The following is a 56,908-nucleotide window of genomic DNA, read 5'->3' on the forward strand; positions in this document are numbered from 1 at the left end:
TTTGATGAAGTAAAAGGTGATTTAGGTTTTGGTTTATTATTAAAACGTTACACAGATAAAGTTGTAGATGCAACAGATGAACAAATTAAACAAGCTGCTCGCGATACTATTCCAAACGTAGGTCCTAACTTCTGGGCATTCCGTGGGATGTTAGCAGCCGGTGGTTTAATTATTTTACTGACCTTCGGCGCATTTGTTCAAAATTTACGTAACAAAGTCACTTCTTCTCGCTTATTGCTTAAAGCATTGCTTTGGTGTATCCCATTGCCAATCTTAGCAATTGAATTTGGTTGGTTCTTAGCTGAGTCTGGTCGTCAACCTTGGGCAATCTATGAAGTTTTACCTGTTGGGGTATCAGCGTCTCAGTTAAGTACTGGCGATTTATGGTTCTCTATTGGTTTAATTTGTGCGCTTTATCTTGCGTTCATTATTGTTGAGATGTATTTGATGTTTAAATATGCGCGTTTGGGTCCAAGTGCGTTAAAAACCGGCAAATACTACTTTGAACAATCATCTAAATAAGCAGGAGATGAATTATGATTGATTATGAATTTCTACGTTTTATTTGGTGGGTGTTAGTTATTGTATTGTTGATCGGTTTTTCTGTTACCGACGGATTTGATATGGGCGTGACCGCACTTTTACCTGTAACAGGCAAAAAAGAAGTGGAGCGCCGTATTATGATCAACTCTATTGCCCCCCATTGGGATGGTAACCAAGTTTGGTTATTAACTGCAGGCGGCGCAGTATTTGCGGCATGGCCAATTGTATATGCCGTTTCATTCTCAGGTTTCTACATCGCTTTAGTATTGGTTTTAGCTGCATTATTCTTGCGCCCATTGGGTTTTGAATATCGTGCAAAGATTGATAACCCGACTTGGCGTTCTGTTTGGGATTGGGGACTATTCGCAGGTGGTTTTGTACCATCATTAGTATTTGGGGTGGCTTTTGGTAATTTATTACAAGGCGTTCCATTCCATTTCAACGAATTGACTCAAGTAACTTATACTGGTTCATTCTTTGAATTATTAAATCCATTTGCATTATTGTGTGGTGTTATTAGCTTATCAATGCTTGTGACTCACGGTGCGAACTGGTTACAAATGAAAACAACCGAAGAATTGCGTGATCGCGCTCGTTCAGTGAGCCAAATCGGTGCTATTGTGACTTTAATTGCATTCGTATTAGCTGGAGCATGGTTATACTTTAAAGAGGGTTATGTAGTAACGAGTGTTGTGGATCACTACGCGCCATCTTCTCCAATGAATAAAGAAGTTGCTGTTGAAACTGGTGCGTGGTTTAGAAATTTCAATGAAATGCCAATTCTTTGGATTTTCCCTGCATTAGCAGTAGTTGCTGCATTATTAAATGCGGCATTTTCTAAAGCTAATCGTTGTGGTTTCGCATTCTTTTTCTCTGCATTAACAATGGCTGGTGTAATTATTACTGCTGCAGTATCTATGTTCCCATTTGTGATGCCTTCAAGCTCAAATCCTGAACAAAGTTTGTTAATGTGGGATGCGACATCGAGTGAATTAACATTAACATTGATGTTCTTCTTAGCACTTATTTTTGTCACCATATCGTTGTGTTACACAATTTGGTCCTATACAAAAATGTTCGGTCGTTTAGACGCAAACTTCATTGACGAAAATAAACACTCATTATACTAAGGAGATTAATATGTTATATATAATTTGGGTAGTGGGTGTGTTATTAGCTATATTTGCTAGTGCAAAATTAACTATTGGCAAAGAAAAAGCAGGAAAATTTGACGAGTAATATGATTCATTCACTCTATCAATTAATTAATAAGGGTTCGTTTCGAACCCTTTCATTTATTTTAGCGCTAGGATTAACAGCCGTATTTTTCTTTAATGTTGATAATTTTTCAACATTGTTACGAAATGATTCTCCTTGGTGGATTTTGATGATCTTTTGGGGATTGATTACGGTTTGGATTCATGGAATCGGATTTGAAATTAAAAGCGTAATTTGGAAATTAATTTTCTTACCTTATATTGCTTATATCATTATATTGATTAGTTCTGTAGAGCATTTTTATTTACGAGGATGATTTTTTTCTTCGGCATATTGCTTATCTAAAAAACAGGTTCTAAAATATCCGACCTATTGCGGTGGGCAAAGCTTAATAATGTCAGAAAAAACCTTCTATCTTCCCGTTCGAGTGTATTATGAAGATACTGATGCTGGTGGCGTTGTGTATCATGCTCGTTATTTGCATTTTTTTGAGCGAGCTAGAACAGAATATTTGCGAGCGTTAAATTTTACGCAGCAAACTTTATTACAAGAACAACAACTCGCGTTTGTTGTCAAATCGCTCGCTATTGATTATTGCGTTGCGGCAAAACTGGATGATTTACTCACGGTAGAAACAGATGTCATAGAGATAAAAGGTGCAACAATCCTTTTTGAGCAAAGACTTATACGTGATACGGTGATGTTATCAAAGGCTACAGTCAAGGTAGCCAGTGTTCATCTTGGCAATATGAAACCTGTGGCTCTTCCTAAAGAAGTAAAAGCTGCGTTTTACAACCTAAAATAAACTTTTCGGAGTGTGCAATGACTGCAGAATTGAATTTTTTAGATCTTTTTCTAAAAGCAAGTATTGTTGTTCAACTTGTAATTGTGATTTTGATTTCATTCTCAATTATTTCTTGGGCAATTATTATTCAACGTAGCCGAGTTTTAACGGCAGCTTTAAAAGAAGCGAATACTTTTGAAGACCGTTTTTGGTCTGGTGAGGATTTGAATAAGCTATATGAAGGATTATCAAATCGTCGTGATATTTTAACGGGTAGTGAACAGATTTTCTTTGTTGGTTTCAAAGAGTTTTCTCGCTTGAAACAAGTGAATCCTGATGCGCCTGAGGCGATTATTAAAGGAACTACGCGAGCAATGAATCTTACAATGAATCGTGAAGTTGAAAGCCTTGAAAGTCGCGTACCATTTTTGGCTACAGTAGCTTCTGTTAGCCCTTATATTGGTTTATTCGGAACTGTTTGGGGTATCATGCACGCTTTTATGGCATTAAGTGGTGCTAAACAAGCAACTTTACAAATGGTTGCTCCTGGTATCGCTGAGGCTTTGATTGCTACTGCAATCGGTTTGTTTGCTGCGATTCCGGCTGTAATGGCTTATAACCGTTTAAGTTTACGCGTGAATGCTATCGAACAGAATTATGGTAACTTTATTGATGAATTTACGACGATTTTACATCGCCAAGCTTTCGGCAAAGCACCACACTAAAATATAGAAAAAATACACCGCACTCTTTCGTTAAGTGCGGTGAAAAATAAGAGAGATTTGAATTATGGCTCGTCGTCAGCGTAAAGATATTAAATCTGAAATTAATATTGTCCCGTTTTTGGATGTATTGTTAGTGCTTGTGTTGATCTTTATGGCAACAGCACCAATTATTAGCCAAAGCGTACAAGTGGAATTGCCGGATTCAGTGCAAAGTCAAAATGTATCTAATGAAGATAAAGTGCCGGTAATTCTTGAGGTTTCAGGGATTGGACAATATGCGATTTCTATTGGCGGAGAACGTCAAGAAGGGTTAACGGAAGAAATGGTGACACAGTTATCTCGACAAGAATTTGATAAAGATAATAACACACTATTTTTAGTGGGTGGAGCTAAGGAAGTTCCCTATGAAGAAGTGATTAAAGCACTTAATCTGCTCCACCTTGCTGGAATTAAATCTGTTGGTTTAATGACAAACCCAATTTAACTAAGTAGGTAACCGTGCAAAATAATCGACAAAAAAAAGGCGCAAATGCATTTGTTATTTCTATAGTGATGCACCTTGTTTTGTTTGGATTGTTGATTGTCAGCTCTTTCTACCATACAGTTGAAATTATGGGTGGTGGCGAAGGTGATGGTGATGCTATGGGCGCAGTAATGGTCGATACTGGCTCTGCAGCGCAAGAATGGGGTAGAATTCAACAACAGAAAAAAGGGCAAGCGGATAAACAGAAACGTCCAGAACCCGTTGTTGAAGAAAAACCGCCACAACCTAATCAAGAAGAGATTAAGCGTCAACAGGAAGTTCAACGACAAGAAGAGTTAAAACGTCAGCAAGAACAGCAACGTCAGCAAGAAATAAAAAAACAACAAGAGCAAGCTCGTCAAGAAGCGTTGGAAAAACAGAAACAAGCTGAAGAGGCAAAAGCAAAACAAGCTGCTGAAGCTGCAAAATTAAAAGCAGATGCAGAAGCTAAACGTTTAGCTGCAGCAGCAAAACAAGCTGAAGAAGAGGCGAAAGCTAAAGCAGCAGAACTTGCAGCACAAAAAGCAAAACAAGAGGCTGAAGCCAAGGCAAAAGCTGAAGCCGCAGCTAAAGCAAAAGCTGAGGCTAAAGCGAAAGCTGAAGCAGATGCAAAAGCTAAAGCCGCTGCCGATGCTAAAGCAAAAGCTGAAGCCGATGCAAAAGCTAAAGCCGCAGCTGATGCTAAAGCAAAAGCTGATGCAGAGGCGAAAGCTAAGGCTGCTGCCGATGCTAAAGCTAAAGCGGATGCAGCAAAACGAAAAGCGGACCAAGCCAGTTTAGATGATTTCTTAAATGGCGGAGATATTGGTGGCGGTAGTGCATCTAAAGGCGGAAATGCTAACAAAGGTGGAACTCAAGGTAGCGGTGCTGCGCTTGGTTCTGGCGATGGTGGCAAAGTAGGAGATCAATACGCTGGAGTAATTAAGAAAGAGATTCAACGTCGTTTCTTAAAAGATCCAAGTTTTGCAGGAAAAGTTTGTCGTATTAAAATTCAATTGAGTCGAGATGGAACAATCTTGGGATATCAAAAAATTTCAGGTCCTGATGATATTTGTACAGCAGCATTAAGTGCGGTGGCTAGAACAAAAAAAGTTCCAGCAGCCCCATCTGATGCTATCTATGAGAAATATAAATCGCCAATTATTGATTTTGATATTCGATAATTCTTTAGAAAAATTTATTGTTAAATTTTAAAGGTAACAAAATGAAATTATTAAAACGTTTAGTGAGCGTATTAGCGATTGTACTTGCTGTTGCAAACAATGCATTCGCTGATGATGAAGTTCGCATTGTAATTGATGAAGGGGTTGATGGTGCACGTCCTATAGCTGTTGTGCCGTTTGCTGGATCTGCACCAGAAGATATTAGCAAAATTGTTGCTGATGATTTACGTAACAGCGGTAAATTTAATCCTATTGCAGTATCTCAGATGCCTCAACGTCCAACTTCAGCAGCAGAGGTAAATCCTGAAGCTTGGTCTAATATTGGAATTGACGCAATTGTGGTCGGACAAGTTGTTCCATCTGGTAATGGTTATAGTATTACTTATCAATTAATTGACACCGTTGGTGCATCAGGTACGCCTGGAGCGGTATTAATGCAAAATAGCTATACAGTGACAAATAAATGGTTACGCTATGGTGCTCATACTGTTAGTGATGAAGTTTTTGAAAAATTAACTGCGATCCGTGGTGCATTTAGAACTCGTATCGCTTATGTTGTGCAAAAAAATGGTGGTTCACAGCCCTATGAAGTTCGTGTTGCAGACTACGATGGCTATAATCAATTTATCGTAAATCGTAGCTCTCAACCAATTATGTCACCAGCTTGGTCTCCAGATGGTCAACGTTTAGCTTATGTGTCTTTTGAAAATAAAAAATCACAACTTGTTGTACAAGATTTAAATTCTGGTGCTCGTAAAGTGGTAGCATCTTTCCCTGGTCATAATGGTGCACCAGCATTTTCACCGGACGGTTCACGTTTAGCGTTTGCCTCTTCGCAAGATGGACTATTAAATATTTATGTGATGAATTCTCATGGTGGTACACCAACTCAATTAACTCGTGGGGCAGGTAATAATACTGAACCATCTTGGTCACCAGATGGTAGTTCAATTCTTTTTACCTCTGATAGAGGGGGCTCACCACAAGTTTATCGCATGAGTGCGAATGGTGGTAGTGCAACGCCTGTTGGTGGTCGTGGTAGTGCACAAATTAGTGCTGATGGTAAAACCCTTGTAATGATTAATGGTAACAATAATGTAGTTAAACAAGATCTTACAACTGGAGCTTCTGAAGTACTCAGCACATCATTCTTAGGTGAAAGTCCAAGTCTTTCACCAAATGGAATTATGATTATTTATAGCTCTACACAAGGCCTAGGAAAGGTGTTACAATTGGTTTCTGCAGATGGTCGCTTTAAGGCGAGCCTTCCAGGAAGTAATGGCCAAGTAAAATTTCCAGCTTGGTCGCCATACTTAACTAAATAAAAAAACTCATTGAGGAGAAATCTAATGAACAAATTTGTTAAATCATTATTAGTTGCAGGTTCTGTAGCTGCATTAGCAGCTTGTAGCTCATCTAACAACGATGCTGCAGGCAATGGTGCTGGTCAAACTTTCGGTGGATACTCTGTTGCTGATCTTCAACAACGTTACAACACCGTATATTTCGGTTTTGACAAATACAACATCGAAGGTGAATACGTTCAAATCTTAGATGCACACGCAGCATACTTAACAGCAACACCATCAGCTAAAGTATTAGTTGAAGGTAACACCGACGAACGTGGTACTCCTGAGTACAATATTGCGTTAGGTCAACGTCGTGCTGATGCTGTTAAGGGTTACTTAGCAGGTAAAGGCGTAGAAGCAGGTAAATTAAGCACTGTATCTTACGGTGAAGAAAAACCAGCAGTTCAAGGTCACGATGAAGCTGCATACTCTAAAAACCGTCGTGCAGTGTTAGCATACTAATTTTTAGTATTCTTAATACTAACAAGGAACAGGGCCTATCAAATGATAGGCCCTGTTTTATTTTCTGATTATAATTTACTCACTCATAGAAAAAAGATAAATTTATTCTTGCATATAAAAATAAACTGGATATGATAGACGCTCTTTATTTTTATGGGTCGTTAGCTCAGTCGGTAGAGCAGCGGACTTTTAATCCGTTGGTCGAAGGTTCGAATCCTTCACGACCCACCAAATAACCACTCATATTACATCTCTAAAATCTAAATCTATACTTCTTCCATACGTCAAATTATTAGTGTCTATTTATCTTCTATAACTAAGAGTCTTATCATTAAATCCTTTCTAAAAAAAGATTATGAATTGATTATGTTTAACGGCTTCTATTTAAAATTATTTATATTATTGTTCAAACATTCTCTCTTGCTCTACTCACCCCTCTTTTTTACTGTCCACAATAATCAACAATACTTTCAAAATCCTCTTCTCTATTAATATAAAGAATTCTGGCTCCCTGTATTACTAATTAATATCAGAGTAACTATTTTGAGACTTAAGCTTGCTCTCAATTTCAATGAATTTAAGACTTATAAATAAATTTAATTAAAAAATCCCAACCTAGGTTGGGATTTAAAAATGACTAAAGATTCTACCGCACTTTATGCTTTGCTTACTTCAAAACGTTCAAATGCCAATACTTTTTTCTCTAATTTACGTAGCAATAAAGTCGCAATACCCGTAATAATTAAATAGATGCCTCCCGCAATGCCGTAAATTGTCAGTGCATCATATTCTGTACCATAAAGTTGGCGAGCATAGCCCATAATGTCCATAATTGTAATAGTGGAGGCTAATGCCGTGCCTTTAAATACCAAAATAATTTCGTTACTGTAAGACGGCAAAGCACGTTTTAAGGCATAAGGAATTAAAATTTTTAAAGTTTGTATGCGGTTTAATCCTAATGCTGCACAACTTTCCCATTGTCCTTTTGGAATGGCTTTCACTGCACCATGAAATAATTGTGTGGAGTAGGCTGCACTGTTTAGCGCTAAAGCTAATGCTGCACAGAACCAGGCATTGGATAAGAGATACCATAATGGGCTGTCAATAATCCACTGAAATTGGCCCGGCCCCGCATAAATTAAAAAGAACTGAACTAACAGTGGCGTGCCAGTGAATAAAGTAAGGTATAAATTAATCGCTCTTTTTACCCATTTATTTTCCATTGAAAGTAAAAAAGTGAGAAATAATGCCAAACAGAAGGCAATCAGTAATGATACGACTGTAAGCAACAAACTCGTTGGAATCCCTTGTGCGATCACGCTTAAATATTCTTGAAACATTATTTCACGCCCCTTTCAAAACGAGTAAAACGTAGCTCTAATTTTCGAATACCAACTTGGCTAATTAATGTTACCGCTAAATAAATTAACGCAGCAATACCGTACCAAGTAAAGGGTTGATGTGTATTGGTATTAATCAGATCCGCTTGGCGCATCAAATCGTCCACACCAATCAATGAAACCAATGCTGTATCTTTTAGTAATACAAGCCATTGATTGCTTAAACCTGGTAAGGCATGACGCCATACTTGTGGCATGACAATGTGGATGAACGTATAACTTTTGCTTAAGCCTAACGCCGCACCAGACTCCCATTGACCTTTCGGAATAGCTTGAATTGCGCCGCGTAATGTTTGTGAAGCATAAGCTGCAAAAATGAGAGAAAGCGCAAATACACCGCAGCCAAATGCCCCAAATTCAATGTATTCTCCTGTTAGCATTTCTACTAATTCAGTGGAACCAAAATATACGAGTAATACAACGAGAATTTCAGGTAAGCCACGCAATAAGGCAATGAATACTGCCGTTGGTTTTCCAACAAAACGATTTGCTTCAAGTACGGCAAAAATTAGGCTTAAAAATAACCCTAGGATTAATGAACAGACCGCAAGCCCTAAAGTCATTAGGGCTGCGGTAAACATTAAAGAAAGAAAATCAGAACTCATAGATTATTTTGTCATCCATTTATCATAGATTTTTTGGTATTCACCATTTGCTTTAATTGCAGCTAAACCTTTGTTTAATTGCTCCGCTAATTCTTTATTTGATTTATGCATTGCAATGCCTAAACCATTACCAAAATATTTTTTATTTGCTACCTTTTCGCCTACAAATTGCATTTCTGGTTCTTTGCTAATCATATCTGCAAGTACTGCGGTATCACCAAAAATCATATCAATTCTACCGCTCTTTAAGTCTAAAATTGCGCTCTGTAAGCTAGCATAAGCCTTAGTTGTATATTGTTTGGTTTCTGCTACTGTGTATTGTTGGAATGTGGTTCCATTTTGAACGCCAACATTTTTTGCACTTTCTAACGTTGCTTTTCCTTTAAGGGTTACATAGCTTGCAGTGCTATCGTAATATGCATCAGAGAATAAAACCTGTTTTGCTCTTGCATCGGTAATATCAATAGCGGAAATGGATGCATCAAAGCGTTTTGCTTTTAAATTTGGAATTAATGCATCAAAAGCTTCGCCTTTGAATTTACAGGTTGCTTGGATTTCTTTACAAATTGCATTCGCCACATCGACATCAAAACCAATAATCTCGCCTTTTTCATTTGTGGTTTCAAATGGTGGATAGCTAGGTTCCATTGCAAAAGTAAGCTCTTGTGCGCTTGCTGTTACGGATGCGCCGAATAAAATTGCAGTTAATAATGTTTTTTTCATAATAAAATCCTTATTCTCTAGTGAGAAAGATATTGTTTAAATTGTTCAGTTTTCGGGTTTTCAAAACAATCTGCCGAGCCTATTTCGACAATTTTTCCCTGTTCCATATATACTACTTTCGTTGCTACTTTTTGTGCAACATTGACTTCGTGGGTCACAATCACCTGAGTAATGCCGGTTTCTTGTAATTCTTTAATAATATCTACAACTTGTGCCGTAATTTCAGGATCCAATGCAGCCGTTGGTTCATCAAATAGTAGAACTTGTGGCTTCATCATCAGTGCGCGGGCTATTGCAACACGTTGTTGCTGACCGCCTGATAAGTGTAACGGAAAGCGATCTGCAAATTGTTCTAAACGTAAACGTTTTAACAACTCCATTGCATCTGCTTTGGCTTCATTTTCACTTACGCCACGCACTTTCATTGGCGCTTCAATTAAGTTTTCAATAACAGTTAAGTGCGGCCAAAGGTGATATTGTTGAAATACCATTCCTACATCTTGGCGTAATTGTCGGATTGCTTTGGGATTTGCCATTGCATTGGATAAATTAAAATCATTATTTGCAATACTTAATTCGCCAGATTTTGGTACTTCTAATAAATTTAATGTGCGAATCAATGTGCTTTTACCTGCGCCACTTGGGCCAAGCAATACAACGGTATCACCCTCATTAGCTTCAAGATTAATATCAAATAATGCTTGAGATGAACCGTAAAAGAAATTTAGATTTTTAACACGAATAGTCATTTCAATTTTCTCGTCTTTTAAGATGAAAAAATATTACATTTTTATGAATAATTATGCAAGTGGTGTGAATAAAAAATCCCAAAAAAATTTGGGATTTTAGAAATTCGATTGAAATCAACCGCACTTTAAGCTTCTTTAGCCATTTCAAACTCAATTAACATCATTAAAATATGAATGACTTTGATATGGATTTCTTGAATACGATCTGCATAACGGAAATGTGGTACACGGATTTCAACATCTGCTAATCCAGCCATTTTTCCGCCGTCTTTACCTGTCATCGCAATAACTTTCATGCCTTTTGCTTTTGCAGCTTCAATGGCGTTTAAAATGTTTTTTGAATTGCCAGAGGTTGATAAACCGAATAACACATCACCTTTTTGACCCACCGCTTCAACATAGCGTGAAAAGACATATTCATAACCAAAATCATTACTTACACAGCTTAAATGACTTACATCTGAAATCGCAATAGCGGGGTAGCCAGGACGATTTTCACGATAACGACCCGTTAATTCTTCTGCAAAATGCATCGCATCACAGTGCGAACCGCCATTACCACAAGAAAGCACTTTGCCTCCTTGTTTGAAGCTATTTGAAATTAATAATGCGGCTTCTTGAATTAATTTAATGTTATTTTCATCAGAAATAAATTTGTTTAACACATCTTGTGCTTCCACAAGTTCTGCTTTGATTTGCTCTAAATACATTGATTGCTCCTTGTTGGGAATAAAATCTCGATGGCATTGTATAGCAGATAAACATTCTTCGCTAGAGTAAATAAAAATTCATCTTTTCCCGATGAAGTGATGATTTTTTGCGATTTAGATCGTAATAGTGAATTTGCGTGCTTTTAGATTATTCTAGATAAACTTATTCTGAGAAAAGTGACCAGCACTTAAATTTACAAAAACATCATGAAATTTTACCGCACTTTGTTACTTTTCTTCGTGAGCTCTTTCGCTTTGGCTAACCCAGATTTAATGCTTCTTCATACCTACGATAATCAACCAATAGAAGGTTGGGTGATGTCTGAAAAATTAGATGGTGTACGCGGTTATTGGGATGGAAAGCAATTATTAACCCGGCAGGGGCAACGTTTATCACCGCCATCCTATTTCATTAAGGATTTTCCGCCTTTTGCGATTGATAGTGAATTATTTAGTGAGCGGAATCATTTTGAAGAAATTTCATCAATCACAAAATCTTTTAAAGGCGATGGTTGGGAAAAACTGAAATTGTATGTTTTTGATGTGCCTGATGCAGAAGGCAATTTATTTGATCGTTTAGCTAAATTGAAAGCGTATTTACTTGAACATCCAACAACTTACATTGAAATTATTGAACAAATCCCAGTGAGAGATAAAGCGCATTTATATGAGTTTCTTAGTCAAATCGAGTCTTTGAAGGGGGAAGGCGTCGTTGTTCGAGATCCTTATGCACCTTATGAACGAAAACGTAGCCATCGAATTTTAAAATTAAAAACGGCTCAAGATGAAGAATGTACGGTCATTGCACATCATAAAGGCAAAGGACAATTTGAAAATGTGATGGGTGCTTTAACTTGTAAAAATCATCGGGGAGAATTTAAAATTGGTTCGGGTTTTAATTTAAACGAACGAGAAAATCCTCCTCCAATTGGAACAATGATTACTTATAAATATCGAGGCCTTACGAATAGTGGAAAACCTCGATTTGCAACCTATTGGCGAGAGAAAAAATGAGCCTATTTATCAGTCTGACAAAATAAATTTAATCAATATGGAAACAAGCGATTAATTTGCCATCAATATGTTGCTCCAAGTGCGGTTGATTTTCACGGCATTTTTCTGTTGCTTTCCAACAACGAGGATTAAATGCACAGCCTTTTGGCGGATTAATCGGGCTTGGCAATTCACCCGTCAACTTTATACGTTCACGGCGCAAGTTTGGTGACAAACGTGGGGTCGCTGAAAGTAACGCTTTGGTATAAGGATGTTGAGGATTAGAGAAGATTTGTTCTTTTGTTCCTTTTTCAACACAACGACCTAGATACATCACCATCACTTCATCGGCGATATGCTCTACCACGGAAAGATCGTGCGAAATGAAAACGTAAGACAAGCCTAATTCATCTTGTAAATCCATCATTAAATTCAGTACTTGCGCACGCACGGAAACATCTAATGCAGAAACAGGTTCATCGGCAACAACAACATCGGGATCTAACATTAAACCACGAGCAATGGCGATACGCTGGCGTTGTCCGCCTGAAAACATATGAGGATAACGATCATAAAATTCAGCGCGCAACCCCACTTTTTCCATCATTGATAAAACTTTTTCTCGACGTTCTTTGGCAGAAAGTTTTGTATTGATGATCAATGGTTCTTCCAAAATTGAACCAATTTTTTTGCGTGGATTTAATGACGCATAAGGATTTTGGAAAACTATTTGAATTTTTTTACGACGTAGAGCCTTTGTTTCATGAGCATTTTCTAAAAAATTATGCCCTTTATAATACAATTCGCCTTCGCTGGGTTCTTCAATCATTGTCAATAAACGCCCTAGCGTTGATTTACCACAACCGGATTCTCCCACGACAGCTAAAGTTTTACCTCGTTCAAGCTGAAAAGAGACACCATCTAACGCTTTTACTTGCTGTGGTTTTGCAAACAAGCCTTTTTTTACAGGGTAATATTTTTTTAAGCCAATCGCATTTAATAATGGCGTATTTTCTTTTCCTTCATTCGTCATTATTAAGCTCCTTGATATTCAACAGGATTGCCTTGTTCGTTCAGCGGAGTATGGCATTTTACTTTACGCGAACCGATATGGTGCAATTGAGGTTCGACTTGGCGACAGTATTCGGTTGCATAAGGACAGCGAGGATTTAATAAGCAGCCTGTTGGGCGATCGTATTTTCCAGGTACCACACCTTGTAATGACTCTAAGCGAGATTTTCCTTCTGCGAATTCAGGTAATGAACGTAATAAGGCTTGAGTGTAAGGGTGTTTTGGCTCGCGGAAAATATCTTTTGCGGTGCCTTCTTCAACGATTTGTCCTGAATACATCACGATAATTCGATCTGCAGCTTCAGCAACAAGCGCAAGATCATGGGTAATCAAAATCAGCGACATGCATTCTTTTTTCTGCAATTCGAGTAAGAGCTCCATAATTTGTGCTTGAATGGTTACGTCCAATGCAGTAGTTGGCTCGTCAGCAATCAATAATTTAGGTCTGCAAGCAATTGCCATCGCAATCATTACACGCTGGCTCATTCCGCCAGAAAGCTGATGGGGATAAATATCAATCCGAGATTCAGGATCTGGGATACCGACCAATCTTAAAAGCTCTAAAGTGCGGTCTTTTCTTGCCTTTTTTGTACCGCCTTCATGAGTTTTTAACGCCTCCATAATTTGGAAACCGACAGTATAAGCTGGATTCAAGCTTGTCATCGGATCTTGGAAAATCATTGCTACATCAGCACCAATAAGCTGGCGTTTAGCTTTACTCTCTAAAGTGAGTAAATTTGTGTTTTCAAATTGCAAGGATTCTGCAGATACACGTCCTGGATGATCAATTAGCCCCATAATTGCGAGAGAACTCACAGATTTACCTGACCCCGATTCTCCCACAATGCCAAGCACTTCACCTTGTGCGACTTGATAGTTGATGCGATCCACTGCTTTAAATGGCGTATTTTTATCGCCAAAGTGAACAGAAAGTTCTTTTACGTCTAATAATGGCATTCTGTTTTCCTATTGTTTGAGTTTTGGATCAAGTGCATCGCGCAAGCCATCACCCATTAAGTTAAAGGCGAGAACTAAAGATAAAATAACTAAGCCAGGAATTGTAACCAACCAGTTTGCCGCTTGCATAAAACCACGTGCTTCAGAAAGCATTGCGCCAAGCTCAGGTGTTGGTGGTTTTGCACCAATGCCTAAGAAACCAAGTGTTGCAAGCTCTAAGATAGCGTTGGAAATGCCCATTGTCATTTGCACAATCAAGGGCGCTAAACAGTTTGGTAAAATCACAATAAACATGAGGCGAAGAACACCTGCGCCAGCGACTTTAGAGGAGGTGACATAATCACGATTTTTTTCATTCATCACCGCTGCTCGAGTTAAACGAACATAGCTAGGAATCGATACAACAGCGATCGCTAAAGTGGCATTGGCGAGTGATGGCTCTAAAATAGAGACGACTACAATCGTCAAGAGTAAGTTTGGAATCGCTAGCATAATATCAATTAGGCGAATAATAATTGTATCTAGCACGCCGCCATAATAACCAGAAATCAAGCCAAGGCTGGTACCAAAGGCACAAGATAGCAATACAATGACAAATCCCGCAAAGACGGAAATTCGCGTTCCGTAAATGATGCGAGAAAGGATATCTCGCCCAATGTCATCTGTGCCGAGTAAATAGGCAGGATTGCTGCCTTCATACCACGTCGGAGGCAGTAAAAGTGCGGTACGATTTTGTTCTGTTGGATCAAAAGGCGCAATATAAGGCGAGAAAATGCTGATTAAGGCAACAATCACAATAAAGGTTAAACCGATTAGCGCGCCTCGGTTTTGTTTGAAGTAAAACCAAAATTCTTGTAAGGGCGTTTTCGGCGCGAAAGTTGAATGCGTGTCAGACATAATTTCTCCTACAATTAATGACGGATACGCGGATTGACCACGCCGTAAAGTAAATCGACGGTTAAATTCACCACAATAATAATCGTCGCAATAATCAGTACAGAACCTTGTAATACTGGATAATCACGTGCTTGAATAGCATCAATAATCCATTTTCCAATTCCCGGCCATGAAAAAATGGTTTCTGTCAGTACGGCACCAGAAAGCAATTGACCAACGATTAATCCGACCACAGTGACAACAGGAATTAACGCATTACGTAATGCATGCACAATGACGATTCGAGTATAACTTAGGCCTTTTGCTTTTGCCGTGCGAATGTAATCTTCACCTAACACTTCCAACATCGCAGATCGGGTCATACGAGTAATAATAGCGAGAGGAACTGTGCCTAGGACGATTGCTGGAAGAATTAAGGATTTAACCGCATTTTCGAAGGCTCCAGGCATACCAGAAAGCCAGCTGTCAATGAGCATAAATCCTGTTGGTGTATCGATCCAAAATTCATTATCTAAACGTCCGCCTTGCGGTAAACCGAGTTGTGGTGAAACATATAAAATTAAAATCAATCCCCACCAGAAAATTGGCATAGAATAACCTGTGAGCGATGCAGCTGTAACCGTGTGAGATATCCAACTCTCTTTTTTTACTGCTGCAATCGTGCCTAAAATCACTCCGCCTAATAACGACCAAAATAACGCAAAAAATGCTAATTCAGCTGTGGCAGGGAAAAGTGTAAAGAATTCAGTAAGAACAGGTTGTTGAGTGCGGAATGATGCCCCAAAATCACCTTGTAGCACTTTAGCAATATAATGAAAATATTGTTCATGCAAAGGAAGATCTAATCCTAATTGATGCATCATTTGTTGATGTATTTCAGGTGTTAAGCCACGTTCACCCATCATTATTTCAACTGGATCGCCAGGAATAAAATGCACAAGGGCAAAAGTGATAAAAGTGATGGCAATAAAGGTTGGAATTACCATTAAGATACGCTTGAAGAAAAATTTAAACATTCAATCACTCAAATACAAAAAAAGTGCAGTTAAAATTCACCGCACTTTTCAAAGAAATTAATCGGTAGAAGTAAAACTCTCCTGGATTCTACCGCACTTTTTCCAGTTTTGCCAAATGTGCAATGAGCCATTTAATGCCTTGCGCTTGGAAGGCAATTTGGAGGCGAGTATTGTTATCTGATCCTTCGACGTTAATGACTGTGCCAAAACCGAATTTTTCATGTTTGACTTTTTGACCCATTTTCCATTCATTTTCGACCGCACTGGTATTGGACAATGAACCGACTTTTGCTAGATTCATTGCGCGCGTGACAGTTCCTCGTAAACGAATTTCTTGGATACATTCTCTCGGTAATTCGGCGATAAACCGTGATGGTAAATGGCGTTCTTCTTTTGCATATAACCGACGGCTTTCCGCATAAGAGATTGTTAGTTTTTTCTTCGCGCGAGTAATGCCGACATAAGCTAAACGACGTTCTTCTTCTAAACGTCCCGGTTCTTCAAAAGAACGGAAACTTGGGAATAAACCTTCTTCTACGCCAACCATAAATACACGAGGAAATTCTAGACCTTTCGCAGAGTGCAACGTCATCATTTCTACACAAGATTGATGTGGCGAGGCTTGTTCTTCACCCGCTTCTAAAGAGGCGTGAGTTAAAAAGGCAGTGAGTTCCGTCATATCTTCTGTATCATCAGGTTTGATGAATTCACGGGTTGCCGTGACTAATTCTTCCAAGTTTTCAATCCGCACTTCGCCTTTTTCACCTTTTTCTTGTTTATACATTTCATATAAACCTGAATGTTTAATCACGAAATCGGTTTGTGCGAAAAGCGGCATTTCTGCGGTATCAAGTTGTAGTGAATTAATTAATTCCTGGAAACGCAATAATGCTGTTGAGGCTCGCCCAGCCAACATATTTTCTTGTGTTGCGACTTGTACTGCTTGCCATAAGGTAATTTGGCGTTCGCGGGTTAAGTTGCGCAATATATCTAAAGTGCGGTCGCCAATGCCACGCGTTGGCGTATTAATTACACGCTCAAAAGCTGCATCATCTTGACGATTATTAATCAAACGAAGATAGGCTAAAGCATCTTTAATTTCTTGACGTTCGAAGAAACGCATACCGCCATAAATACGATATGGAATTTGACAACGAATTAAGGCTTCTTCAATAACACGTGATTGGCTATTACTACGATAAAGTACAGCGCAATCATCAAGTTTTCCGCCATGTTCTACCCAATCCTGAATTTGTGAGGCAACAAATTTTGCTTCGTCCAATTCATTAAAGGCGGCATAGATGCCCACAGGATCGCCTTTTTCACCCTCTGTCCATAAATTTTTACCAAGACGATCAGTATTGTTTGCAATTAATTCATTTGCGCTGTTTAGGATATTGGCGGTAGAACGATAGTTTTGTTCAAGGCGGATTGTTTCGGCTTTGAAATCTTTCAAGAATTTTTGAATATTTTCGATTTGTGCGCCACGCCAACCGTATATAGATTGATCGTCATCGCCTACTATCATGACTTTGCCCGTTTCTCCAGCAAGAATTTTAATCCACTTATATTGAATTTTATTGGTGTCTTGAAATTCATCCACCAAAATATGCTGAAAACGTTGTTGATAACGTTGCAGAATTAATGGTTTTTTCTCAAATAATTCATAGGCCCGAATTAATAATTCAGCAAAATCGACCAATCCTGCACGATCGCAAGTGTCTTGATAGATCTTATAAATTTTAATCCATTCACGCTCTTGACGATCATTAAAATATTCAATGTCGTTTGGTCGCAAGCCTTCATCTTTTTTGTTATTGATGTACCAACAAGCCTGTTTCGGCGGAAAAGCTTTCTCATCAAAATTATGTAATTTTAATAACCGTTTAATTAAACGAAGTTGATCTTCTGAATCCAAAATTTGGAAATCTTGTGGCAATCCTACATCTAAATGATGAGCTCGCAATAAACGATGGGCAATGCTGTGAAAGGTGCCAATCCACATACCAAATAATTGATGTTGTGCGTGTTTAGCAAGGGTAGCTTGAATACGATGACGCATTTCTGCTGCTGCTTTATTGGTAAACGTTACTGCCATAATGCTGCCTTCAGAAATATTTTCTACCGCAATTAACCAAGCGATACGGTGTGTCAATACACGCGTTTTGCCAGAGCCTGCACCTGCTAGCACTAAGTGATTACCAAGAGGAGCAGCTACGGCTTCGCGTTGTTTATCGTTAAGTCCGTCAAGTAATTCAGAAATATCCATAACAATTAAACTGTTCAAATTTACAGTTATTATAATCCTATTTCTCTTTTGAAACAATAAGATTTGTAGGTATATCAAAAGTAGGGTAAAACATTTTCGAATAATATTAAGCAGGATTATCTATATCCTTAAACTCAACATCAAAACCATATGCTTTAGAAAGCCATTCTCCTAATATTTTTATACCATAGCGTTCTGTTGCGTGATGACCAGCAGCAAAAAAATGAATGCCCTGTTCACGTGCAGAATGAATAGTTTGCTCAGATACCTCACCTGTAACAAATGCATCACAGCCTTGCGCAGCAGCAAGATCAATATAACCTTGTCCTCCTCCTGTACAAATTCCTACTTTTCGAATCAGGCACGGACCATTTTCAATACAAATTAATGGCTTTCTATTCAAAACTTTTTCTATTTTCTCTGCAAATTCTTCTCCCGTCATAGGGGATCGCAATTCCCCCCAAACAGGAATGCTCATCGGCGACTTTTCTAGTGGGTGTAACTGTTCAATACCAAGTAATTCTGCTAACTGGGCGTTATTTCCTAATTCAGAATGAATATCTAATGGTAAATGATAGCTATATAAATTTATATCATTCACAAGCAAACTTTTTATTCGTTTACCTTTCATTCCTCGAATACAAGGATTTTCACTTTTCCAAAAATAGCCATGATGAACAATAATAGCATCAGCATCTTGCTCAATGGCATAATTAATCAATGCTTGACTTGCTGTAACTCCTGTAATGATTTTATGAACATTTACTTTGCCTTCTACTTGCAAACCATTTGGCGCATAGTCAGTGATTTTTTCAGAATTAAGTTTTAGGTTAAGAAGTTGCTCAAGTTCAATGTTATTCATAATTAATATAAATAGGAAAAAGATAAGATATGGTACAAAATTCCAAAAAAAATGGCTAGCACAAAGGAGTGGGGGAAGTGTGCTAGCCAGGTTTGATTATGATTACTATCCTAAAACAGGAATCATTATATACTAAATTATATATCGATCAATAAAAAAATAATATTTCTTTCTATTACTCAATACCAATCAATTTATGTGTTTGTAAACTTAGCTGCCATTTAGGTTTATTTGGGCGTTGATTCAACTGACCAAGTAAAGTGATAGTCTCAAGTAAATTCATTTCCCCCGCAATTTCACAAGGTGAAAGATAGTAATTCTCTGCTTTTATTTTTTTCTCAATCAATTCACAAAATGATGATATATTACCATCCATGACAATACGTACTTCATTTGCAAATGGAATACAGCGCTTTTCATACTTATGCGCATAAAGGCTCTTAGGACTCGTCGCAATATAATCTATTTGAGCAGGAACTGTCTTTAGACCATTAGTTTCAATTGCAAGAAAATAGCCATCTGCTTTAAATTGCTCAAGTAAATATTCAATTTTTGGCACAATTGTTGGCTCACCACCAGTGATGATAATATTCTTTGATGGAAAGGACCGCACTTTTTCCAAAATCTGTGATACAGACCAGCGTTTAAAATCATTATAAGGTGTATCACACCAAGGACAGTCCAGATTACATTTACCAAATCGTACAAAAATACTTGGCATTCCCGTATTGAACCCTTCTCCTTGTAGACTTTCAAAAATCTCAACTATATTAAAGTGCGGTTCAAAATTATGATATTTTTCCACCGACACTTACTCCTGATACTCACAAAACGAAGTTGGGGTTTCCCATAAACGAATGGCTGATATAGCCAGTTGTTCATCATGTTTTAAACGATTAAAAATAAAACGAGCCATTTCTTCTGCCGTCGTTCTAAAAGGAACACCAAACGTTTTTGAGTTTAACTTTTGCAATAGCGCGGCAATTTGGCTTTCTCGCTCACTGGTTTGATCATAAATGAATGCATGATCCATCGGATCTAAAATAGTTTTTTTCACAATAGACTTTAGATCTGAAAAATCAATAACCATTGCTTTTTTTGCACCAGACTCATATAAATCACCCGAAATTTCAACTTGTAATTTATATGTGTGCCCATGTAAATTTTGACATTTCCCGTCATGCCCATCTAATAAATGTGCCATATCAAAGCTAAATTCTTTGGATATTTTAAACATTTTTTCCACCTTTCTGAGCCAAATACTCCTTCAGACCTTTATCGCGTAAAATACAACTTGGGCATTGACTACATCCTCCATCTACACCTTCATAACAAGTATGAGTATAGTTACGCACATAGTCTAGCACTCCTAACTCATCAGCAAGTTGCCAAGTCTGTGCTTTGGTGAGATACATTAATGGCGTTTTGATGTTAAATTGATAATCCATTGCAAGATTTAATGTGACATTCATAGACTTTATAAACACGTCTCGACAATCGGGATAACCACTAAAATCCGTTTCACAAACACCGGTAATAATATCCTGAATACCCTGTCCCTTGGCATAAATTGCAGCATAAAGCAAAAACAATGCGTTACGGCCGTCAACAAAAGTATTGGGTAATTTATTGTCTTTTTGTTCAATATGCACGTTCTCATCCATTAAAGCATTGTGAGTGATGGCTTTAATAACAGAAGTATCAATAAATGTTTGTTTCACACCTAAATCTTGTACAATCCATTTTGCTTTTTCTAATTCAATTGAATGACGTTGTCCATACTGAAATGTAATAGTTTCAACATTTTCTTTGCCATATTCAGCAATAGCTTGAAACAAACAGGTAGTGGAGTCTTGCCCACCAGAAAAGATAACAATCGCTTTACGATTATAATTTGGATTGGAAATATTCATATTTTACCTAGTTTTTTTATGTAGGAGGTTTGCGAACTACGAATTGAGGGCGTGCATTCTAGTGCTAAATAAGATCTTTTACAATAAAAATGGCTACCTAATTGAGTAGCCATTTAAATATTTACTTCCAAATACGATAATCTAATACTCTCTTACTTAACTCTGGATAATCACTGATATTAAATTCAGGTGTTTTTCCAGATCTAAGTTGGCGTTGATAGTCTTTCATTAATTTCCATACAATAGGAGAAAGCATTAAAATAGCCACTAAATTAATAATAGCCATAACCGCCATCACAGTATCCGCAAAACTCCAAACAACATTTCCTGATCGTACTGCACCAAAATAAACAAAAAATAGCACCATTAATCGGAATAAAAAAATAAACCAAGGTTTATTCTTAATAAAACGAATATTACTCTCCGCATAGGCATAGTTCCCAATAATGGAAGAATAAGCAAATAACAATAAAATAAAAGCAAGAAAATGCACGCCAAATTCACCGACATGATATTGTAATGCAGTTTGCGTAAGAGAAATACTTTTTAGTGTTTCATTACCATAATTATTGGAAAGCAAAATAATAATTGCCGTACAAGTACAAACAATCATGGTATCAACAAACACTCCCAGCATTTGAACTAATCCTTGACTAACTGGGTGTTTTACATGGGCTGCGGCTGCAGCATTTGGTGCCGATCCCATTCCTGCTTCGTTCGAAAATAACCCACGTTTAATCCCCATCATCATAGCTTTTGACACTAATGCTCCAAACATGCCTCCTGCTGCAGCATCAAAATTAAATGCACTTTTAATAATATTACTTAAAACACGAGGAATCATTTCTGTATGCATTCCCAAAATAATCACTGCCATAATGAGATAAAAAAGTGCCATCATTGGGACTAAGCTACTTGAAATTACTGCAATACGCTTAATTCCACCAAAAATAATAAGCGCAGTTAAAATCACTAATGCAAGACCAACGTATTCACCTTGCCAATTCCAAGCATTTTGAGTTGCTTCAACAATAGAATTAGCCTGAACAGAATTAAATGCAAAACCAAAGGTAAAAATTAATGCCACGGCAAATGAGACTGCCATGCAACGTGATTGTAATCCTTGAATAATGTAGTATGCGGGGCCACCGCGAAATGATCCATCTTTATCTTGAACTTTAAATAATTGTGCCAAGGTTGATTCAGCAAAAGCACTTGACATACCAATAAATGCAGTCACCCACATCCAGAATACAGCACCTTCTCCACCCAATGCAATAGCCGTTGCTACCCCACCAATATTGCCTACTCCTACACGGCTAGCTAATCCTGTAGCAAAGGCTTGAAATGGTGTAAGAGAATTCCCCTCGGTTGCTCTACCAAACCACATTTCTCGAATGCTTGCTGGGAAAAGGCGAAACTGTACAAATCCAGTTGTTATAGTAAAAAACAATCCGGTACCTAATAAAATAATAATAGTGATATCCCATAAAGGAGCATCAATGTGTGAAACAATCCAACTTAATGCTTGTTCCAAAATTTTAGAAAATTCAAACTCCATAAAACACCCTCAAAAAGTAAAAATCTAATTATATGAATTCAAGGTATAATTTCGATAATTTTTAATCGACTCAACAAAAAAACAGCAATAACAAAGAAAAAATCTAATAAATGAGAAATATTTTAGATGTTTTCAAAAATTAAAATTGAAGTTAACGTTTATAATTTAAAAATTGAATTAAACTATTCACCTCATCTTTCCAGTTCTTATTCATTAATTCAATCCATTTCTCAATAATAATCTTATTAGAAACCTGAGCTGCCTTTTCTAAATCTTCAGCCAACTTATGTAATTGAATGAGTCCTACCGATGCTGTGGCTCCTTTAATTTTATGAGCAAAGGATTCCGTTTCTTTTAAATTATTAACTGATAGTTTAGACAAATAGGTGGGCATTACTTGTTTAAAAATATCTAAATTAGCCAAAACTTGTGCTTTACCTAAAGTTTCAATGAGATCCAAATCAAATACTTCTGTATTATCATTTTCTTGTATTTTTACAATAGGATGAGATTCATCTGAGAAAAAGTATTGCAGACAATGCTGTAAGTCTTTAATTAAAATAGGTTTACGCAATACGCCATCCATCCCCATTTCAAGATAGTCTTTCTCACTATGCATCACATTAGCCGTGAATGCGATCATCGGTGGTAAAAAATCATAAATCCCTTCTTCATAATTTTTTCGTAAATATTGCGCAATATCAAACCCCGTCATATCTGGCAATTTAATATCAAGCAATAGTAAATCATAGGAGTTTTTTTCAAATAGCGCGATGGCTTGCTGACCATTTATCGCCACATCTACCCGATGCCCCAACTTCTCTAAAATTGTTTTTGCAACAATAACATTGAGTTCAACATCTTCAACTAAAAGAATATGTAAATGAGGAATAACTTGATGATTAATTGTGTTAATTTGCGTTTCTTCTGCCTGAATAGATAAATAGAATGTTGATCCCTTTCCTAATTCACTTTCAACTCTCAAATCCCCCTGCATCAATCTAGCAAGATTTTTAGATATTGCTAACCCAATACCACTGCCCGCACTTTGCTGACGACTCTCTTTTACTTGGTAATAAAGTTCAAAAATACGAGACTGCTCTTTTGGTGCGATCCCCATTCCTGTATCAATCACATTAAAATAATAATAATCTTTCTCCCGACTTACTTTTAATGTAATTTCCCCATGATCAGTAAATTTCACCGCATTACTAATTAAATTCCATAAAATTTGGCTTAAACGAACACGATCTAAGGTTAAATAATTAGGTAAACCTGGCTCTGTAATCAAATGAAAGGTAAGATGTTTTTGCTTTGCTAAAAAACTAGCGAAATTATAAATATCATTCAATAATGCAGGAAAATCTGTTGGTTGTAGATTTAACTCTATCCGGCTTGCATCAATTTTCTCTAAATCAATAATATCACTAAAAATATACCCTAAGCTTACCGCACTTATGTTGATCGTTTTCAAATAATTGCGTTGTTTATCATCTAATTTATCATCAAGTAAAATTTGGCTTAAACCCACAATACCATTTAATGGTGTACGCAACTCATGACTAATAGTAGCAAGTAAAGTGCTTTTATCTCTATTATGTTTTTCTAATTTTTCTAGCGCATCGGAAAGTTTTTGCTGAGCAATGATTCGCTCATTCACTTCCTTTTCTAATCGATTAACAGAACAAGATAGCTCTAAACGTGAACGTTCCAATCTTTCAACAAGCAACGTAAAAAAATAAATCACAAAAGGTGCAGTGAGCAATCCAAATGTAACTGATCGAATAATATCGCCCCAAGAGATAGTATGCACAATAAAAAAACTAAATAAAATTTGGGTACATAGTGCAAAAATAGCCAAAATCGTTACGCCTAATAAAGAAAAACGAATTCGTCCTAAACGAATGACCCAATCAACGTAACGCTGTGCAAAATGCTTTATATTTTTCATTATTAGCCCTCTTTAAAATCATCCGAACTATAAGAATCTAAATCATCCAATGTATTAAAATTCTCGAAATGCCCTTCTTCTTTCGTAAATTTTACTGAAATTCCATCATTTTCTTTCATAAACTGTAAAAGACGTCGTTCACCCGATGCTAAATAGTGTCGTAATTTTTCTTTTAGCTGAACAGATATCAAACAAAAAACGGGGTGTTCACGTTCTTCATCGCAAGCATAAGCAATTAAAGTGCGGTCATTTTTAACCGCACTTTTGAGTTTATCTAAAAGATTCATAGGGAAAAAAGGCGTATCGCAAGGTGTAAAAAGGACAAAGTCACTTTTTGTCTTTTCTAGGGCTGTTAGCATGCCGCTCAATGGACCTTGAAAATCGGGTAGTTCATCGGAAAAAACAAGAAAGCCAAATTTCGCATATTCTGTTTGACTTCGGTTAGCATTAATCGAAATATCATGAACTTGTGGTTGCAAGCGATGAATAACATGTTGAATTAAAGATTGTTTACCTAAAATCTGTAATCCCTTATCTTGCCCACCCATTCTGCGTGCTTTGCCACCAGCCAAAATTACCGCGCTTATTGTGATTGTCATATTTTAATCTATCGTTATTTCAAGTATCATTTGCCTATTTTTTACGATTAAAAAGGAAATAGCAATGAAATGTAAACGTTTAAATGAAGTTTTGGAACTTTTACAGCCTTATTGGTCTAAAGACCCAGACTTGAGCTTAATGGAAATTTTGCAAAAAATTGCCGATGAATCAGGTTTCCAAAAGCCATTAAATGAATTAACTGATGAAGTGATTATTTATCAGTTAAAAATGGATGGTACAGATAAACATGAGCCAATTCCTGGTCTCAAAAAAGATTACGAAGAAGATTTTAAAACCGCATTGCTCCGTGCTCGCGGTATCATTAAATAAGAAGGAAAGCAAATGAAAAAAGTATTACTTGCGTTAGGTTTAGGTATCAGCGCGCTTATGTCTGTAAATAGTTTTGCTGCAGATTTACAAGAAGGCAAACAATATGTTCAAGTGAGTCAACAGGCTTCACAGCAAAAAGAAGTGATTGAATTTTTCTCATTCTACTGTCCGCATTGTTACGCCTTTGAAATGGAATACAAAATTCCACAACAAGTCGCAGATGCTTTACCAAAAGACGTGAAATTTAAACAATATCATGTGAATTTCTTAGGTCGCCAGTCTGAAAACTTAACTCGTGCTTGGGCGTTAGCAATGGCATTAGGTGCTGAAAGCAAAGTAAAGGCACCATTATTTGAAGCGGCTCAAAAGGATGCCTTGAAATCAATGGATGATATTCGAGCTATTTTCTTATCAAATGGTGTAACTGCCGAGCAATTTGATGGTGGCATTAATAGTTTTGCAGTAAATGGTTTAGTTAATAAACAAGTAAATGCAGCAGAACAATTTAAAGTGCATGGCGTACCTGATTTTTATGTCAATGGTAAATTCCGCGTAAACCCTGAAGGTTTAAATTACGATGATTTCGTGAAAGATTATGTGCAAACCGTAAAAGGTTTATTGCAAAAATAACGAAAAATTGGTTTAATGCCTGCCCTATTTTGTAAATATTAATGAAAGAAGAGAGAATATTATGGCTGCAAGTTTTAGCGTAACGCGTCGTTTCTTTGACGACAAAAACTACCCACGTGGTTTTTCCCGTCACGGTGATTACACAATCAAAGAATCACAGGTGCTTGAGCAATATGGCCAAGCGTTCAAAACATTGGACTTAGGGGAACGTGAGCCAGCGACTAAAGAAGAAAAAGATTTCGTCGCGTTTTGCCGTGGTGAGCGCGCAGCAGAGACTTTCTTTGAAAAAACTTGGAATAAATATCGTACTCGTATTAACACTAAAAAACGTGTTTACACCTTATCTGGTGATGTGAGTGAGGCTGCCTCTGGCGGTGAAGATTATTCCGGCGAATAAGATATGTTAAATAAGGCAGGCGGAAGTCTGCCTTTTGTTTTTGAATAGCTTGTTAAATCAGGCGTAATTCACGGCTGATAACTTTATTCTCCTATCTTTGTATGAACGATTCATCTTCATACGCCCTATGAATACTAATTTCTATGCAATTACCGATTTCTCAATACACCGAACTCCTGCAAAAAAAATACGAAAAACTGACCGTACTTTTGCGCACTTTTAATGCGCCTGATATTCAAGTTTTTGACTCTCCAACAAGTCATTATCGCATGCGTGCGGAGTTTCGTATTTGGCACGAGCAAGATGATTTTTACCACATTATGTTTGATCAGGCGACCAAACAACGTTATCGCATTGATGAATTCCCTATCGCAAGCGAACTCATTAATCGCATGATGCAAACCCTGTTGCCTTTATTAAAAACGCAAGATGTATTACACAAAAAACTGTTCCAAATTGATTATCTCAGCACCCTGAGCAACAAAATCATCGTGAGCCTGTTGTATCACAAACCACTTACTGAAGAATGGGAAAGTGCAGCAAAAAATTTGAAAGAAAAATTGACCGCACTTGGCTTTGATGTGCAGCTTATCGGACGTGCCAGCAAACAAAAAATCTGCTTAGATCAAGATTATGTGGATGAAGTTTTACCTGTGAATGGCAGAAATTATATTTATCGTCAAGTCGAGAACAGTTTTACCCAGCCAAATGCAACGGTAAACTGCAAAATGCTTGAATGGGCAATTGATTGCACTCAAAATAGTGAAGGTGATTTATTAGAGCTTTACTGCGGAAACGGTAATTTTTCTATCGCACTTGCACAAAATTTTCGTAAGGTTTTAGCAACAGAAATTGCAAAGCCTTCCGTAGCCGCCGCACAATTTAATATTGCTGAAAATAAAGTCGATAATTTACAAATTATCCGTATGTCAGCAGAAGAATTTACGCAGGCTATGAATGGGGTTCGAGCCTTTAACCGCTTGAAAGAGATTGATTTGAAAGCTTACGAATGCAATACCATTTTTGTTGATCCTCCTCGCTCTGGGCTTGATCCTGATACAGTGAAACTTGTACAAAATTACGATCGCATTTTGTATATTTCCTGTAATCCACATACGCTGTGCGATAATCTTGTTGAACTGTCAAAAACGCACCGTATTGAAAAAGCAGCGTTATTTGACCAGTTCCCTTATACTGACCACATGGAAAGCGGCGTATGGCTCATTCGCAAGTAGGTATTCAACTAATTTCTGAATCTTCAGAAAAAACATTAGCAGAATTGACCGCACTTTGTGTTGAACATAACATTATTCATGATGAACAAAGCCCACTTGCGCTTGTTCAAACCGATGAACGTTTAGAGCTTCGTAAATTAGATGAACCTAAACTTGGGTCGGTTTATGTTGATTTTGTAGGCGGCACAATGGCTCACCGTCGTAAGTTCGGTGGTGGACGTGGAGAAGCCGTAGCGAAAGCAGTAGGGATTAAAGGTTCGGAATTGCCAACCGTTATTGATGCCACAGCAGGTCTAGGACGAGATGCCTTTGTGCTGGCGTCGATTGGCTGCCAAGTTCGTTTAGTAGAGCGTCATCCTGTTGTTTTTTTACTTCTGCAAGATGGTTTAAATCGTGCTTATCAAGATGAGGAAATCGGCGAGATGTTGCAACAAAATTTGCGCTTGCTGAATGTTCAGCATATTAATGAACTTGATCCTAATAGCGATTATGCCGATGTGGTTTATCTCGACCCAATGTATCCGCATAAACAAAAATCTGCGTTAGTAAAAAAAGAAATGCGTGTATTTCAGCATTTAGTCGGGGCTGATTTAGATGCCGATGAATTACTTTTACCTGCACTACGATTAGCTAAAAAACGTGTGGTCGTTAAGCGTCCTGACTATGCAGAATTTCTTGGTGGAAAACAACCGCACTTTAGTCGTGAAACGAAAAATCATCGCTTTGATATTTATATGGGAGCATCCCAATGCTAAGAGAAAGTGCCGTTGTTATTAGCTATGAAAATGGCATTGCAAAAGTGAAATGCCAATCCCAAAGTGCCTGTGGCCAATGCGCCGCTAAAAACAGTTGTGGAACATCAAGCCTTTCCGAATTAAACGGAAAACGTGGCGAGCATATTTTTAATGTGGAAACATTAATGCCATTACGCGAAGGTCAAATTGTCGAAATAGGATTAGAAGAAAAATCAATGCTACTTTCTGCCTTGTTAATGTATATTGTGCCACTTTTAACACTGGTATTAAGTACATTAATTTCTGATTATATTAGCCACAATGAAATTCTTCGTACAATATTAATATTTTTTTCCACCGCTATTTCATTTATCGTTGTGAAAATATATAGTAGAAATTTAGCACAAAAAACGGAGTTTCATCCAACTTTATTACGCGTTCTCTCATAAATAATATTTAATCTGTTAACTTCTGCAAACCAAAATGTCGATAAGTCTGTGATGTAGCAATTCGCCCACGTGGGGTACGTTGTAAAAAACCTTGCTGAATCAAATAAGGCTCTAAAACATCCTCAATAGTATCGCGTTCTTCACCAATTGCAGCAGCAAGATTATCCAGCCCTACTGGCCCGCCGTCAAAACGCTCAATAACTGCAGACAATAATTTTCTATCTAAATAATCAAATCCGGCATCGTCTACATCCAGCATTGAAAGCGCTTGTTTTGCCACATCTACAGAAATGATGCCACCATTACGCACATCAGCATAATCACGCACGCGTCGTAATAAACGGTTTGCAATTCGAGGCGTGCCTCGTGAACGTCGAGCCACCTCAAAAGCAGCTTGCTGTTCTAATTCGAGATTCAAACACCCTGCACTTCTTGCAACGATAGATGTTAAATCTTCTACAGAATAGAATTCCAAACGTTGCACAATACCAAAACGATCACGCAATGGCGAGGTCAGAGAGCCCGCTCTAGTCGTCGCGCCAACCAAAGTAAAAGGTGGCAAATCTAATTTAATAGAACGAGCAGCAGGCCCCTCACCAATCATAATATCCAATTGATAATCTTCCATTGCCGGATAAAGAACTTCTTCAATAGCAGGGGAAAGTCGATGAATTTCATCAATAAATAACACATCATGCGGTTCAAGATTGGTTAGCATTGCGGCTAAATCTCCCGCTTTTTCCAATACAGGCCCTGATGTCGTACGAATATTCACGCCCATTTCATTTGCCACAATATTAGCAAGGGTTGTTTTTCCCAAACCTGGAGGGCCAAAAATCAATAAATGATCTAAGGCATCTTGACGTAATTTGGCTGCCTTGATGAAAATATCCATCTGCTCGCGCACTTGTGGCTGTCCAACATAATCTGCTAATAATTTCGGACGAATAGCGCGGTCGATAACATCTTCATCAATCTTAGCTTGCCCGCTAATAATTCTATCTGCTTCAATCATATCTCACCTACAGCGCGGCTTTTAACGCTTCGCGTATAACTTGTTCACTGGTTAATTCTGGCTTAGCAACCCGTTTCACCATTTTTTCTGCTTCTGCAGCTTTGTAACCTAAGGCAATCAAGGCTGAAATAGCTTCATCAGATGAACTTTCTGAGTGGGATTCAATGGATGGAATTGACGGAATATGAGTACTTTCTACAAAGAAATCGCTTTGTTTTACGCCCTTAAATTTACCTTTGAGCTCAACTAACAAACGTTCAGCTGTTTTTTTGCCAACTCCTGGAATTTTAGTGAGTTTAGAGAGCTCTTCTCTCTCTATCGCATAAGCAAATTGTTCGACAGACATGGCGGATAAAATCGCTAAGGCTAATTTAGGCCCCACACCATTTGTTTTAATTAATTCACGAAATAAAGTACGGTCTGTTTTCTGGGCAAATCCAAAGAGTAAGTGAGCATCTTCCCGAACAACAAGATGGGTGAATAAAGTAGTTTCTTGACCAATTTCTGGTAAGTCATAGAAACTCGTCATAGGCAAAAGCAATTCATAGCCTACGCCTTGCACATTAAGTAAAATTTCTGGAGGTTGTTTTTCTAAAAGAATGCCTTGTAAGCGACCAATCATAATTCTTCCGAATGATAAAAAACTTAGCGCATAGAATAAAATAAAACTGGACGAACATCCAGTTAAATTTTTAATCTAAAGCGTCCTCGGCTATATCTGGTCTTCAAAAGTGCGGTCATTTTTTCTTGCGTTTCTGTCATTTTCACAGAATTGGCAATATGTAAAGAATGTTGAATAGAATGCGCGTGTGTAATCGCGATAGCCAATGCATCCGCAGCATCGGCTTGAGGTTTGTCTGACAACTTCAAAATACGAGTCACCATTTCTTGAACTTGTACTTTATCTGCGGAACCAATGCCCACCACTGTTTGTTTTACTAAACGAGCGGCATATTCAAAAACAGGTAAATCATGATTTACTGCTGCAACAATCGCCGTACCACGAGCCTGCCCGAGTTTTAAAGCTGAATCCGCATTCTTCGCCATAAATACTTGCTCAATTGCAAACATATCAGGTTGAAATTGCGTGATGATTTCAGTTACTCCAGCATAAATGCGTTTCAAACGGGTTGGTAAATCTTCAACTTGAGTACGAATTGCGCCACTACCGAGATATTCCAAATGTCTTCCTGTTTGACGAATCACACCATAACCTGTCACACGAGAACCAGGATCAATGCCTAAAATAATACTCATAAGAATAAAAATAAACGGCTAATCTATTAACACTAGCCGTTTTATTTTTTTATTATCTGTTTGCTTTTACTGTAGCTTTTACATTAACATCGCAATTCTTTACTAGAATTTTGTCTGATTTTTCACCTTTTTCTAAAAGATTTACAGGCACTACAGAATCAAATTTATTTAATGTTAAACCACTATCTACGTTCCAAACATATTTGCCTGAAGTAAATGAAGTAAAATCTTTTTGCGCTGTATCACGAGAAAAATCTTTCGCGATAACTTTGTTACCAACCATCACCATTGCAGCTGTGGCTTCCTGATTCTCAAATTGATAAACTGCCGTAACCGTTTTTTTATTACAAGAATAAACAACTGTTTTATCTGTTACGGTTGGCATTGCAGCTTGGGCTGGTTTTGATTCCATTTTTGCTGTTTCACTTGCACAAGCGGATAATACAACAAACGCAGCCATTACGGGCAATACTTTCACTAATTTCATTATTATCTCCTTAAAATTACAGCTGAGCTGCAATTTCATCACTAATTTCACCGTTGTGATATACGTTTTGTACATCATCACAGTCTTCTAACATATCAATTAAACGCAACAATTTAGGCGCAGTTTCAAGATCAAGATCGACAGTAGTTGATGGAATCATTGTCACTTCAGCTTCTTGAACTTTAAAGCCAGCTGCTTCAATACCATCACGCACCGAACCTAAATCTTCCCAAGCGGTGTAAATTTCAAATGAACCATCATCTTGGGGTTGAATATCATCAGCACCTGCTTCAATTGCCGCTTCAGTTAACGCATCTTCGTCTGCTTCAGTAATTAGAATTAAACCTTTTTTACTAAACAAATAACCAACCGATCCCTCAGTCCCTAAATTACCACCACATTTAGTGAAACTTGGGCGAACTTGTGAGATCGTACGGTTTGCGTTGTCACTTAGACACTCAACCATCACAGCAGTTCCACCTGGACCATAACCTTCATAAATTTTGGTTTCCATATTAGTGTCATCGCCACCACCTACACCACGATCAATAGCGCGGTTGATAGTATCACGCGTCATATTATTGCTAAGCGCTTTATCAACTGCTGCACGTAAACGCGGGTTAGCACTCACATCGCCACCACCAATTTTAGCTGCAGTAACAAGTTCACGAATTAATTTAGTAAAAATTTTACCGCGTTGTGCATCTTGTGCTGCTTTGCGGTGTTTAATATTAGCCCACTTACTATGGCCTGCCATGTTGTTTTCCTTCTATTTAACTTTAAGAATATATTTTCTAATTGCTTCCGCATTATTAGAAGATTTCGTCATTTGGATCGCTTGTTCAGGTGAAACCCATTGATACGCCAAATGCTCACTTAATATCGGTTCAAATTCCTGCTCAACTGCCAATAAAAACCAATGTTCATGACATTGAGTCACACTCGGTGCGTATTTATATCGGAAATGTGGAAAAATTTCAAATTCTATGCTCTCTTTGCAATCAAAAAGTGCGGTGAAATTTTCTTCTATTTTTAATCCGACTTCTTCCCAAACTTCTCGAATCGCCGTTGCTCTTGGTGTTTCATTCGCTTCCAATGTACCTGTGACAGATTGCCAAAAAGTGGAATCATCTTGACGTTGAAGCATAAGAACACGATTCGAGCTTTTCGCATAAATTACCACGAGAACCGATTGATTATTTTTATATTTCAAACTTATCATTTACATGATTGAGAATCGGCGCATCATACCTTTTCTATTAAAAACTTTCAAAAAAATTACCGCACTTTAAAACTAAAGGGCGGTAATGATCTCAATTATTTAGTTTAACCAGCCAACTTGTTGGACAATAAATAATCCTGCAAAGGCGGTTAAGTAGAATAAACCGATAAGAGATAACCATAACAACCCACCTTTTACACTGTGTTTCGCATGCTTAGTCAGAGATAAATTTAACCAAGCAAAAATTGGTGCTGAAACAAATGAGGCAATCATTGCGAATTTCAACATCGGCCCAACGGCATTATTAAAGTAAAAAATAATCGCTAAACCAGACAATGCTGCCAAAATCATACCGATATTAAGAATTCTCACTGAGCTTTCTTGTTTACCAAATAAAATACGTAAAGATTCAACATTAGTACGCGAATAACCATCAATTACTGTGATTGTTGTACCAAACATACACATGAATGCGATTACTGCAATTAATAAACGTGCCCATTCACCAATAGTACTTGCATACATATTGATAAGTTGCGCAATATATTTTCCGCCCACCATCTCTACGGTTTCAGGAGAACCATATTGTACCAATGCGCCAAGGGCTAAGAAAACAACAGCTAAAATGGCGGTACCGATGTAACCCACGTTGAAGTCAAACAAACCATCTTGATAAGACACTTTGGTTAAACGACGTTTTGCCACCACCCACATGGAATTAATTGCAGAGATTTCAATTGGTGCAGGCATCCAGCCCATTAAAGCAACTAAAAATGCTAATTTACTTAATTCCCATGGAGAAGGCGCGACAAAATCTGGTGCGGCTACACCATTAATCCCGTTACGCATAAAGGCAATCACCACTGCGCTCACGGTTGTCACCGTTAAAGCAATCATGATGATTTTCGACAAACTATCTAATAAACGGTATTTACCCAATAATAAAATGCCGGTTGTTACAAGAATCACTAATGAGCTTAATACTGGCATTGGGAGTGGAATTGGCGTAATAAAGGTTAAAATTGCTGCCGTTAATAATCCCACTGCAGCAGTATTAATCACTGTCGCAAAAATGTTTAAAGCAAGGAATAACCAAAGATAGAATTTCCCTTTTTGACGGTAACCTTCTAACAAGGTATTACCCGTATCTAGGGTATATTGAACACCGAAACGGAAGAAAGGATATTTAAATAAGTTAGCAAGAATAACAATACTCACTAATTCCCAACCATAGATCGCCCCCGCTTGGGTAGATGCAATAATATGTGAACCGCCAACAGCTGCTGATGCCATCACGATTCCAGGGCCTAAGGCAGAGAATTTACTCGCCCACGTTGATTTTTCTACTGGAGTTGAAACTTCACTCATAAAATGTTCTCTTATAAATTGACCATAAACCGAAAAAGGCCTTATTTATAATAGAATTTTATTCTTGGGTAAAGTAGACAAAACCCAACAAAAAGGACAAATAAAAGAACAAAAATCTAATTATGGATATTTTTCAGAATATAATTTTAAAATAAATGACATTAAAGCATATTCATACCAGAAAAGTAATATGTTTAAGTGAATAAAATTTTTTCACCAAAATGCAAAAATGCGGCCAAATCTGACCGCACTTCATTCCTAATATTTCAAACTTATTCTGCTTTAACGACAGAAATTGCCAACTCTTCCAACGATTGCGGATTCGCAAAGCTCGGTGCTTCTGTCATCAAGCACGCTGCTGCTGTAGTTTTAGGGAAAGCAATCACATCGCGGATATTTTCCGTTCCAGTTAAAAGCATCGTTAAACGGTCTAAACCAAATGCTAAACCCGCATGTGGCGGTGTACCGAATTTTAACGCATCTAATAAGAAACCGAATTTTTCGCGTTGTTGTTCTTCGTCAATACCAAGAATACGGAACACAGTTTGTTGCATTTTCGGATCAAAAATACGTACTGACCCCCCCCCCACTTCGTAGCCATTGATAACCATATCGTAAGCATTCGCTACCGCACTTGTCGGATCGGCTTCTAATTGCTCAGGACTAAAATCTTTTGGTGAAGTGAATGGGTGATGCATTGCTGCAAGATTACCCTCTTCATCACGTTCGAACATTGGGAAATCAATCACCCAAAGCGGTTGCCATTCGTCTAAACGAGTTAAACCAAGATCACGACCTAACTTCAAACGCAATGCGCCCATTGCATCTGTCGTGGTTTGCCATTTGTCTGCACCGAAGAATAAGATATCGCCGGTTTGTGCATTCACACGTTCTGCTAAGGCTTTCCATACATCTTCATTTAAGAATTTCGCAATCGGGCTTTGTACACCTTCAAGACCCGCATTGATGTCGTTTACTTTCGCCCAAGCCAAACCTTTCGCACCATAAATACCAACAAATTGTGTATATTCATCAATTTGTTTACGAGTAATTTCTGCACCATTTGGTACACGAATGACTGCCACACGGCCATTTGGATTGTTTGCTGGCTCATTAAATACTTTAAAATCAACGTCTTTTACGATATCAGCTACATCCACCATTTCTAATGGGTTACGTAAATCCGGCTTATCAGAACCAAAACGACGCATCGCTTCTTGCCAAGTCATCACCGGGAATTTACCTAAATCTACACCAATGGTATCAAGCCATAAGCCGTGAACCATACGTTCCATAATTTCGCGAACTTCTGGCGCAGTTAAGAAAGAGGTTTCCACATCGATTTGAGTAAATTCAGGCTGACGATCCGCACGTAAATCTTCATCACGGAAACATTTCACAATTTGATAATAACGATCAAAACCAGACATCATTAAAAGCTGTTTGAAAAGCTGTGGTGATTGCGGCAACGCATAGAATTTGCCTTTATGCACACGGCTTGGCACTAAATAGTCACGCGCACCTTCTGGCGTGGCTTTGGTAAGCATTGGGGTTTCAATATCAAGGAAACCATTGTCATCCATAAAACGACGCACAAAGCTGGTGATTTTTGCACGGGTTTTCAAACGTTGAGCCATTTCAGGGCGACGTAAATCTAAATAACGATATTTTAAACGTTGTTCTTCAGTATTGTTTTGGTTAAAGTCTAATGGTAAAACGTCAGAAGCATTGTAGATGCGTAATTCTTTCGCTAACACTTCCACTTCGCCTGTCGCCATATTTTTATTAACTTGATTATCAGGACGCGCGATCACTTCACCTTTAATTTGAATACAAAATTCATTACGTAAGCCTGAAGCTGCAGTTAATGCTTCTTGATATTTCGGGTCAAAACAAACTTGTACAACACCATCGCGATCACGCATATCAATAAAAATTAAACCGCCTAAATCGCGACGACGATGAACCCAACCGCTTAATGTTACTTCTTGTCCAATATGGTTGCGGTTTAATGCACCGCAATAATGTGTACGCATCATTTCTATATTCCTTTCATTTTTCTAAAAATGGATAATTAACGCGTTGATTATACGGAAAAAGACATGCCTTTTAAATTGAAAAGCGAAATTTATTTGATCCTTTAAAAACTTTCACTAAAATGACCGCAGTTTTTTGCATTTTATCTAAATAAATGCCCTCTCAATACAACAACAGAATTCAATCATGATGAAAGATACAATTTTTGCCGCCCCGATCGAAAAACTGGGCGATTTTACTTTTGATGAAAGCGTGGCGGAAGTTTTCCCCGATATGATTCAACGCTCGATTCCGGGCTACTCCAACATTATCACGGCGATTGGTATGTTGGCTGAACGTTTTGTGACGGCTGACAGCCAAGTCTATGATTTAGGCTGTTCACGCGGTGCGGCAGCTCTTTCTATGCGACGTAATATTAAACAACCGAATGTGAAAATTATCGGTGTCGATAATTCTTTGCCAATGGTGGAACGCTGCCGTCAGCACGTTGCGGCTTATCATAGTGATGTCCCCGTAGAAATTCTTTGCGATGATATTCGTCAAATAGAAATTAAGAACGCCTCAATGGTAGTGCTCAACTTCACATTGCAATTTTTACCACCAGAAGATCGTGTAGCCTTGCTCACCAAAATCTACCAAGGTTTAAACCCAAACGGTGTGTTGGTACTCTCTGAAAAATTCCGTTTTGAAGATGAAAAAGTGAATGAGTTGCTTATTGACCTCCACCACCAATTCAAACGTGCTAACGGTTACAGTGAGCTTGAAGTGAGCCAAAAACGCACCGCACTTGAAAATGTCATGCGTACTGACTCGATTAACATCCACAAAGAGCGGTTAAAAAACATCGGATTTTCACACGTCGAATTATGGTTCCAATGTTTTAATTTTGGTTCAATGATTGCGGTAAAATAAACAAAAATAAAGTGCGGTCAAAAACATCATGTTTTTTGGCCGCACTTTTTATATGTAATTAACCTTAATTATGCCGCATTCGGCTTATGGAGTAAGGTAAAAGCAATGAAGCCAAATCCTAAGAAGCAAGAAACGATCAAGGCATAAAAACCACCATCCCAGCCAAATAAGTCGACCAATTTACCCATTACATAGCCTGCACTTGCAGAACCTAATAAGTAACCGAATAGCCCAGTTAGACCTGTCGCTGTACCTGTTGCAACACGTGGCACAAGGTCTGCTGCTTGAAGCCCGATCATCATTACTGGACCATAAATTAAGAAACCGATAGCAACAAGACAAATATTATCTACGAGTGGATTTCCTTCTGGATTTTTCCAATAAACAATAATCGCGATTAATACACCGGTTAGGAATAATAACATCGGCGGTGCACGGTGGCCTTTGAAGACTTTATCGCTTAAATAACCACTAGCAAGCATACCAAAGATACCTGCGTATTCGTAAAGGAAATATGCCCAGCTTTGTTTATCTACAGAGAAATGTTTCACTTCTTTTAGATACGTTGGTGCCCAGTCAATAATGCCGTAACGAATGAAATACACAAATACGTTCGCAAGTGCAATCGCCCATAAAAACTTATTATTAATGATGTATTTCATAAAAATATCTTTAGAAGAAAGCGTGTGAGCTGATTCAACTTTCTCTACGATTTTTTCACCTTTCCATTCATCTACCGGCGGTAATCCTTGAGACTCAGGTGTATCGCGCATTAAATAGAACATAATGAATGCTAATACAATGGCGATTAAGGCGGGTAAATAGAATAAAGATTGCCATACGCCGAAAATCGATAAACCGAGGAGCGCTAATGGGCCGATTAAACCACCACCTAAGTTATGTGATACGTTCCACCAGCTCCACCACACACCACGTTCAGAAACTGAGAACCAGTTGGTCATTGTTTTTGCACCTGGCGGGTATCCCATTCCTTGGAACCAGCCATTTAATGCAGCTAACACAATCATCAATGGAATAGAGGATAGTACGCCTGGCACTAAACCGAAAATTAAGCTCACTAATGCTGAACCTAATAAACCAATGGTAATAAAATATTTAGGATTACTTCGGTCAGAAATATTCCCCATAATGAACTTACTAAAACCGTAAGCCAGTGATAACGCTACCCCAACTGTACCTAAATCAGCTTTAGTAAAGCCATATTCATCAATAAGATAAGGAATGGCTAAAGAAAAGTTTTTGCGGATAAGATAATAAGCCGCATACCCGATAAATACTCCAGCAAATACCTGCCAACGTAATTTTTTATACTCGGCATCTGTTCTAGAACTTTCAATTCTTGGTGCTGGAGGAGATGCTTTTAAGAATGAAAACATCTTTGTTCTCCTATAATAATTTACAACTTGTCGTATCCTTGTAATAGCTAGGCCACTACAACGAGAAACAGATTACCAAAGCCGAATATGGAACAGAGCTCCGACCACTTCAAATGATTAGTTCATTTTCGTTATTTAAACGACTCTAATTTCTGGGATGAATTACGTCCTAAGTCTATTTAAAAATTTCTATGTTATAATACCGACCAACCCAATAAAAAAGGAAAACAAAATGCAAATTTTACACACAATGCTTCGAGTAGGTGATTTAGACCGCTCTATTAAATTTTATCAAGATGTTTTAGGTATGCGTTTATTGCGTACGAGTGAAAACCCGGAATATAAATATACGCTTGCATTTTTAGGTTACGAAGATGGCGAAAGCGCTGCAGAAATTGAATTAACATACAACTGGGGCGTAGATAAATATGAACAGGGCACTGCGTATGGACATATTGCTATCGGCGTAGATGATATTTATGCGACTTGTGAAGCAGTTCGCGCAAGCGGCGGTAACGTTACTCGCGAAGCTGGACCAGTTAAAGGTGGCTCAACCGTCATTGCCTTTGTTGAAGATCCAGATGGTTATAAAATTGAATTTATCGAAAACAAAAGTACTAAATCTGGTTTAGGCAACTAAAGTGCGGTCAATTTTTATTGTATTTTTAATAACGTAGGGATTCCTACGTTATTTTATTTTTAAGAGATAGATTATGTCCGATTCTCAAGAAATCCCTTATCACAACCAATTAAAAAATCGCTTTCGTGGCTATTTCCCGGTCATTATTGATGTTGAAACTGCAGGTTTTGATGCAAAAAAAGATGCGTTACTCGAACTAGCCGCAATCACATTAAAAATGGATGAACATGGTTATTTGCATCCTGATCAGAAGTGCCATTTTCATATTGAGCCTTTTGAAGGGGCAAATATTAATCTAGAATCCTTGAAATTTAATGGCATTGATATTCACAATCCACTACGTGGCGCAGTGTCTGAACTCGATGCAATCACGGGGTTATTTCAAATGGTACGTCGAGGACAAAAAGATGCAGATTGCCAACGTTCTATCATTGTGGCGCACAATGCTGCTTTTGACCAAAGTTTTGTGATGGCTGCCGCTGAACGTACTGGCGTAAAGCGAAATCCCTTCCATCCTTTTGGAATGTTTGACACCGCAAGTTTAGCAGGCTTAATGTTTGGTCAGACTGTTCTTGTTAAGGCGTGTCTTGCCGCTAAAATTCCGTTTGATGGAAAGCAAGCGCACTCCGCGCTATACGACACCGAACGTACAGCAGAATTATTCTGTTATATGGTCAATCATTTAAAGGATTTGGGTGGTTATCCCCATATCATTCCAGACAGTGAAGTAAATGACAAATAAGAATAAATTCAAGGAACAAACTCCGCTTAGTCTGCCAAAAGAGAAAAATATGACTGAACAAAATGAAAGAATCATTAATTCATCAGTAAAAATGCTGACAATTAGTGAAGATGAAAGTGGCCAACGTATCGATAATTATTTATTAGCAAAACTCAAAGGTGTGCCTAAAAGTTTAATTTATCGTATTGTGCGGAAAGGTGAAGTGCGGGTAAATAAAGGCCGGATTAAGCCAGAATATAAACTTCAAACAGGTGATATCGTTCGAGTTCCGCCAGTGCGTGTGGCTGAAAAAAACGATACTTCGATTTCAAAAAATCTCAATAAAGTCGCCGCACTTGAAAACCAAATTTTATTTGAAGATGATTGTTTGATTGTTTTAAATAAACCTTCAGGAATCGCAGTGCATGGTGGAAGTGGTTTAAATTTTGGCGTGATTGAAGCCTTGCGAGCACTGCGTCCAGAAGCGCGCTTTTTAGAACTAGTTCATCGTTTGGATCGCGATACATCAGGCATTTTATTAATTGCTAAAAAACGTTCAGCATTACGTAATTTGCATGAACAACTTCGTGTCAAAACCGTTCAAAAAGATTATTTAGCGTTAGTTCGAGGGCAATGGCAATCCCATGTAAAAGTTGTTCAAGCACCTCTTTTGAAAAATGAATTATCCAGCGGAGAGCGTATTGTGCGTGTCAGCGAGCAAGGCAAACCATCTGAAACCCGATTTAGCATTGAAGAACGCTATACAAATGCTACGCTCGTGAAGGCCTCACCAGTAACAGGGCGTACACATCAAATTCGCGTACATACACAATATGCTGGACACCCAATTGCATTAGATGATAAATACGGTGATAAAGATTTTGATAAACAAATGAGCGAGTTGGGATTGAACCGTTTATTCTTGCATGCCTTTTCAATTCGGTTTGAGCACCCTAAAAATGGCGAAACCCTACGTTTCAATGCGCCACTAGATCATAAAATGAAAGCAATTTTGCAAAAGTTACGGGAAAGCAAATAGACAACATTTGTGTTTATTGCTACACTTGCGTACGGAGACAACTCGTTTCTATCACCAAAATTTCATAATAACGACAACAAAGGATAGCAAAATGGCAAAAGGACAATCTTTACAAGATCCTTATTTAAATGCGCTTCGTCGCGAACGCATTCCTGTATCAATCTACCTTGTAAATGGAATCAAACTTCAAGGTCAAATTGAATCATTCGATCAATTTGTGATTTTATTAAAAAACACTGTGAACCAAATGGTATATAAACACGCAATTTCAACTGTTGTGCCTGCACGCTCAGTTTCTCATCACAATAGCAGCCATCATGTAGCAACACCTGAAGCCGTTGAAAGCGTGGAAACTCAAGCAGAATAATCACAGCTCCATCAATGGATAATCAATATTTATTAAGTGCGGTTGAAAATTCTCTGGAAATTTCAACCGCACTTTCTTCATCCCAACAATCTGAAAAAACGCGTGATACCGCCATTGTGGTTCACGTTTTCTTTGCGCAAGATAAAAATACTGATGATCTACAAGAGTTTTTGCTACTCGCTGATTCTGCCAATGTGGATGTATTAGATACTATCACCACAAGCCGTAGCACTCCTCAAGCTAAATATTTTGTAGGCGAGGGTAAAGCTCAAGAAATTGCAGATGCGGTGCAATCACATAATGCTGATGTTGTGCTTTTTAACCATCAATTAACCCCAGCACAAACACGTAACTTAGAAAGTTTATGTCATTGTCGAGTGGTCGATCGCACTGGCGTCATTTTAGATATTTTCGCCCAACGAGCACGATCTCATGAGGGGAAATTACAGGTTGAGCTTGCGCAACTAAAACACTTATCGACTCGATTAGTTCGTCGCAAAACAGGATTAGATCAACAAAAAGGTGCGGTAGGATTACGAGGACCAGGTGAAACTCAATTAGAAACTGATCGTCGTTTGATTAAAGTGCGCATTTCTCAATTACAAAATCGCTTGGCAAAAGTGGAGAAACAGCGCAATCAAAATCGCCAAACACGCCAAAAAGCAGACATTCCAACGATTTCACTTGTTGGCTATACCAATGCAGGGAAATCAACCTTATTTAATCGTTTAACCAATGCAAAGGTTTATGCAGCAGATCAGCTTTTTGCAACATTAGATCCCACTTTACGAAAATTACAGATTCAAGATGTGGGTACGACAATTTTAGCGGATACGGTAGGATTTGTTCGACAGCTTCCTCATGATCTTGTTTCAGCCTTTAAATCGACTTTACAAGAAACGGTAGAGGCCAGCTTATTACTCCATGTGATTGACGCGGCTGACTCGCGAAAACAAGAAAATATCGATGCAGTCAATGATGTGCTAGAAGAAATTGGTGCAGGAGAAGTGCCTGTTCTATTGGTATATAACAAAATTGATTTGTTGGAAAATGTTGTACCGCATATCGAATACAATGATGAAAATCAGCCCGTTGCAGTCTATCTCTCCGCGCAAGATGAGCTGGGTATTCATTTATTGTTTGAAGCCATTAAAGTGCGGTTAAAAAACGAGATACTTTCTCTTTCTTTAACTTTACAACCACATGAAGGCAAACTTCGCCATGCTTTTTATCAACTTGATTGTGTACGCCATGAACAAATTTCTGAACAAGGAGAATTCTTGTTAGATATACAGATTGATAAAATTATGTGGTTAAAGTTATGTAAGCAATTTTCTAAGTTAGCAGATGTTAAAATACAATCAGACAATGGCTAATTTATAGAAAATTATTTTCCAATTCCATATTGTTTCAATTTATTCGCAATCGCAGTATGCGAAACACCTAAACGTTGAGCTAATTTTCTCGTGCTTGGATATTCTGCATAAAATAATTTTAGGACTTGTGCCTCATAAGAACCAATGATTTCATCTAAGGTTTTATTCTCAAATTTATCCAAAGAAATCACCGCACTTTGTGGAGGAGCAAGATCTAAACTTTCCGTAGTTAAGTGATTATCTTTTATCAACGAACAAGCGCGATAAAGAGTGTTATAAAGCTCACGAACATTCCCTTTCCAATCATATTTCTGCAAATAAAGAAGAAAATCTTTATCGAAAGTTGGTTTTGCAATTTTTAATTCTTCACTGATTTCCTGTAAAAAACCTTGTGCCAGTAGCTCAATATCCGCAATTCGATCACGTAATGGTGGCACATTAATAGTGAGAACATTTAAGCGATGAAACAAATCAGCACGAACTTTACCTTGCTCAACAAGCAAATGAAGTGGAACCTGTGATGTGCAAATCACTCGTACGTTTGCATGATGTTCCTTCTCCTCACCCACTCGCCGGAAAGATCCATCCGTTAAAAAACGCAATAATTTAGCCTGCAAACCCAATGAAAGTTCAGCAATGCCATCTAGTAATACAGTTCCCTCATTCGCATATTCAAAAAAACCGATGGTTTCACTGTCTCCGACTTTTCGACCAAACATTTCACTTTCGGCATCTTCATCAGGCAAACCCGCACAGTTTACTGCAATAAATTTTTTATCACGACGTAAACTCTGATAATGGCAGGCTTTAGCCAACAAATCTTTTCCAGTCCCAGTTTCACCTTGAATTAACAAAGGCGCATCAAACATAGCAAAACGTTTTGCGTTTTCAACCGCACTTCTCATGGATTCACTTTGCACAATAAAACAATCGAAAGGTTTTTGAGGATCAAATTTGAAGGTTGTCATATATCGGAAATATGAGAGAAATAATATGTGGTTATGATAGTTTGTTTACAGCAAAGTGTAAATATTATTTTACACATCAAAAAAAATAAAAATGCGGTCTATTTTGACCGCACTTTATATGACTATAATTTTAACATTCGCTCTGCTTCACGTGCGCGAACAAGGAATTGTTTCCGTTCAGCAGTGCCCATTCCACTACTTGTGCCTGGCAATTTAATCGTCAACGGATTAACTGCTCGCCCATTAATATGAAATTCATAATGCAAATGTGGGCCTGTTGAAATGCCAGTGTTACCTGAAAGTGCTATTCTTTCCCCTTTTTTGATTTCTTGTCCTGCACGCACAAGTGGCTTACTTAAATGCATGTAAACCGTTTGATATTCTCGACCATGTCGAACAACAATATAACGACCTGCACCACCAGCTTGATAAGCTACTTTTTCAACTACGCCATCTGCAGGGGCGATAATCGGTGTGCCTTGTGGAACAGAGAAATCCACACCTTTATGTGGTCGTATACGTCCAGTTACCGGATGACGACGATTCGGATTAAATGGTGAAGAAACCCGCGCTTGGCGTTGCAATGGATAACGAGCAAAACCTTTGCCTAGAGTCTCCCCTTGTTGGCTATAATAACGGCCATTTGTTGCTTGCACAGCATAATAACTCTTACCTTCAAATGAAAGGTGCAACGCTTCAACGTTACCTTGTCCAGTTAATTTATCACCTAAATATTCACGAGAAACTAAAATTGCAAATTTAGTTCCTTTTTTCAATTTCTGAATACTCACTTGCCATTGAAGTGCAGTTGTTAGTTGATTAATCTGACGGTTATCCAATCCTTGCGCTTTCAAACTTGCGGAAAAAGTACCATTAATCTCACCTTTTAATACTTCTTTCCGCCAAACACTTTTCTTCTCAATAACTTGACGTTTAAACGTTCCATTTTCTAAACGCTCATAAACTCGCTCTTCTTTTTCTGAAACAAGCCAATTTAAGTATTCTAAATTATCATTTTTATCTAAAATCCAATAAATTTGTTGGCCTGCATTCAAATGGGACAATTGAGAATCCGTGTCAATTAAACGCTTTGCAGTATCATCTTCCAAACCAGAAAGTTCAAGTACATCTTTTAAAGTATCACCACTTGTAACGGTATGGCTAAATTGATCGGTAATTCGAATAGCCTGATCAGCTGCATCTAATAAACCACTTAGTGCATCTTGGGCATTTTGTGGAAGATCATCCAAATCATCTAAGAATGGTTTTATTTCTTCAACCTCATCATCATGAGCCTGTAATTCATCATCATAAGAGGTTGCTTCATCATGAGAAACTGGATGCGTTGTAATCGTCTCATCCTTAGGTGATGAGTTCAAAGATTGATATGCCACACCATCAACAACAGTCGGCATCATTTGACTGGATTCAGAATGGTTTTCAACATTATCTTTAAGCGTAAGTAAAATCCCAGTAAAAATCAGCAAAATAGCAATAAAAAAAACGCCCGCTTTAATGCGAGAACGCTTTTTCCGTCTATCTCGAGCTAATTTTACGTGTTGCACAGGATTTCCTAAAATTAAAAAGTTTTCAGCACTCAGACTGCAAATTAAAAAGAAAATTCATTTTACCTGAAAAAGTCTCAATCAAACGCCTAAATATTCATCATAAAGCATAAGTTCTTGAGGAATCGATCAAAATGCGCTATTTTGACTAGCTAATCTCAAAAGCACGGCGATTTTATGAATATAACAGCTATTCACAGTCAACCTGATTTCCCCCCATTAATTCAGCTAAAAAACATTAGTGTCGTTTTTTCACAAAAAACAGCATTACAAAATATCAATTTAAATATCTATCCAAATTCTATTATCACTATTGTTGGGCCAAATGGTGGTGGTAAATCAACGTTATTAAAAACTTTGTTAAAACTACAAACACCCACTTCCGGTGAAGTGATTTATAGTAAAAATGTTTGCATTGGCTATGTGCCACAAAAAATCCATTTGGATCATAGTTTGCCTATTACGGTTGAGCGATTTCTTTCACTAAAAAAAGGTCTCAAAACACAAGAAATATCTACCGCACTTGAGCAACTTTCGATTTCACATTTACGCAAAAGTAATATGCAAAAACTTTCTGGCGGTGAAATGCAACGCGTATTATTAGCACGTGCAATTTTAAATAAACCGAATTTACTTGTACTAGACGAACCCACCCAAGGTGTAGACATTACGGGTCAAGCAGAGCTTTATCAGCTCATTCATCAGACCCAACAAAAATTAAATTGTGCCGTATTGATGGTATCACACGATTTACACATTGTGATGGCGGATAGTAAAGAAGTATTGTGTATTAACCAACATATTTGCTGTGCAGGTACACCCGATGTTCTCTCAAATGATCCAACATTTATGCGTTTATGGGGAAATCAGCTCACACAAAATGTCGGCTTTTATACCCATCATCACAATCATCACCACACCTTACACGGGGATGTGTGCGGTTGTAATTCATCAGCTGTGCATTGTCAAAATAAGGATAAATAATGTTTGAAATTTTATTTCCCGCTTTTCTAACAGGCATTTTACTTTCACTTATTACTGCCCCACTCGGTGTTTTCGTGGTATGGCGGAAAATGGCTTACTTTGGTGATACGCTATCTCACTCCGCATTATTTGGCGTGGCCTTAGGTATTTTCTTTCAAGTAAATCCCTATATCGCAATCATTATACTTACCCTCATTCTCGCCATTGCAATGGTATGGTTAGAAAGCAACACACAATTTTCTATTGATACATTACTTGGAATTATTGCTCACAGCTGTTTATCTCTTGGGGTAGTAACGGTAGGATTATTAAAAAATGTTCGTGTTGATTTAATGAGTTATTTATTTGGTGATTTACTAGCAATTAACTATACCGATCTTATTTATATTGGTATAGGTGTTATCATTGTACTGGTGGCCTTAGTATATTTTTGGCATGACTTACTTTCTACAACCGTATCGCCTGAACTTGCCCAAGTAGAAGGTATCAATATAAAAAAAATGCGCTTTGTTTTAATGATTTTAACCGCTCTTACAATCGCACTTAGTATGAAATTTGTTGGCGCATTAATCATTACATCACTCTTGATCATCCCTGCCGCTACTGCACGTCGTTTTGCACGAACCCCTGAATCAATGGTGTGTTATGCCACCATAATCAGCATGCTTTCCATTATTGGTGGTTTAATACTCTCAGTATTTTACGATACTGCGGCAGGTCCTTCTGTTGTAATATGCTCTGCATTTTTATTTGTATTATCCTTGATTAAAAAAGAACGCTTATAAAACATAATAAAAAAGACAGACACCAAATTCGGTGTCTGTCCTAAAATTATGAAAGAAAATTGCTAACTATGCTATTTGTACAAAAAAATCTTTTAAACCAATTAACACATTATTCACGGCAACTGTCGCTAAAATTAATCCCATCACACGACTAATAATTGCAGCCCCGGCATTACCAATAAAATGTTGAATGCGATTTGCACCAAGTAATAATAAATAAGTGATTAATAATACTGCTAACATAATTCCCGCCGTAATAAATTGTTCGGTAAGATTAAAACGATGATTATCAGTTAAAAGTACGATTGCCATCATTGCACCCGGCGAGGCAATAGACGGAACCGCAAGAGGATAAACCGCAATTTCCGTAATATTCACCTTCATCTTTATTTCTTGTTCTGGCTTACTTTCACCAAAAATCATACTTAAAGCAAATAAAAAAAGCACTAAACCACCCACAATTTGGAATGCAGGTAAAGGCACCTTCATCGCTTCAAAAAGAATTTGCCCACCAATCAAAAAGAAAAGCAAAATACCGGCTGAAATAATCACCGCATTACGCGCAATTTTCCTACGTTCATCTAATGAAAAACCAATCGTTTTCGAAAGATAAACAGGAATGGAACCGATAGGATCAATCACAGCCCATAACACGACAAACTGAACAACAAGAGAATCAAACATTTACGTTCCTTATTTATCACTAAAAACCATAGTTTCTGATTCTATCAAAGAAATGACATGAAGTGCGGTTGGTTTTCTATCATTTTTCATTTGATTTAAAAACACAGAAAAAACCTACCGCACTTTTTAATTCATCACCATAAAAAATAAGTGGAATTCGATTTCTCTGCCAAGGGGGAATATCAAGTGATTGCCAAATTTTTTTTATATCTTCTCTTGGGCGTTTCGGATGATGTTTAATTTTTCCAGAATAGCCAAAGCGAATAGAAATAGGCAAGTCCGTTTTTTCTAGCGTAACAGAGTAATCCTGCCAGTAGAAAATCAGATTGTGTTCATTTTCTTGAACTGTGAGATTGCCTAAATTATCAGGTAAACTTAGCGTGTTTTGTTCTAATTTTAGGATGCATTTGGTTAGATCAGAAAACGGCTTAGTTAAATATAAACTGTCCTTATAACGTCGAATGACTTTATTTACAAGCTGAAACTGAGGATTCGCATCTTCCCTTGCTAAAATAACATCATTAATAAGTTGTGTAAGTTGGCGTTTACTTGGCATTTCAAATTGGTTTTCGGCAAGCCACATACGCAAAAGTGCGGTCTGTTTTACGGGTGAATATTGGCGAAATTGGAACAGTTTAAATTGGTTTTTAATTTGACAATGTTCTGCAAAGACTTCACTCAATAAATCATTAATTAACTGTTGTTGCTCAAAACAATGTTGAGCAGAACGCTGTACGGCTAAATCAAAATGAGCCCAGCGTTCACGTAATTCAGGCAAAATTTCATTGCGCAAGAAATTACGATCGTATCTATTATCCTCATTACTTTCATCTGTAATCCAGTTAAGTTTTTCTTTTTGCGCATAATCCTCTAACTGTGAGCGAGTAAAGCTTAACAATGGGCGTAAAATTGACATTCCGAATAATACACTTTGTTGTTGCATGGCGCCTAAACCTTGTAGCCCACTGCCACGTTTTAGCGCTAAGAAAAACGTTTCTGTTTGATCGTTTAGATGATGCGCTGTAACCAGCATTTCTTGTGTTTGAAGATGTTTTTTTATGGCTTGATAGCGTGCTTCACGAGCTCCAGCCTCAATGCCATTGGTTTTATCTACTTGTACTCGCTCGATAATCAAAGGAATTTGAAATTGATCGCATAAGTTTTGGCAGTGTTTGACCCAATTATCTGCGTTTTGGCTTAATCCGTGATGAATGTGGATTGCTCGTAAAGATAAAGTTTGCAAGTGCAGTTGTTTTTGACAAAGTTTTGCAAATAAAGAAAGAAGCACAGAGGAATCCAAACCACCACTCAAGGCAATAAGAAACCCTTGAGCAGAGGTTTGTTTGAGTTGTTTTTCAATGTCTGAAAGTAAGTCCATTAGACAACTTTTTCAGCCTTATAATTGCTGCTTGGATTGAGGATTTCAAAACGTGCGGCAATCGGTTGTAATTCGTAAGAACCTAGTTCAAAGGTGGTTTTCATTACGCCTGCTACTTCGTTATTCATCGCTTCAAAGGCTTCTACATCAGATTTTCCATTGAGTAAATTTGCTAAGAATGTCCCAGCGATTAAATCGCCCACGCCCACTGGTTCAAAGTTGAATTGATAAAGTGGACGGCTTAAATGCCAAACGCCCTCTGGGGTTGCCATAATAATTTCAAATGTATCAGGATCGTTGATTTTACCTGCACTGCCTAAATGTTTAACGAGAACTTTCTTCACGCCTTTTGCAATCAACGCATTCACTGCTTTTAATACATCGTCAAAGGTATTAATTGGGAATTCTGTGAGCTGACGCAATTCATGTAAGTTTGGTGTCATAATATCCGCCACTGGAATCGCTTTTTCAATAAGAGCCTCGCGAACACCATTAGCAACAACGCAGATTTTTTTCGGATGTGGCATCACTGGGTCACATAAATAAAGTGCATTTGGATTACGCAGTTTGATTTGTTCTAAAGCAAAAAGAATTTGATCAACTTGTTCCGCAGATCCTAAGTAACCTGATAGTAAGGCATCGCATTCTTGTAGTTTTTCAATGTTATCGAGTCCGGTCACAATTTCTCGGATTTGTTCTTGCGGAATTACCATGCCTGTCCATTTTCCGTATTGCGTGTGATTAGAAAATTGAACGGTATTTAATGCCCATACATCGACGCCTAACAACTGCATTGGAAAAGTCGCGGATTTGTTACCCGCAAAACCATAGACCACGTGGGATTGGATCGAAAGTACGTTTTTCATTGTGTTTGCTCCTTTGTTGTTATATTTAGATCAAAAAAGAGCGGCAAAAATCACCGCTCTTTTAGAATGTCAGTTAGCAATAACCGTAAGACATTAAACGTTCATAACGTCGATTTAATAATTCTTCTTTATTTAGTCCATCGAGCTCTGCTAAATCTTCTTTTAAACGAAGTTTTAAGTTTTCAGCCATTTTCGCATAATTGCGATGTGCGCCGCCTAAAGGTTCTTGCACAATGCTATCGATGAGATTTAATTCTTTCAAACGGCTTGCAGTTAACCCCATTACTTCAGCTGCTGTTGATGCTTTTTCTGCACTTTTCCAAAGAATAGAAGCACAGCCTTCTGGAGAAATAACAGAATAGGTCGAATACTGTAACATATTAACTTTATCGCCCACGCCAATAGCTAGTGCACCGCCAGAACCGCCTTCACCGATAACGGTACAAATAACGGGAACAGTAAGCTGTGCCATTTCGCGTAAATTGCGAGCAATAGCTTCCGCTTGACCGCGCTCTTCTGCGCCAATACCTGGATAAGCCCCCGGAGTATCAATAAATGTAATAATTGGCAATTTAAAACGTTCAGCCATTTCCATTAAACGTAAAGCTTTACGATAGCCTTCAGGTGCTGGCATACCAAAATTGCGTTGTACTTTTTCTTTTACGGAACGGCCTTTTTGATGACCAATCACCATCACTGGGCGACCATCTAAACGTGCAAGACCGCCAACGATCGCTTTATCATTAGCAAATGCACGATCGCCTGCAAGTTCTTCAAATTCAGTAAAAATATGTTCGATATAATCTAATGTATAAGGGCGGTTTGGATGACGCGCCATACGTGAAACTTGCCAAGCATCGAGGTTAGCAAAGGTTTTTTTAGTGAGTTCGTTACTTTTCTTTTGTAAGCGTTTGATTTCATCAGTTAAATCAACTTTATCATCCGATGCTGCGCGTAATGCTTCAATTTTTGCTTCTAATTCTGCAATCGGCAATTCAAAATCTAAATATTCTTGGCTCATTTTCTTATCCTAAAAAGACCGTAAAAATCGACCGCACTTTATCAAGAATTAAAGTATGGCGCAAATGGTTTTCACTGGTTGGGGGAGATAAGTAGCGGAGAAAATAATAGGGGAAAAAACAGATCTATGACCACACATTAAAAAGCAAAAATGGTATTGCTTATACGCATATACCATTTTTATATGAAGCTATATTCTATCTTTTTAAATGATTAAGAAATGATTGTTCCTTCTTCCGTTCCCATTACAACACGACGTAATGCACCCGGTTTTCCCATATTGAACACTCGAATCGGCATATGATGATCTCGTGCAAGTGTAAATGCCGCTAAATCCATCACTTGTAATTCTTTATCAATAACCTCTGCATAACTTAGTTGCTTATAAAGTTTTGCATCAGCATTTTTTGCTGGATCACAATCATAAACCCCATCGACTTTTGTTGCTTTTAATACCACGTCTGCTTCAATTTCAATACCACGTAAACAAGCTGCAGAATCGGTTGTAAAGAATGGGCTTCCAGTCCCTGCAGAGAAAATCACAACTCGTTTCTCGCGTAACATTTTGATCGCCTCAGACCAATTGTAAGTGTCGCAAATTCCATTTAACTGAAATGCAGACATTAATTTCGCATTTACATCCGCACGAAATAACGAATCACGCATTGCTAAACCATTCATTACAGTAGCAAGCATTCCCATATGATCGCCTACAACTCGATTCATTCCCGCTTTTGCTAATTTCGCGCCACGGAATAAATTTCCGCCACCAAGGACAACACCGACTTCAACCCCCATTTCTACAAGCTCTTTAATCTCTAATGCCATACGATCAAGAATTGATGGATCAATGCCAAAACCTTCTTCCCCTTGTAATGCTTCACCACTTAATTTTAATAAAATACGTTTGTAAATTGGTTGGCTCATTATTTTTTCCCTTTGGCTTTAAAAATCGGCTTATTTTATAAAATAACCTAGCAAGAGTGAAGAAGTTTAAGATGGAATTTATGTGTAAAAGGTGGATAATATTGAGCGCATAAGTCTATCTAAAATATTTACGATAGGGCTATTTCAAGCAACCAATACAAATAGTTTTGATATACCAACAAACCCTACACTTTTCTTTTAACAGAAGGTAATTATGAACACTAAAAAAACATGGCTAGTTTTTCCCGCACTTTTTATACTCATTTGCGCATTACTTGCGGGCTATTTTATTTTGATTGGTTCTGGCATGTTTAACCAACCAAATTTGACACTCATTTTACTAACGGCAGCGGTCATTATTTTACTTAGTAGCAGTAAAAAAACATTCTATTTTATTTTACTTCCTCTTTCATTACTTCATGCAATTTACACGCCTACGGGGTTAAATTTTGGTGCACCAAGTTATCAATATATCGCCTCTCTTTTTGCAACAGATATGTTAGAAACTAAAGAATATCTCTTACAGATTCCTATAAGTAGCTATTTAATTGCTTTTTCTATTCCTATTCTTATCTTTGTGCAATATAAAAGTGCGGTCAAATTTGACATAAAATTTTATCAAAATAAAACCTTTATTGTTTTTACTACCTTACTCTTTGCTTATCATTTACCTATTTCAGCTCCACTAAAAGAAACCGTTGATTCCACTGTCAAAATTCTCGATGAGGTGCAAAAACTCAAAAAAATGTCTCAATCAGATGATTGGGGAAAATCTACTTTGGAAAATTCTCCTTATGATGATTACGTCATTGTATTGGGTGAAAGTGCCCGTAAAGATTATCATCATGCCTATGGGTATCCAATTGAAAATACCCCTTTTATGTCAAATTCAAAAGGCATATTAATTGATGGTTTTCGTTCTGCTGGAACCAATACCGTCTCATCACTTCGTCTCATGCTAACCTTACCAAACAAAGAAAAATGGGAACCAAATTATAATTTAAGTCTTATTGATTTAGTAAAATCAGCAGGAATTAAAACATACTGGCTTTCAAATCAAGGTATGTTAGGGGAATTCGATACCCCCGTTTCATCACTGGCCTCAAAAGCAGATGAAACAATATTTTTAAAAAAAGGAGGAAGCTTTAATTCAACCAACTTCAGCGATTTTGATTTATTACCAAAATTTGCCAAAGTGTTAGAAAACCCTATTCAGGGAAAACGTTTTATCGTACTCCATATCTATGGGTCACACCCATTAGCATGCGATCGTGTAGAGGATTACCCAAAAATCTTTGATGATAATAAGATTGCGCCTAAATATGGCTACTTAAATTGTTATATCTCCTCAATTAAAAAAACTGATGAATTTTTAAAACGCGTATATGAGCAACTTAAAGAAAACAATCTAAAAAATCACCGCACCTTCTCTATGGTTTATTTCTCTGATCATGGTTTATGCCACCAACAAGATGAAAAACAAAATATTTTGTTGTTTAACCAAAATTGTTTCAGCCGTGAACATCACAATATTCCATTGTTTAAAGTATCTTCTGATGATACTGAACGTAAAGAATACAAGGTTTTCAAATCTGGACTAAATTTCCTCGAAGGCATTGCACATTGGGTAGGAATTAAAAATCCAAAATTGAATCATGAGGAAGACTTATTTTCTAATGAAAGCGATAAGGATGATTTTGGTTTACAAAAACGAATTAACGAGAAATATCGGAAAGATGATGACCCAGCAATAGATATTCGCCCAAACATTAACGCTCAGTAATATCAATATACTTAAATCCTTTTGACTGGATAGACATAAAAACTTTCCTCTCAAGAGGATTTTTCTTTACTAAAAATACAAAACTCGCTTGTGAGAACAAATAAAAATAACTTTTATAACCTTTTTCTCTATATAAAAAAAGCGGACATAATGTCCGCTTTCTCAACATGAAATATGAAAATAAATTATGCGTTACCGCCAGTGATTTTTGCAACTTCAGCTGCAAAATCTTCTTCTTTTTTCTCGATACCTTCACCCACTTCTAAACGGATGAAGTTAGAAACAGAAGTGTTTACTGATTTTAAGAAGTCGCCTACAGATACAGAAGGATCCATTACAAATGGTTGTCCTGTTAATGAAACTTCACCAGTGAATTTCTTCATACGACCTTCAACCATTTTCTCTGCGATTTCTTTTGGTTTGCCAGAGTTAACTGCGATGTCGATTTGGATTTGGCGTTCGTGTTCAACTACTTCTGCTGATACATCTTCTGGATTTACAAATTCTGGTTTAGATGCAGCTACGTGCATTGCTACTTTTTTAAGTTCGTCAGCTGAACCTTCACCCGCAACTAATACACCGATTTTTGCGCCGTGTAAGTATTGAGCAATAACTTGACCATCTAAGTAAGCAACACGACGGATGTTCATGTTCTCACCGATTTTAGCCACTAATGCCGCACGTTTTTCTTCAAATTGTGCTTGTAATGCTTCGATAGTCGTACCTTTGTGTGCAGCTGCGAAATCAGCTACTTCGTTTGCTAAACCTAAGAAGCCAGCATCTTTTGCTACGAAGTCAGTTTCACAGTTCATTTCAACTAATACACCGAAACCATTTTCTACACGAGCAAGGATAACACCTTCAGCGGCAACACGGCCTGCTTTTTTAGCTGCTTTAGCTTGACCAGATTTACGCATGTTGTCGATTGCTAATTCGATATCACCGTTTGCTTCAACTAATGCTTTTTTACATTCCATCATACCTGCGCCGGTACGTTCACGAAGTTCTTTTACTAATGATGCTGTGATTTCAGCCATTTTAAAAATCCTCTGTCGAAAATGCGGTTTATTTTGACCGCACTTTTAAATAAAAATATAGGGGCTAAATTTTAGCCCCTATGCCAATTAATCGTTTGATTATTAAGGGCTTAGCCTTATTGCAAAACTTAAATTATTCTGCGTCAGCTGCTAATTCTTCAGCAACTTGAGCTTCGTTACCACGACCTTCTTTAACCGCTGCTGCAGCTGCAGAAACGTAAAGTTGGATAGCACGAGTCGCATCATCGTTACCTGGGATAACGAAATCTACGCCAGCTGGAGTTGAGTTAGTATCAACGATAGCAAATACAGGAATACCTAGGTTGTTTGCTTCTTTAACTGCGATATGTTCGTGGTCTGCACCGATAACAAATAATGCATCTGGTAAGCCGCCCATATCTTTGATACCGCCAAGGCTTAATTCAAGTTTTTCCATCTCACGGCTACGCATTAACGCTTCTTTTTTGGTTAATTTATCAAAAGTGCCGTCTTGAGATTGGTTTTCTAAATCTTTTAAACGTTTAATTGATTGACGAACGGTTTTCCAGTTAGTCAACATACCACCTAACCAACGGTGGTTTACGTAATATTGCTGACAATCTAATGCTGCTGCTTGAACTGCTTCAGACGCCGCACGTTTTGTACCAACGAATAATACTTTACCGTTGTTGCTAGCAATGCGAGTTAATTCCGCTAAAGCTTCGTTGAATAAAGGTAAAGTTTTTTCAAGATTGATGATGTGAACACCGTTACGAGCACCAAAAATGAAAGGTTTCATTTGTGGGTTCCAGTAACGAGTTTGGTGTCCGAAGTGTACGCCTGCGTTGATCATGTCGCGCATTGAAACTTGTGCCATAATATTTTCCTTTTGTTGGGGTTGAGCCTCCACATATCAGCTAATCGACCGTTTGGCACCCCGATTAAGCCTTGTTGATATGTGTGTGTTGTTAGTAATTAAAAAGCTGCTTTTGAAAGGCAAAAACAGCGGTGCGATTTATATCATAAAGCACAGTAGAATGCTAGTTAATTTTGGCATTTAGGCGACTTTAATAAGCCTAATGATTTAATAAAAAATCATTTAAAATACCCGCTGTGAATGCTTTTCTTAAATAAAATCCTAAAGGTAGGGTTTCTATCACTTCACCATTTCGCCCAATTCCTTTCGTTATAGACCGACTATTTGCCCCCTTCGGGCGAAGTTGCATCACTTCACCAATTCGAGCGGTAATTTGATCTAATTTACCAAGTACAATTAAATCCATCAATTCTTCCCAATCTTGTTTTAATTGACGTTCTTGCTCAGCGGTTGGCTTCCATAAAATTGGTGCACCGATATGGCGTTCACGTAATGGAATATGGCGGCTGCCTTCAATAGGCATCCAAAGTACACAAGAAAGTTTGTGACGAACGTGAGAATTTTCCCATTTAACCCCTGAATTTTGTACCAATGGGGCAAGGCTCACAAAGGTGGTTTCAAGAGGATAACCCTCAGCATTAATGGGCAATGTTTTAAGTTCAACACCTAAATGAGAAAAATCCTGTTCAGCTTTACTCCCTGCCGTTGCGCCTAAAGCGCGCTCTAATAACATCCCCACCCAGCCTTTATCACGTTTTAAATCAGGCGGGACAGGAATATGCAGTTCATCAGCTAACTCCCCAAAAGTTAAGCCTGCAATTGATTGTGCTTGGGAAAGCAATTGTTCAAGAGTTTGTGGAATCATTCGTGATATTTCTTAAAAAAGCGAGGCTTAGTATTTTCAGTGCCTTTATCAATATAGGGAATTTTCTCTAACTGCAATAAAAAACGTTTTGCCTCTAAGCCACCACCAAAACCAGTTAAAGTACGATCTTTGCCTAAAATGCGGTGACAAGGAATAATAATACTAATCGGGTTACTCCCTACCGCACCTCCCACGGCACGAACAGCTTTAGGATTATTAATCCGTAACGCCAGCTCTCCATAAGTTGAAAGCTTGCCATAATCAATTTCGCGCAAGGCTTGCCAAATGGCTTGTTGAAACGCAGTTCCTTCAGGTTTTAAGGGAATGTCAGAAAAACGCTCAACTTCCCCATTAAAATATCGTTCAAAAGCCAACCGCATTTTTTGAAAAACTGGTAATTCATCTTGCTTGAGCCATTTTGGATTGGGCGCATATTGCTCTTTTTCAAAATCAATATGTGTAATACTTTCACCATCAGATAAAATCAAAAGTCGCCCGACGGGTGAAGGATAATAAGTGTAATAAAGTGCGGT

At 37.8% G+C, this 56,908-nt stretch carries 62 protein-coding genes, 1 tRNA gene and 1 riboswitch (2 of these 64 running past the window's edge); of the genes, 26 read left to right on the top strand and 37 right to left on the bottom strand.

Annotation, left to right across the window (positions count from 1 at the left end):
• The 10 genes from A9501_RS06635 to A9501_RS06680 form a co-directional block, all read left to right on the top strand.
• Positions 1-522 carry the final stretch of a cytochrome ubiquinol oxidase subunit I gene (locus tag A9501_RS06635; protein WP_009766713.1) on the top strand. Its footprint begins 1,044 nt before the window's first position, so the window shows 522 of its 1,566 coding nt (coding positions 1,045-1,566); the start codon falls outside the window, past its left edge; the stop codon is at positions 520-522.
• 14 nt (positions 523-536) lie between these two features.
• Positions 537-1,673, top strand: a complete 1,137-nt coding sequence (cydB, locus tag A9501_RS06640) for a cytochrome d ubiquinol oxidase subunit II (RefSeq protein ID WP_048953941.1) — start codon at positions 537-539, stop codon at positions 1,671-1,673.
• A 110-nt stretch (positions 1,674-1,783) separates the two neighbouring features.
• Entirely contained in the window at positions 1,784-2,077 is a 294-nt protein-coding gene (gene ybgE, locus A9501_RS06645) for a cyd operon protein YbgE (protein WP_048953942.1), read from the top strand.
• 78 nt (positions 2,078-2,155) lie between these two features.
• Positions 2,156-2,566 (top strand): tol-pal system-associated acyl-CoA thioesterase, encoded by a 411-nt coding sequence (ybgC, locus tag A9501_RS06650; RefSeq protein ID WP_048953943.1) that lies wholly within the window; start codon positions 2,156-2,158, stop codon positions 2,564-2,566.
• A gap of 17 nt (positions 2,567-2,583) precedes the next feature.
• The gene (gene tolQ / locus A9501_RS06655) at positions 2,584-3,270 is read left to right on the top strand and encodes a protein TolQ (RefSeq protein WP_005626973.1); all 687 of its coding nucleotides are present in this window, start codon (positions 2,584-2,586) and stop codon (positions 3,268-3,270) included.
• A gap of 64 nt (positions 3,271-3,334) precedes the next feature.
• A complete protein-coding gene (tolR, locus tag A9501_RS06660; RefSeq protein ID WP_005634116.1) occupies positions 3,335-3,754 on the top strand; it encodes a colicin uptake protein TolR in 420 nt (139 codons plus the stop codon).
• Between the two features lie 14 nt (positions 3,755-3,768).
• Entirely contained in the window at positions 3,769-4,956 is a 1,188-nt protein-coding gene (gene tolA, locus A9501_RS06665) for a cell envelope integrity protein TolA (protein ID WP_048953944.1), read from the top strand.
• 41 nt (positions 4,957-4,997) lie between these two features.
• Complete coding sequence (tolB, locus tag A9501_RS06670) at positions 4,998-6,281, top strand: Tol-Pal system beta propeller repeat protein TolB (RefSeq protein ID WP_048953945.1); 1,284 nt, start codon at positions 4,998-5,000, stop codon at positions 6,279-6,281.
• A gap of 24 nt (positions 6,282-6,305) precedes the next feature.
• On the top strand, positions 6,306-6,767 hold the full coding sequence (pal, locus tag A9501_RS06675; RefSeq protein ID WP_048953946.1) for a peptidoglycan-associated lipoprotein Pal: 462 nt from the start codon (positions 6,306-6,308) through the stop codon (positions 6,765-6,767).
• 155 nt (positions 6,768-6,922) lie between these two features.
• Positions 6,923-6,998, top strand: a tRNA-Lys gene (locus A9501_RS06680).
• A 425-nt stretch (positions 6,999-7,423) separates the two neighbouring features.
• Here the strand turns inward: A9501_RS06680 and artM are convergent.
• The 5 genes from artM to lpcA form a co-directional block, all read right to left on the bottom strand.
• Positions 7,424-8,107 carry an arginine ABC transporter permease ArtM gene (gene artM, locus A9501_RS06685; protein ID WP_048952865.1) on the bottom strand — a complete coding sequence of 228 codons (684 nt, stop codon included), beginning with the start codon at positions 8,105-8,107 and terminating at the stop codon, positions 7,424-7,426.
• Positions 8,107-8,772 (bottom strand): arginine ABC transporter permease ArtQ, encoded by a 666-nt coding sequence (artQ, locus tag A9501_RS06690; RefSeq protein ID WP_048952864.1) that lies wholly within the window; start codon positions 8,770-8,772, stop codon positions 8,107-8,109. Before artQ ends, artM begins: the two co-directional genes overlap by 1 nt.
• A 3-nt stretch (positions 8,773-8,775) precedes the next feature.
• Positions 8,776-9,495, bottom strand: coding sequence for a lysine/arginine/ornithine ABC transporter substrate-binding protein (locus tag A9501_RS06695; RefSeq protein ID WP_046950422.1), 720 nt, complete (start codon positions 9,493-9,495; stop codon positions 8,776-8,778).
• Between the two features lie 17 nt (positions 9,496-9,512).
• The gene (gene artP / locus A9501_RS06700; RefSeq protein WP_048952863.1) at positions 9,513-10,244 is read right to left on the bottom strand and encodes an arginine ABC transporter ATP-binding protein ArtP; all 732 of its coding nucleotides are present in this window, start codon (positions 10,242-10,244) and stop codon (positions 9,513-9,515) included.
• Between the two features lie 125 nt (positions 10,245-10,369).
• Positions 10,370-10,954, bottom strand: coding sequence for a D-sedoheptulose 7-phosphate isomerase (lpcA, locus tag A9501_RS06705; protein WP_065265332.1), 585 nt, complete (start codon positions 10,952-10,954; stop codon positions 10,370-10,372).
• 207 nt (positions 10,955-11,161) lie between these two features.
• Between lpcA and A9501_RS06710 the strand changes: the two genes are divergently transcribed.
• Positions 11,162-11,968: a DNA ligase gene (locus A9501_RS06710; protein WP_048952862.1), complete on the top strand. Its 807-nt coding sequence runs from the start codon at positions 11,162-11,164 to the stop codon at positions 11,966-11,968.
• 28 nt (positions 11,969-11,996) lie between these two features.
• Here the strand turns inward: A9501_RS06710 and A9501_RS06715 are convergent, their stop codons facing one another.
• The 12 genes from A9501_RS06715 to mobA all read right to left on the bottom strand — a co-directional run bounded on the left by A9501_RS06715 (position 11,997) and on the right by mobA (position 25,043).
• Positions 11,997-12,980 carry a peptide ABC transporter ATP-binding protein gene (locus A9501_RS06715; protein ID WP_048952861.1) on the bottom strand — a complete coding sequence of 328 codons (984 nt, stop codon included), beginning with the start codon at positions 12,978-12,980 and terminating at the stop codon, positions 11,997-11,999.
• A gap of 2 nt (positions 12,981-12,982) precedes the next feature.
• Positions 12,983-13,975, bottom strand: coding sequence for a dipeptide ABC transporter ATP-binding protein (gene dppD / locus A9501_RS06720; RefSeq protein ID WP_048952860.1), 993 nt, complete (start codon positions 13,973-13,975; stop codon positions 12,983-12,985).
• 9 nt (positions 13,976-13,984) lie between these two features.
• Entirely contained in the window at positions 13,985-14,872 is an 888-nt protein-coding gene (locus A9501_RS06725; RefSeq protein WP_048952859.1) for an ABC transporter permease subunit, read from the bottom strand.
• Between the two features lie 14 nt (positions 14,873-14,886).
• Positions 14,887-15,888: an ABC transporter permease subunit gene (locus A9501_RS06730; RefSeq protein WP_048952858.1), complete on the bottom strand. Its 1,002-nt coding sequence runs from the start codon at positions 15,886-15,888 to the stop codon at positions 14,887-14,889.
• An 88-nt stretch (positions 15,889-15,976) separates the two neighbouring features.
• Positions 15,977-18,157 (bottom strand): DNA helicase II, encoded by a 2,181-nt coding sequence (gene uvrD / locus A9501_RS06735; RefSeq protein ID WP_065265333.1) that lies wholly within the window; start codon positions 18,155-18,157, stop codon positions 15,977-15,979.
• A 106-nt stretch (positions 18,158-18,263) separates the two neighbouring features.
• Entirely contained in the window at positions 18,264-19,019 is a 756-nt protein-coding gene (locus tag A9501_RS06740) for a Nif3-like dinuclear metal center hexameric protein (RefSeq protein WP_048952856.1), read from the bottom strand.
• A gap of 175 nt (positions 19,020-19,194) precedes the next feature.
• Positions 19,195-19,830 carry a 7-carboxy-7-deazaguanine synthase QueE gene (locus tag A9501_RS06745; protein WP_048952855.1) on the bottom strand — a complete coding sequence of 212 codons (636 nt, stop codon included), beginning with the start codon at positions 19,828-19,830 and terminating at the stop codon, positions 19,195-19,197.
• On the bottom strand, positions 19,831-20,256 hold the full coding sequence (gene queD / locus A9501_RS06750) for a 6-carboxytetrahydropterin synthase QueD (protein WP_048952854.1): 426 nt from the start codon (positions 20,254-20,256) through the stop codon (positions 19,831-19,833).
• A complete protein-coding gene (queC, locus tag A9501_RS06755; protein WP_065265334.1) occupies positions 20,249-20,932 on the bottom strand; it encodes a 7-cyano-7-deazaguanine synthase QueC in 684 nt (227 codons plus the stop codon). The genes queD and queC overlap by 8 nt, the downstream gene beginning before the upstream one ends.
• A gap of 1 nt (position 20,933) precedes the next feature.
• Positions 20,934-20,978: riboswitch (PreQ1 riboswitch) on the bottom strand.
• A gap of 75 nt (positions 20,979-21,053) precedes the next feature.
• Positions 21,054-22,493 carry an alanine/glycine:cation symporter family protein gene (locus A9501_RS06760; RefSeq protein ID WP_065265335.1) on the bottom strand — a complete coding sequence of 480 codons (1,440 nt, stop codon included), beginning with the start codon at positions 22,491-22,493 and terminating at the stop codon, positions 21,054-21,056.
• A 151-nt stretch (positions 22,494-22,644) separates the two neighbouring features.
• Complete coding sequence (locus tag A9501_RS06765; RefSeq protein WP_065265336.1) at positions 22,645-24,444, bottom strand: ATP-binding protein; 1,800 nt, start codon at positions 24,442-24,444, stop codon at positions 22,645-22,647.
• 2 nt (positions 24,445-24,446) lie between these two features.
• Positions 24,447-25,043, bottom strand: a complete 597-nt coding sequence (gene mobA / locus A9501_RS06770) for a molybdenum cofactor guanylyltransferase MobA (protein ID WP_065265337.1) — start codon at positions 25,041-25,043, stop codon at positions 24,447-24,449.
• Between the two features lie 64 nt (positions 25,044-25,107).
• On the opposite strand from mobA, the gene A9501_RS06775 reads away from it, so the two are divergent.
• The 6 genes from A9501_RS06775 to A9501_RS06800 all read left to right on the top strand — a co-directional run bounded on the left by A9501_RS06775 (position 25,108) and on the right by A9501_RS06800 (position 28,819).
• The gene (locus tag A9501_RS06775) at positions 25,108-25,374 is read left to right on the top strand and encodes a YihD family protein (RefSeq protein ID WP_065265338.1); all 267 of its coding nucleotides are present in this window, start codon (positions 25,108-25,110) and stop codon (positions 25,372-25,374) included.
• A gap of 12 nt (positions 25,375-25,386) precedes the next feature.
• Positions 25,387-26,004 carry a thiol:disulfide interchange protein DsbA gene (dsbA, locus tag A9501_RS06780; RefSeq protein WP_065265339.1) on the top strand — a complete coding sequence of 206 codons (618 nt, stop codon included), beginning with the start codon at positions 25,387-25,389 and terminating at the stop codon, positions 26,002-26,004.
• Between the two features lie 61 nt (positions 26,005-26,065).
• Entirely contained in the window at positions 26,066-26,401 is a 336-nt protein-coding gene (locus A9501_RS06785) for a DUF413 domain-containing protein (protein ID WP_065265340.1), read from the top strand.
• A gap of 143 nt (positions 26,402-26,544) precedes the next feature.
• Positions 26,545-27,636 (top strand): tRNA (uridine(54)-C5)-methyltransferase TrmA, encoded by a 1,092-nt coding sequence (trmA, locus tag A9501_RS06790; RefSeq protein WP_065265341.1) that lies wholly within the window; start codon positions 26,545-26,547, stop codon positions 27,634-27,636.
• Positions 27,618-28,391, top strand: a complete 774-nt coding sequence (locus tag A9501_RS06795; RefSeq protein ID WP_065265342.1) for a class I SAM-dependent methyltransferase — start codon at positions 27,618-27,620, stop codon at positions 28,389-28,391. The genes trmA and A9501_RS06795 overlap by 19 nt, the downstream gene beginning before the upstream one ends.
• Positions 28,385-28,819, top strand: coding sequence for a SoxR reducing system RseC family protein (locus tag A9501_RS06800; protein WP_048952846.1), 435 nt, complete (start codon positions 28,385-28,387; stop codon positions 28,817-28,819). Before A9501_RS06795 ends, A9501_RS06800 begins: the two co-directional genes overlap by 7 nt.
• Before the next feature lie 7 nt (positions 28,820-28,826).
• Here A9501_RS06800 and ruvB read toward each other — a convergent pair whose 3' ends face one another.
• The 8 genes from ruvB to aspS form a co-directional block, all read right to left on the bottom strand.
• The gene (gene ruvB / locus A9501_RS06805; protein ID WP_065265343.1) at positions 28,827-29,834 is read right to left on the bottom strand and encodes a Holliday junction branch migration DNA helicase RuvB; all 1,008 of its coding nucleotides are present in this window, start codon (positions 29,832-29,834) and stop codon (positions 28,827-28,829) included.
• 7 nt (positions 29,835-29,841) lie between these two features.
• Complete coding sequence (gene ruvA / locus A9501_RS06810; RefSeq protein WP_065265344.1) at positions 29,842-30,456, bottom strand: Holliday junction branch migration protein RuvA; 615 nt, start codon at positions 30,454-30,456, stop codon at positions 29,842-29,844.
• A 62-nt stretch (positions 30,457-30,518) separates the two neighbouring features.
• The gene (ruvC, locus tag A9501_RS06815) at positions 30,519-31,091 is read right to left on the bottom strand and encodes a crossover junction endodeoxyribonuclease RuvC (protein WP_005628536.1); all 573 of its coding nucleotides are present in this window, start codon (positions 31,089-31,091) and stop codon (positions 30,519-30,521) included.
• A 52-nt stretch (positions 31,092-31,143) separates the two neighbouring features.
• Positions 31,144-31,578, bottom strand: coding sequence for a hypothetical protein (locus A9501_RS06820; RefSeq protein WP_065265345.1), 435 nt, complete (start codon positions 31,576-31,578; stop codon positions 31,144-31,146).
• A gap of 16 nt (positions 31,579-31,594) precedes the next feature.
• Entirely contained in the window at positions 31,595-32,335 is a 741-nt protein-coding gene (locus A9501_RS06825) for a YebC/PmpR family DNA-binding transcriptional regulator (protein ID WP_048952842.1), read from the bottom strand.
• Positions 32,336-32,347: 12 nt separating this feature from the next.
• Entirely contained in the window at positions 32,348-32,800 is a 453-nt protein-coding gene (nudB, locus tag A9501_RS06830) for a dihydroneopterin triphosphate diphosphatase (RefSeq protein ID WP_065265346.1), read from the bottom strand.
• A gap of 99 nt (positions 32,801-32,899) precedes the next feature.
• Positions 32,900-34,168 (bottom strand): NRAMP family divalent metal transporter, encoded by a 1,269-nt coding sequence (locus tag A9501_RS06835; RefSeq protein WP_065265347.1) that lies wholly within the window; start codon positions 34,166-34,168, stop codon positions 32,900-32,902.
• A 272-nt stretch (positions 34,169-34,440) separates the two neighbouring features.
• On the bottom strand, positions 34,441-36,207 hold the full coding sequence (aspS, locus tag A9501_RS06840; protein WP_065265348.1) for an aspartate--tRNA ligase: 1,767 nt from the start codon (positions 36,205-36,207) through the stop codon (positions 34,441-34,443).
• Between the two features lie 184 nt (positions 36,208-36,391).
• On the opposite strand from aspS, the gene cmoA reads away from it, so the two are divergent.
• Positions 36,392-37,117, top strand: coding sequence for a carboxy-S-adenosyl-L-methionine synthase CmoA (cmoA, locus tag A9501_RS06845; RefSeq protein ID WP_049381649.1), 726 nt, complete (start codon positions 36,392-36,394; stop codon positions 37,115-37,117).
• Between the two features lie 68 nt (positions 37,118-37,185).
• Here cmoA and pgtP read toward each other — a convergent pair whose 3' ends face one another.
• Positions 37,186-38,514, bottom strand: coding sequence for a phosphoglycerate transporter protein PgtP (pgtP, locus tag A9501_RS06850; RefSeq protein ID WP_005634143.1), 1,329 nt, complete (start codon positions 38,512-38,514; stop codon positions 37,186-37,188).
• A 232-nt stretch (positions 38,515-38,746) separates the two neighbouring features.
• Here pgtP and gloA point away from each other — a divergent pair, with 232 nt between their 5' ends.
• The 5 genes from gloA (at position 38,747) to hflX (ending at position 42,657) form a co-directional block, all read left to right on the top strand.
• Positions 38,747-39,154 carry a lactoylglutathione lyase gene (gene gloA, locus A9501_RS06855; protein WP_005634145.1) on the top strand — a complete coding sequence of 136 codons (408 nt, stop codon included), beginning with the start codon at positions 38,747-38,749 and terminating at the stop codon, positions 39,152-39,154.
• A gap of 73 nt (positions 39,155-39,227) precedes the next feature.
• Positions 39,228-39,896, top strand: a complete 669-nt coding sequence (gene rnt / locus A9501_RS06860; protein WP_065265349.1) for a ribonuclease T — start codon at positions 39,228-39,230, stop codon at positions 39,894-39,896.
• A 49-nt stretch (positions 39,897-39,945) separates the two neighbouring features.
• Positions 39,946-40,914 carry a 23S rRNA pseudouridine(955/2504/2580) synthase RluC gene (gene rluC, locus A9501_RS06865; RefSeq protein WP_048952873.1) on the top strand — a complete coding sequence of 323 codons (969 nt, stop codon included), beginning with the start codon at positions 39,946-39,948 and terminating at the stop codon, positions 40,912-40,914.
• A gap of 91 nt (positions 40,915-41,005) precedes the next feature.
• Entirely contained in the window at positions 41,006-41,281 is a 276-nt protein-coding gene (gene hfq / locus A9501_RS06870; RefSeq protein WP_005641641.1) for an RNA chaperone Hfq, read from the top strand.
• A gap of 14 nt (positions 41,282-41,295) precedes the next feature.
• Positions 41,296-42,657 (top strand): ribosome rescue GTPase HflX, encoded by a 1,362-nt coding sequence (gene hflX / locus A9501_RS06875; RefSeq protein ID WP_065265350.1) that lies wholly within the window; start codon positions 41,296-41,298, stop codon positions 42,655-42,657.
• A gap of 11 nt (positions 42,658-42,668) precedes the next feature.
• Here hflX and A9501_RS06880 read toward each other — a convergent pair whose 3' ends face one another.
• Together A9501_RS06880 and mepM are read right to left on the bottom strand one after the other, a co-directional pair.
• Positions 42,669-43,625 (bottom strand): sigma 54-interacting transcriptional regulator, encoded by a 957-nt coding sequence (locus A9501_RS06880; RefSeq protein ID WP_065265351.1) that lies wholly within the window; start codon positions 43,623-43,625, stop codon positions 42,669-42,671.
• A gap of 122 nt (positions 43,626-43,747) precedes the next feature.
• On the bottom strand, positions 43,748-45,190 hold the full coding sequence (gene mepM, locus A9501_RS06885) for a murein DD-endopeptidase MepM (protein ID WP_065265352.1): 1,443 nt from the start codon (positions 45,188-45,190) through the stop codon (positions 43,748-43,750).
• A gap of 177 nt (positions 45,191-45,367) precedes the next feature.
• Here mepM and znuC point away from each other — a divergent pair, with 177 nt between their 5' ends.
• Positions 45,368-46,174, top strand: coding sequence for a zinc ABC transporter ATP-binding protein ZnuC (gene znuC / locus A9501_RS06890; RefSeq protein ID WP_065265353.1), 807 nt, complete (start codon positions 45,368-45,370; stop codon positions 46,172-46,174).
• A complete protein-coding gene (gene znuB / locus A9501_RS06895; protein WP_065265354.1) occupies positions 46,174-46,959 on the top strand; it encodes a zinc ABC transporter permease subunit ZnuB in 786 nt (261 codons plus the stop codon). The genes znuC and znuB overlap by 1 nt, the downstream gene beginning before the upstream one ends.
• A gap of 66 nt (positions 46,960-47,025) precedes the next feature.
• Here the strand turns inward: znuB and A9501_RS06900 are convergent, their stop codons facing one another.
• The 5 genes from A9501_RS06900 to pyrH form a co-directional block, all read right to left on the bottom strand.
• Complete coding sequence (locus A9501_RS06900; RefSeq protein WP_065265355.1) at positions 47,026-47,643, bottom strand: MarC family protein; 618 nt, start codon at positions 47,641-47,643, stop codon at positions 47,026-47,028.
• A 79-nt stretch (positions 47,644-47,722) separates the two neighbouring features.
• Complete coding sequence (tilS, locus tag A9501_RS06905; protein ID WP_065265356.1) at positions 47,723-49,021, bottom strand: tRNA lysidine(34) synthetase TilS; 1,299 nt, start codon at positions 49,019-49,021, stop codon at positions 47,723-47,725.
• Positions 49,021-49,887 (bottom strand): pyridoxal kinase, encoded by an 867-nt coding sequence (gene pdxY / locus A9501_RS06910; protein ID WP_065265357.1) that lies wholly within the window; start codon positions 49,885-49,887, stop codon positions 49,021-49,023. The genes tilS and pdxY overlap by 1 nt, the downstream gene beginning before the upstream one ends.
• A 73-nt stretch (positions 49,888-49,960) precedes the next feature.
• Positions 49,961-50,908: an acetyl-CoA carboxylase carboxyl transferase subunit alpha gene (gene accA, locus A9501_RS06915; protein ID WP_005633993.1), complete on the bottom strand. Its 948-nt coding sequence runs from the start codon at positions 50,906-50,908 to the stop codon at positions 49,961-49,963.
• A 212-nt stretch (positions 50,909-51,120) separates the two neighbouring features.
• Positions 51,121-51,834: a UMP kinase gene (pyrH, locus tag A9501_RS06920; RefSeq protein WP_048952828.1), complete on the bottom strand. Its 714-nt coding sequence runs from the start codon at positions 51,832-51,834 to the stop codon at positions 51,121-51,123.
• A gap of 214 nt (positions 51,835-52,048) precedes the next feature.
• Between pyrH and A9501_RS06925 the strand changes: the two genes are divergently transcribed.
• On the top strand, positions 52,049-53,617 hold the full coding sequence (locus A9501_RS06925) for a phosphoethanolamine transferase (RefSeq protein WP_065265358.1): 1,569 nt from the start codon (positions 52,049-52,051) through the stop codon (positions 53,615-53,617).
• Between the two features lie 185 nt (positions 53,618-53,802).
• Here the strand turns inward: A9501_RS06925 and tsf are convergent, their stop codons facing one another.
• The 4 genes from tsf to A9501_RS06945 all read right to left on the bottom strand — a co-directional run.
• Entirely contained in the window at positions 53,803-54,654 is an 852-nt protein-coding gene (gene tsf, locus A9501_RS06930) for a translation elongation factor Ts (protein ID WP_065265359.1), read from the bottom strand.
• A gap of 133 nt (positions 54,655-54,787) precedes the next feature.
• Complete coding sequence (gene rpsB / locus A9501_RS06935) at positions 54,788-55,510, bottom strand: 30S ribosomal protein S2 (RefSeq protein ID WP_048955024.1); 723 nt, start codon at positions 55,508-55,510, stop codon at positions 54,788-54,790.
• A gap of 199 nt (positions 55,511-55,709) precedes the next feature.
• Positions 55,710-56,375 carry a DNA mismatch repair endonuclease MutH gene (gene mutH, locus A9501_RS06940; protein WP_065265360.1) on the bottom strand — a complete coding sequence of 222 codons (666 nt, stop codon included), beginning with the start codon at positions 56,373-56,375 and terminating at the stop codon, positions 55,710-55,712.
• Positions 56,372-56,908 carry the 3' portion of a methylated-DNA--[protein]-cysteine S-methyltransferase gene (locus tag A9501_RS06945; RefSeq protein WP_065265361.1) on the bottom strand. Its footprint extends 3 nt past the window's final position, so only the last 537 of its 540 coding nucleotides appear in the window; the start codon falls outside the window, past its right edge; its stop codon occupies positions 56,372-56,374. The genes mutH and A9501_RS06945 overlap by 4 nt, the downstream gene beginning before the upstream one ends.

The organism is Haemophilus sp. CCUG 66565 (assembly GCF_001679495.1).
GTDB lineage: Bacteria > Pseudomonadota > Gammaproteobacteria > Enterobacterales > Pasteurellaceae > Haemophilus > Haemophilus haemolyticus_K.

What these genes read in the sequence shown, in the direction of transcription:
- cydB (WP_048953941.1), top strand. Translation starts at nt 537, where the DNA reads ATGATTGATTATGAATTTCTACGTTTTATTTGGTGGGTGTTAGTTATT.
- ybgE (WP_048953942.1), top strand. Translation starts at nt 1,784, where the DNA reads ATGATTCATTCACTCTATCAATTAATTAATAAGGGTTCGTTTCGAACC.
- ybgC (WP_048953943.1), top strand. Translation starts at nt 2,156, where the DNA reads ATGTCAGAAAAAACCTTCTATCTTCCCGTTCGAGTGTATTATGAAGAT.
- tolQ (WP_005626973.1), top strand. Translation starts at nt 2,584, where the DNA reads ATGACTGCAGAATTGAATTTTTTAGATCTTTTTCTAAAAGCAAGTATT.
- tolR (WP_005634116.1), top strand. Translation starts at nt 3,335, where the DNA reads ATGGCTCGTCGTCAGCGTAAAGATATTAAATCTGAAATTAATATTGTC.
- tolB (WP_048953945.1), top strand. Translation starts at nt 4,998, where the DNA reads ATGAAATTATTAAAACGTTTAGTGAGCGTATTAGCGATTGTACTTGCT.
- pal (WP_048953946.1), top strand. Translation starts at nt 6,306, where the DNA reads ATGAACAAATTTGTTAAATCATTATTAGTTGCAGGTTCTGTAGCTGCA.
- artM (WP_048952865.1), bottom strand. Translation starts at nt 8,107, where the DNA reads ATGTTTCAAGAATATTTAAGCGTGATCGCACAAGGGATTCCAACGAGT.
- artQ (WP_048952864.1), bottom strand. Translation starts at nt 8,772, where the DNA reads ATGAGTTCTGATTTTCTTTCTTTAATGTTTACCGCAGCCCTAATGACT.
- A9501_RS06695 (WP_046950422.1), bottom strand. Translation starts at nt 9,495, where the DNA reads ATGAAAAAAACATTATTAACTGCAATTTTATTCGGCGCATCCGTAACA.
- artP (WP_048952863.1), bottom strand. Translation starts at nt 10,244, where the DNA reads ATGACTATTCGTGTTAAAAATCTAAATTTCTTTTACGGTTCATCTCAA.
- lpcA (WP_065265332.1), bottom strand. Translation starts at nt 10,954, where the DNA reads ATGTATTTAGAGCAAATCAAAGCAGAACTTGTGGAAGCACAAGATGTG.
- A9501_RS06710 (WP_048952862.1), top strand. Translation starts at nt 11,162, where the DNA reads ATGAAATTTTACCGCACTTTGTTACTTTTCTTCGTGAGCTCTTTCGCT.
- A9501_RS06715 (WP_048952861.1), bottom strand. Translation starts at nt 12,980, where the DNA reads ATGACGAATGAAGGAAAAGAAAATACGCCATTATTAAATGCGATTGGC.
- dppD (WP_048952860.1), bottom strand. Translation starts at nt 13,975, where the DNA reads ATGCCATTATTAGACGTAAAAGAACTTTCTGTTCACTTTGGCGATAAA.
- A9501_RS06725 (WP_048952859.1), bottom strand. Translation starts at nt 14,872, where the DNA reads ATGTCTGACACGCATTCAACTTTCGCGCCGAAAACGCCCTTACAAGAA.
- A9501_RS06730 (WP_048952858.1), bottom strand. Translation starts at nt 15,888, where the DNA reads ATGTTTAAATTTTTCTTCAAGCGTATCTTAATGGTAATTCCAACCTTT.
- uvrD (WP_065265333.1), bottom strand. Translation starts at nt 18,157, where the DNA reads ATGGATATTTCTGAATTACTTGACGGACTTAACGATAAACAACGCGAA.
- A9501_RS06740 (WP_048952856.1), bottom strand. Translation starts at nt 19,019, where the DNA reads ATGAATAACATTGAACTTGAGCAACTTCTTAACCTAAAACTTAATTCT.
- queD (WP_048952854.1), bottom strand. Translation starts at nt 20,256, where the DNA reads ATGTTTAAAATATCCAAAGAATTTAGCTTTGATATGGCACATTTATTA.
- queC (WP_065265334.1), bottom strand. Translation starts at nt 20,932, where the DNA reads ATGAATATTTCCAATCCAAATTATAATCGTAAAGCGATTGTTATCTTT.
- A9501_RS06760 (WP_065265335.1), bottom strand. Translation starts at nt 22,493, where the DNA reads ATGGAGTTTGAATTTTCTAAAATTTTGGAACAAGCATTAAGTTGGATT.
- A9501_RS06765 (WP_065265336.1), bottom strand. Translation starts at nt 24,444, where the DNA reads ATGAAAAATATAAAGCATTTTGCACAGCGTTACGTTGATTGGGTCATT.
- mobA (WP_065265337.1), bottom strand. Translation starts at nt 25,043, where the DNA reads ATGACAATCACAATAAGCGCGGTAATTTTGGCTGGTGGCAAAGCACGC.
- A9501_RS06775 (WP_065265338.1), top strand. Translation starts at nt 25,108, where the DNA reads ATGAAATGTAAACGTTTAAATGAAGTTTTGGAACTTTTACAGCCTTAT.
- dsbA (WP_065265339.1), top strand. Translation starts at nt 25,387, where the DNA reads ATGAAAAAAGTATTACTTGCGTTAGGTTTAGGTATCAGCGCGCTTATG.
- A9501_RS06785 (WP_065265340.1), top strand. Translation starts at nt 26,066, where the DNA reads ATGGCTGCAAGTTTTAGCGTAACGCGTCGTTTCTTTGACGACAAAAAC.
- trmA (WP_065265341.1), top strand. Translation starts at nt 26,545, where the DNA reads ATGCAATTACCGATTTCTCAATACACCGAACTCCTGCAAAAAAAATAC.
- A9501_RS06795 (WP_065265342.1), top strand. Translation starts at nt 27,618, where the DNA reads ATGGCTCATTCGCAAGTAGGTATTCAACTAATTTCTGAATCTTCAGAA.
- A9501_RS06800 (WP_048952846.1), top strand. Translation starts at nt 28,385, where the DNA reads ATGCTAAGAGAAAGTGCCGTTGTTATTAGCTATGAAAATGGCATTGCA.
- ruvB (WP_065265343.1), bottom strand. Translation starts at nt 29,834, where the DNA reads ATGATTGAAGCAGATAGAATTATTAGCGGGCAAGCTAAGATTGATGAA.
- ruvA (WP_065265344.1), bottom strand. Translation starts at nt 30,456, where the DNA reads ATGATTGGTCGCTTACAAGGCATTCTTTTAGAAAAACAACCTCCAGAA.
- ruvC (WP_005628536.1), bottom strand. Translation starts at nt 31,091, where the DNA reads ATGAGTATTATTTTAGGCATTGATCCTGGTTCTCGTGTGACAGGTTAT.
- A9501_RS06820 (WP_065265345.1), bottom strand. Translation starts at nt 31,578, where the DNA reads ATGAAATTAGTGAAAGTATTGCCCGTAATGGCTGCGTTTGTTGTATTA.
- A9501_RS06825 (WP_048952842.1), bottom strand. Translation starts at nt 32,335, where the DNA reads ATGGCAGGCCATAGTAAGTGGGCTAATATTAAACACCGCAAAGCAGCA.
- nudB (WP_065265346.1), bottom strand. Translation starts at nt 32,800, where the DNA reads ATGATAAGTTTGAAATATAAAAATAATCAATCGGTTCTCGTGGTAATT.
- A9501_RS06835 (WP_065265347.1), bottom strand. Translation starts at nt 34,168, where the DNA reads ATGAGTGAAGTTTCAACTCCAGTAGAAAAATCAACGTGGGCGAGTAAA.
- aspS (WP_065265348.1), bottom strand. Translation starts at nt 36,207, where the DNA reads ATGATGCGTACACATTATTGCGGTGCATTAAACCGCAACCATATTGGA.
- cmoA (WP_049381649.1), top strand. Translation starts at nt 36,392, where the DNA reads ATGATGAAAGATACAATTTTTGCCGCCCCGATCGAAAAACTGGGCGAT.
- pgtP (WP_005634143.1), bottom strand. Translation starts at nt 38,514, where the DNA reads ATGTTTTCATTCTTAAAAGCATCTCCTCCAGCACCAAGAATTGAAAGT.
- gloA (WP_005634145.1), top strand. Translation starts at nt 38,747, where the DNA reads ATGCAAATTTTACACACAATGCTTCGAGTAGGTGATTTAGACCGCTCT.
- rnt (WP_065265349.1), top strand. Translation starts at nt 39,228, where the DNA reads ATGTCCGATTCTCAAGAAATCCCTTATCACAACCAATTAAAAAATCGC.
- rluC (WP_048952873.1), top strand. Translation starts at nt 39,946, where the DNA reads ATGACTGAACAAAATGAAAGAATCATTAATTCATCAGTAAAAATGCTG.
- hfq (WP_005641641.1), top strand. Translation starts at nt 41,006, where the DNA reads ATGGCAAAAGGACAATCTTTACAAGATCCTTATTTAAATGCGCTTCGT.
- hflX (WP_065265350.1), top strand. Translation starts at nt 41,296, where the DNA reads ATGGATAATCAATATTTATTAAGTGCGGTTGAAAATTCTCTGGAAATT.
- A9501_RS06880 (WP_065265351.1), bottom strand. Translation starts at nt 43,625, where the DNA reads ATGACAACCTTCAAATTTGATCCTCAAAAACCTTTCGATTGTTTTATT.
- znuC (WP_065265353.1), top strand. Translation starts at nt 45,368, where the DNA reads ATGAATATAACAGCTATTCACAGTCAACCTGATTTCCCCCCATTAATT.
- znuB (WP_065265354.1), top strand. Translation starts at nt 46,174, where the DNA reads ATGTTTGAAATTTTATTTCCCGCTTTTCTAACAGGCATTTTACTTTCA.
- A9501_RS06900 (WP_065265355.1), bottom strand. Translation starts at nt 47,643, where the DNA reads ATGTTTGATTCTCTTGTTGTTCAGTTTGTCGTGTTATGGGCTGTGATT.
- tilS (WP_065265356.1), bottom strand. Translation starts at nt 49,021, where the DNA reads ATGGACTTACTTTCAGACATTGAAAAACAACTCAAACAAACCTCTGCT.
- pdxY (WP_065265357.1), bottom strand. Translation starts at nt 49,887, where the DNA reads ATGAAAAACGTACTTTCGATCCAATCCCACGTGGTCTATGGTTTTGCG.
- accA (WP_005633993.1), bottom strand. Translation starts at nt 50,908, where the DNA reads ATGAGCCAAGAATATTTAGATTTTGAATTGCCGATTGCAGAATTAGAA.
- pyrH (WP_048952828.1), bottom strand. Translation starts at nt 51,834, where the DNA reads ATGAGCCAACCAATTTACAAACGTATTTTATTAAAATTAAGTGGTGAA.
- A9501_RS06925 (WP_065265358.1), top strand. Translation starts at nt 52,049, where the DNA reads ATGAACACTAAAAAAACATGGCTAGTTTTTCCCGCACTTTTTATACTC.
- tsf (WP_065265359.1), bottom strand. Translation starts at nt 54,654, where the DNA reads ATGGCTGAAATCACAGCATCATTAGTAAAAGAACTTCGTGAACGTACC.
- rpsB (WP_048955024.1), bottom strand. Translation starts at nt 55,510, where the DNA reads ATGGCACAAGTTTCAATGCGCGACATGATCAACGCAGGCGTACACTTC.
- mutH (WP_065265360.1), bottom strand. Translation starts at nt 56,375, where the DNA reads ATGATTCCACAAACTCTTGAACAATTGCTTTCCCAAGCACAATCAATT.